Source organism: Salinicoccus albus DSM 19776, assembly GCF_000385175.1.
Classification (GTDB): Bacteria; Bacillota; Bacilli; order Staphylococcales; family Salinicoccaceae; genus Salinicoccus; species Salinicoccus albus.
Genome location: NZ_ARQJ01000023.1, coordinates 1 through 55,509 on the forward strand (window position 1 = coordinate 1; position 55,509 = coordinate 55,509).

Below are 55,509 nucleotides of genomic sequence, written 5' to 3' on the forward strand. Positions count from 1 at the left end.
TCGGTGCGTGTCTTTTGCATCACCGTTCCCACTAATGCAGAGGCTTGATAGCGGCATTGTCTACACTCATAAAGCCGGTGTTTTCTTGTACGGGTCAAGTAATATTCAGTGTGGCTGCATCTGTCACAGCAATAACCATCCGGCCACTTCAAATCGAAGAGATGATTTTCACAAGCGGCCTCAGTCGAAAAACGCGTTTGAAACGCAATGAGACTCATCCGTGGATACTTTGTCATAATGAACACCCTTTCCAGTGTATGACTGTGTATCTACATTATACCAAACGTACGTTCGCAAATACAGCTATTCTGAGCAAAAGGGATAATCATTTTACATTTTAAAGGAGTTGTTTTATAGATGGAGGAATATTCTATTAAGGCTTTTGTCTTTGATGTCTATGGTACATTATTCGATGTTCATTCGGTAGTTAACAAATGTGATGAATTTTTTGGTGGAAAAGGCACCGAAATCAGTAAAACATGGAGGGAAAAACAGTTAGAATACAGTTACTTGCGACAATTAATGGGGAATTACGATACCTTTTACTCGATTACAAGAGACGCTTTACGTTATGCCGTAAAAAAACATGATGAGCAACTTGATAAACTTTCAGAAGAAGAACTGCTAACTGCTTATATACATCTCTCTACTTATCCAGAAGTGAAGGATATCTTGGTACAATTACAAGACAAAAAAGTAGCAGTATTCTCTAACGGTTCACATGATATGCTTGATCCGTTAATTAAAAAGTCGGAGATTTGCGACCTATTTGATGAAATAATTAGCGTCGATGAAATAAGACAATTTAAACCAACCTTCCCCTCCTATGATCATGTTGCTAAAATATTGGAAGTAAAACCCAAAGAAGTATTATTCATGTCCTCTAATGGTTGGGATATATCAGGAGCAAAAAACTACGGATTCCAAACCGCATGGATAAATCGACAAAACCTTCCCATTGAGGAATTAAATTTGGAACCAAATATTGTTTATCAAGACTTAACAAGCATATTAGAATGGAAGTAATGATAAAAGGCTGATTTTAAGAGGAATGACTCTTTAAATCAGCTTTTTATATTTACCATAAAATGTCAAAAAACTATGAAAACTCACGTATGGTGGAAGTTATTCGTAATCACTTTATGTAATTCGGTAGTGATTCTAATCATTTAGATACTACTTTAACAATAAATAGTTTTTCTCTCCAATCATATAGATTTTAATATTTCCGCATAGCCCCCATTTTTCAGTAATAGTCTATACTTAATAATAGATACACGTTACACGAACAGACTCCATAATGTTAATAATCCGACCATTGGTAATAAGACCGCAATAAAGAGTTTCATTTTATCTGGATCCGTTTTATGTTGCAGCCAGGGTCCTATTTGTCCGCCTATAAGGACACCCGGTGCTGAAAACAGAATGATCTTTCCAATCAATATGAGATCTTCATACTCACCTGCGCTGAATTCAATAACAATTCGAAAAACAGAAACAAATATCACAGTAACGGCTACCAAAAAAATCGACGTTGCCACCGCTATTGGTGTTGGAATTCGGCATCTGACTAGCAACTGGTATTCTTGAAGCTCTGCCAGGCCGACTGAAATCATCCCGAAAAAGACCCCGCCGACAAAAGAAAAGAAACGAGCGAGCGGTTTATTACAAATCGTATACCTATGTACGGTGCCTTTTTGGTCAACGATTTCAGATTCAAAATCTTCATTTACAACCTTGAGCGGAATATCAGATTCGTCCTTTTTGTCCTGTTGGTAGGATAAAAAAAGTTGCCATCCCACTAAAATGATCCCAGCAGCGAAAATTCCCATTAACCAGTTATTGGGGATATAAGCCGAAATCAATACACCAAACAGCGAGGCAGGGATGGAAAACAACAAAAGCTGCCGACCGAATTTGTAATCAATCAACTTTCGTTTCATATAGCCGTATAACCCTGACGAAAAACCAAACACCTCAATGATCAATCCTGCTCCGATTGCTGTATAGGGATCAAGACGTAATCCAAGCATAAAAAGCGGGGAGAAAAATACAGCTCCGCCAACACCACTTGAAATGGCAATCGTCGCAATCACTATAGAGATAGGGAATAAATACCAGTATTCAAAAATCCCTTCCATTTTAAAACCTCCATTTTGAATCATTTGGCCCGACTGAAAAAAGCAATTCAAAATTTTAGACACTTCCTTGTCAATGTTAAAATACATTCAACATCACAAAGGTTTAACAAATTTTTTCTCTTAGAGGTTGTTCAAAAAGTCCGGTAAAATCTGCTCTTATCACTATTTTCCTTCGTAATACCTTGCATCTATACTTTGTCACCCATATCAAAACTGATACTAAATATCATGTACTGTATGACTGCTTTTATTATATCCGTCCATTACTTTCACCTCACGATTAAGTATAGACCCATAAAGATAAGGCCAAACCCTGATAACGTTTAAAAACGATAGGGTGGTGTTAAACCACGCATTTGTAGTTAAAATCCTAAGTTTAAAAGTAAGTTTAGTCAGAACAAGTTCCCTGCCCTTTGAGTTATACTAATGTAATTCAAATAGCCCTGTAATACCTTGGAAAACACCGCGTTCTTACTTCTAATTATGATTAAATACGCATTTGAATCAATTTCATAATTCTCAACCCTTGTCCTGCAAGGGATACAAAATATAAAAAAGGAAGCACCTCCCCAAATCCTGTATAATGGTAATTACCAAAAGAACCATAAAAAGACTGAAGGAGTGCTCCTTATGACCATTATACGACAAGAAAGCTTTTTTAGCATTCAAGAATTATATGACATGGCGCCCACCCAAAATTATGCCGCCATTATTGCCGGCATTGATTTGGATATGATTTATCATGCCGTGATGAAACAATCCCGTTATGGTGCACCGGAATCAGTCAATCATCCGGCCACGATTACGGCATATTTGATTCGCTTTGTCGAACGGATTCCGACCGTCAAAGATCTGGTGCACCGGTTGAGGGCGGATATTGCGTTCAAAATGAATTGTGGATTCCGTGTTGATGATCCAGTCCCCTCCCAGGCCACATTTTCTCGTTTGACGACAAAATTGAGTGATACGAATATTTTGGAACAGGCGCAGGCGTCAGTCATCCGTCAGGCGACTGACGAAGAGTTCATCTCAGATGATACGGTCGCCATTGATGCCACACACGTTGAGGCACGAGATCAGGCACCCACGCAAAAAGAAACAAAGGCTAATCAAACCTCTAAGAAACGTGGGCGTAAATCGAAAGATGAACGGGAAGAATGGTTGAAAGCAGAAGTTGAAAAAGCAGCCAACCTGCCGCTGTATGAAAAACCCATCGTTGCCCAACTCGATGCCACTTTGGCAGACTTACACGTCGAAATACCACAAGACCCGAAATGGGGGATCAAAAAAATTCAGAAGGTAAAAATGTGTTCTGGTATGGCTACAAGGCCCATCTCGCGGTGGGCGCATCCAGCCAATACATTTTACAGTCCCTATTTTCTGGGGGTCAGTTAAATGATGGGAAAGCCGCCATCCCGCTACTCAAGGGTTTGCATGAGCGATTATCACTACCAGATTGGCGTTATCAAACGATGGATGCCGGCTACGATTATGAACCGATTTACACCCAAGTCCATCAGATGGGGCAACAGTCCGTGATTGCCTACAATCGACGGAATGAACCGGAGCCAGTCGGCTTTGACCGACATTTTGCACCGACCTGTGTGCGTGAACATGCCTATCGGTATGACAGCTTTGACGCAAAGTATGAGACCTTAAAATACACACAATCGAAAGAATGTAAGGACTGTCCATTATTGAATGAAGGCGTCTGTCAAAAGGTCTGGAAGATTAAAACCACCAAAGATCTCAGACGATACACCGCGCCGGCCAGAGGCTCCAAGGCGTGGAAAACAATTTTCAAACGCCGCACATCCGTTGAACGTGTGAACGCATACCTGAAAGAGTACTTCCAGCTCAATAACGTCAGATACCGGGCCACGCGCCAAAGTCCATTTCGATACAGTCGCTCTGATTTATAACGCATCCAAACTCGCTGCAGACCGTATTAATGCCCGATTGAACGCCCAAAATGCTGCATGATTCCTGCTTTTAAAAATTCAATATCGAAATCCTGTTCGTCTTTGAATTTTTAAAAGGAGCAATTATGAAATTGATTCACATTAGTAAACATTTAAAATAGCTATCACATGAAAGGGTGCACCAAATCGATTATTGGTACACCCTTAATTATTAGGAAAGGTTTTTGCTTATCGGCGATGGAATGCCCCGTTTAGTCATAAACTCGGCAAAATATTTATCCATGCTCACCAAATCCTTTCGATTTAATTCAGTTGTTGAATTTTCCCTAAAACCTGGATGGCATGTTTCCTTTCAATCGTACAAGATCTAAGAAAGTATGCTAAATCCTTTGCCCCTGAGAAACATAATATAATTGTAAATAATTCTATGTACAACTATATGTTTTCCTCAATGGCTTAAATTAACTTTTGTAGGACCAATTCCATAACTCCATTATATAGTGTTTTTATAATTCCAATATTTCGGGAAACTTTACTGCTCTATTACCCTTTATAAGTACGGGAAGCGTCTGATCTTTTATATATGTTTGATACTTTTCAAATTCTCCTCTATCAAGTATATTTATCGTATCAAACGGTATATCACAATTGTTTAAATGTTCTATTGCCTTTTGACATTTATGACAGCTATCAATAATAAATAAAAGGTTTTTCATATTTATAATCCCCCCTAAGCATATAATAGTATGTTTTCAGCTATTTCTCTGTAAGACACGTTACATTATGTGCAAAAGCCATATCTTTTCTACTGCAAACAAAAGGAGATTGTTAAAATGGAACAAAAATTAATGCTTTTATCTCAAATTGATTTATTCGAAGAGCTTCCAATGGATGAATTAAAAATAATCGATCAGGCAAGTTTGATGAAACCAATAAAAAAAGGAACTAAAATTTCAGATCCGCTTTCCCCAATCCAATCTTTATTTTTATTAAAAAAAGGGCAAGTCCGTTTATATCGAATCAATAGTGAAGGAAAAGAATTTACAGTTGACATTTTATTTGATGGGAATATTTTTGGTGAAACTTCTGCGCTATCATTAACAGATGATCAAACTTATGCCGAAGCAATGACAGATTGCTACTTATGTATAATTGGTAAAAATGACTTCGAAGAATTTATCGAAAAAAAGCCAAAAATAGCCCTAAAATTTATTAATATCTTATCCGCCCGATTAAAAGAAACATATAGTATGAGCGAAAAACTTGCACTTGGCGATGTTCAATATCGTGTTTTACACCTGCTTCTCAAACTTAGTGAAAAAACAGGAAAACGTAAAAATGAATGGCAAACAATTGAAATGAAACTGACTCACTTAGATATTGCAAATATGGTGGGGTCCACTCGAGAAACAACAAGTGCTGTCATTAGTCAGCTTAAAAAGAAAGGAATTGTTAGAAAAGGTGTTCGGCACTTAGCCATACATGTAGATTCGGCCAACGAAATGATTAGTGACTAACAATAGATTGATCTAGTTAAAGGAAGTTTGTAACATACCCTTCATCAATGGCATCATGAGTAAGGGACTTACTAAAGTCCCTTCTCCGAGCAACCAGAAATAATGAAAATAAATAATCCTTTACGTGTGCTCTACCATAACGTTATTATCCAATTAAGTGTAATCGATTCAAAGTTTATTCCAAGGAGGGTCACGAACACTACCATCGGTATAATCATGAGAACTACCTGCATTTCCACTCTTATCTAAACCACCTGATATATTTCTTTATTAACTTAGGCATGACTCCTTCAAATAATTTGTTTCGCCAGTACTGATCTGCTGCTTGTTGTACAATCGCTCCTTTTGTTGGATAAGGATGAATAACATTAGATATTGTGCCAATTTTCCGCTTATATCGTTTCGCATAGACAAGCTCTTGCATCCAATTACCGGCATCCTTACCAGCTGCATGTGCCCCTATGATATAACCTTTTTTATTTGTTATTATTTTTAATAAACCGTTTGTTTCTCGGTCTGCCACAAATCGATCTACTTCATCCACGCCCACTTTATATACTGAAATGTCCTCACCGTATTTTTCACTTGCCTCGTTTTCTGTCATACCGAGATGGTATATTTCTGGATCGGTGTACGTTACCCAAGGAACCGCGTCATATTTAATTTTTCTCCAAAGACCGAAAACAGCATTACTAACGGCGACCTTCCCTTCCATTCCTGCTGCATGGGTAAATGGAAATGTCCCTATTGTATCTCCAATTGCATAAATTTGTTTTTGTGTTGTTTGTAATTGTTTGTTTACTACAATGTTTCCTTTTTCAGACTTCACACCGATTTCATTTAAGTTGAGACTTTCAATGTTTGGTCTCCTGCCTGTAGCAATTAAGACCGCATCAACCGTCACCGCTTCTGATTGGTCATCTTGTTCCACAGTAAGAATTTTTTCTTCTCCACTCTGTTCTACTTTTGTTACCTTCGTATTTAATTTCAATGTCAAGTCTTTCTCCAGTGCGTTTTGAAGGTAAGGAACAATTTCCTCATCTTCACGCCCCATTAACGCTGGTGCCCCTTCAATAATTGTTACTTCTGAACCGAGCCTTGCGAATGCTTGGGACAATTCAAGTCCAATTGGACCGCCGCCAACGACTACTAATCTTTTTGGTAGGCTTTTTAGATAGAAGATTGATTCATTTGTCAGATAATCAATTTGATCAATACCTTCAATTGGTGGTATAAATGGACTGGAACCAGTAGCAATTACAATTCGTTTCCCTTCAATTTTTTTATTATTAACACCAACTACGTGCTTTTCAAGGAAATGTCCTTTTCCAAAATACACGTCAATACCTAAAGCCTCAAACCTTTCTTTACTATCGTGTTCTTGAATATCTGCAATTGCAGCATGAACACGATCCATAACTTTATCAAGGTTAACCTTACCACTAAGATCAAAATCAAATGCAGCAGACGCTTCTTCCGCAGAATGTACTATCTTGGCTGCATCAATAAGCGCTTTTGATGGAACACATCCATAATGCAGACAATCTCCACCTAGTTCGTCATTCTTTTCAACAAGGGCTACTTTTGCTCCCATATTTGCCGCACCAGCAGCCACTGTTAGGCCACCTGCTCCTCCTCCAAGGACAATCAAATCATACTTATTCATTAATCCCACCGCCTTTTATTCTTTTAATATTTTTCTTGCCTCTCTCAAGCGTTGCAAAGCAGTAAATAATTCGACACCGATAAAAAACAGAGTTAGTGCAACCAAGTATTTGGGAAATGCAATCATTAAAGTAAATAACAGAAATCCTTCTGTCCTCTCCGCTAATCCCGGCTGGTAATAGAAAGTTTTAATGCCTTTTTTCTCTGAAACGGCGCCAACTGTTAAAAAAATCGTCATCGCATAAATGATTGAAGCACTCAGAATTAATAACACCCACATCGCATCAGGATATTGAAATGCGAGACCCAGAATCACACTTATTTCCACAAGTCTGTCATAGCTAACATCTAAAACGGTCCCATACGATGATGTTTTTGTATGGCGAGCCATCGATCCGTCAACAGCATCTAAGAATCCCGATAACCAAAGTACAATGATTGCTACCAATGGTTGTTGTAGATAGATAAACAAACCAGATAAAATTCCGATTAAAAATGCGAAAGTTGTGACTTGATTGGCACTCAGTCCTAAATTAATTAATCCTTTAGCAGTTTTTGTGATAATTGGTTCAACATAAGATCGTGCCTTTGAATCAAGCATGTCCTTCTCAACTCCTAATTTGTTTTGTTGATATAACGTTTTCTCACCCATAAACCAACCATGAACAATATTACTAACGCTAAGAATAAAATGATTAATCGACCCTTATATTCTTCTAATTGTAAAAAGTCATGACCGATAATCGTGTAAATAACCGTCGCCGGTAGCATGCCGATCCCTGTTCCCAACAAAAAATGAGAAATCTTCATACGAGTTAGCCCTGCTGCGTAACTAATAAGGTCAAACGATACGACTGGAATTAATCTGGTAACTAGAACAATTACAAATCCGTGTTTTCCATTAAAGTGTTCTAGTTTTTTTAACCAGTTCTTTTCTTTATATTTCTTGGAAAAGACCGCTTCTCCAAATACTGCAGCCAAATAATATGAGGCGACCGCGCCAGCCATGGCACCAATCCAGGAAATGAAGATACCCCAAAAGACACCGAAAACCATTCCATTCGCGCCTGTGATAAGAAAAGACGGCAGGGGTGCTGCAATTGCTTGTAATACCATTAAGAAGATACTGACAACAGGAGCAAATACACCCCAGGAACGAATCCACGTAAGTAAATTCTGCAAATCCCCTTCCTTTAACAAGATGAATCCCTTTTGAATAAAGGGAAAGAAAACGAGAAGAGGAATCATAAAAACAATTAGTATAATAATTATAGTAGCCACTCGTTTGTTCACCTTAAGCACCTTTTTCTATAGAATGACGTCTTTCATGGAAAGGAAAAAAATATAGCTTTCATTAACTGCAAAAATCTAACAAAGGCTTGGCAATAAGCCTGGTTTACTGTTCTTTTTTACGACTGAGTTACGGTTTAGGCAAGAGTCAACCCCGACAGATAACTTACCGGAATTTTTGATTAATCTCTTTTACTATAATTTAAATACTCTTTTTTAGCTGTAAGTTTCCTTACATTTTGCAGTCCACTATCCTACTTATTCATATTAGACATTATCAAAACCTTACTTCCTTCTTTGAATTCCTGCTTTGAGTGCAAAATTAATTTCACATTATGTTCTTTAAGTTTCACTTGATAAAAACACAAACCATATTTAAAGAAGAAACTGGAAATTGTACCTTGACTGACAACTTTATCAACAGTTTGCTCATCTTGCGAGGCTATTTGCAAATACTGACTCGGGATAAAAGTTCCGCCTAGCTGTAACCCATCGGAAAACATCCCTTCCACATTTTCGTTTTCTGGAAATTGATACACTTCATTTGGTTTTCCTTGTTGCTGGATGTTTCCGTCTTTCAACAATATCACCCGATCTCCAATCATCATTGCTTCCTCTTTATCATGTGTAACAAGTAAAGTGGTGACTCCCTCTTGTTTTAATAGAGCACAGACCCAATCTCGTAAAGTATCCCTCAAGTACTGATCTAAACTGCTGAATGGCTCATCCAACAATAGCAATGCAGGTTTCATCACCAATGCGCGAGCAAGCGCAACTCGCTGTTGCTGTCCACCTGACAACGCATGAGGAAAAGTATCTTTATAACTGCTCATTTCCGTTTTATCCAGCATTTCCAACCCTTGCTGCACACGACTTTTCTTTGAGAGTTTCTGCTGTTTCAAACCGAACATAACATTTTCAAGAACTGTCATATGCGGGAATAAAAAAGGTTCCTGGAACATAAGAACAATCGGGCGATGTTCTGTTTCTACATTGTTTACTCGTTCGTTCTTTAACAAAATATCGCCTGCTGAAATTGGTTCTAATCCAGCTAAACAGCGCAGCAATGTTGTTTTTCCGCAACCTGATGGTCCTAATATAGCTGCAATTTCTCCCTTGTTTACTGAAAAGGATATGGAAGCTAATATCGTTTGATTTTGATATGTTTTTTCAAGGCTTCTAACATCTATTAAATGATTCATCTTTTCCCCTCCTTACTAGCGTTTAACAATATGAACATATATCTTCATAAAAACTTCCAGAACCATTAAAAATAAGATAGGCAAAATGGCAAAAACAATGGAAAAAGCAGCAATAACCATCTGATCAGCACTATTAAAGAATGGATAATAGATCATTGGCAGTGTAGTAACTACTCCTCCACCGATAATTGCCGTGAGCGCATATTGACTAAGTGATATAACATAAGATAATAAAGCTACACTGCGTATATTTGGGGCCAGCATTGGAAAGGTTACTGTCCAAAACACACGTAATCGTTTAACTCCAATCGTACGAGCTTGCTCCTCCCACTTTATTCCGAGTTGATCAAATCCGGCTTTAAACATCCGAATAGAGTAAGGCAATGTCGGAAGCATATGAATTAGAATTACACCAATCAATTTGTCAGATAATCCAAGACGAATCATAGTAAGGTGGAGGCCCATGGCAATAGCCAAACTAGGTACCAATATAGGTAACAAGAATATTGTTTCCAACACTGTTTTACCTCGAAAATGATAATGGCTTATCCCTTTTGCTACAGGCAAAGCAAATATAATATTAAGCATGACAACCGAGACAGCTATAATCACAGTAGTATAGATTGCCTCTACTATTTCTGGATTACTTTTTAATAGTTCCCAACCACGTAAGGTGAAAAATTGAGGAAATAAATGTGGAAAAGTCCAACCTGCTGAAATACTTTTTGTGACTAACACAACCACTGGAAAAGTAATAAAAAGAAGCAGGAATAATAAAATAATCGTATATAAACCGTATTTAAATAAACGTTTCATTTTATTTTCTCCTTCGCCCATTGCTTCTTCCATCTTTTAGAGATGGTAATAATGATTAAACTACTAATTACCATAACAACAGTTAACACAATCATTAATGCTTGGGCTAGAGGACGATTTTCCCAGCTTCCTTCATAAAACCACTCATATACAAGCACCGAGAACATTTTCGGATAGGTAACGCCTAACAATGCAGGAACTTCATAAGCTGCAATCACAAAAGCAAAGATAATTAATCCCGTTTCCAAAAGGACTGGACCAACCCAGGGAAGTTCGACGGTTTTCCACACTTGCCAGGTATTCCCACCCAGCGTTCGAACTACATCTTCAAAACGCTGATCAATTTGCTGATAAATAGGTAAAAGCATTAAGACAACAAACGGAACCTCTTTCCAGATATAAGTCAAAATAACGCCAATATAGCCTTGATCGTTTACTAAAGGAAACGGCAATCCGAATCCATTAACACCATGCAAAACAGTAGACAACAATCCAGATTGGGAGAACAAGATAAATACTAAATAAGCAGCAACAAAATGGGGAATAATTATTGGAACCCATACAATATACTTCCATTTAACGCTTGTGAAAAATCGATATAGTAACCGTGTTATACCTAATCCAATCAATATAGACAGCAGTGTAGATGTTACGGTTACATAAAGACTTATTCTGACAGTTTTATACACTTCTTCACTGCTTAATAAAGCAGTATAATGCACAAACATTGAACCGTTACTGCCTAGGCTTTCAACGCCAGCACGGAAAATTCCATATCCAATAAATAGGCTTATGAATAAAAGGGCTGGCAAAATGTAAAAATAAGGCCTTTTAGTTTTTAACGACTTCATTCTCCCAATTCTCCTTAATCCAGTCCGCATATTCAGTATCTAAATCAGATAAAACAGCATCGCTTGGGACAATGGATCTCCCCCATATTTTCTTAAATCGCCGAAGCTGCTCGTTCGTTAGTTTTTCCTGATTTAATACGGACCCTTCTCCCCACATGTGTGGTTCCATTTTTTTCATTTGTGCTTCCGGTGAGAGCATAAAGTTAATGGCTGTCATTGCAGCAGCGGGATTTGAACTATTAAATGGAATACTTAAATAATGCGTGTTCCCTATTGAGCCGGAATCAAACACTAATGTCTTCGTACTTGGCGGAAATACTCCATCTTTTATTAAACTTTTAATTCGCTTTTCATTAAATCCCATTGTGAAATCCACTTGTCCATTTGCATACATTTTATCTAATTGAGCTAACGAATCCGGATGGGTTTCACCATTACGCCACAAATAAGGTTTCATTTCGTTCAATTTGTTCCATACTTTTTGACCATTTCCATTTATCCATGACTCATTAAATTCTCCGGAAATCATGCCAGGATCTTTTGCTACGCTATACATAAGCTGACGGATAAACGCATTACCCGTAAAATCTTTCACGTTTGGATACGTAAAACGATTCGGATTTGCCTTCACCCATTCTATTAATTCCTTGAAGGATTGCGGAGGATTTTTCACTCGTGCTTCATCATAGATAAAAGTAAATTGAACCTTTCCCCATGGAGCTTCCTCTCCTTCAATTGCAGTACCCGTATCAAATTTCACAAACGGTTCCTCAATTCCAATATAATTTTTCAAATTCGGTAACTTGGTTGCAAAATCACCTAGAAGCAGTTCATTTTGTTTGGCTTTTCTAAAACTTTCGCCATTTATCCAAATAATATCCATCGTTCCTTTAGTTTTACCTGCTTGTTTTTCTGTTTGTAATTTGGCAATAAAATCTGCTGTATCCATTGGATGACGCTCAAGATTAATTGCGTATCGATCTTTTAGTTCCGGAATAACATAATCATCAAAGTATTTATTTATCCCTTCATCTCCACCCCACATAAACAAATGAACTGTCTGTCCTTCTCCAGATTTTTCAATTTGGGACCATTCTTTAGAAAGCACATCTGTTGAATTTTGATCTTTCTCATTTACACAACCTGCCAAGAAAATTAATACAATTATCGTCTCGAAATAAACCAACCTCTTCAAAGTACCATCTCTCCTTTCATTTCTTCCTTTTATTTATATCTTAAATGAAATCAATAGAAAAAACTGTAAGAAAGATTACATTTAAACACCAGCATTCTTATTGAATTCCACAATATGATTTACTGTTAATTCATAAAGGTCGCAGACTATTTTTAATTGATGTAAGCTCTGGTTAACAATAATGAAGTGGGGCTTGAATTGGTTCGTGTAATCGTAAACTTTGAATTTTTCAGTAAAGTCATGAAAGTAGCTAAGAAAAAAAGCTCACGCAAGCCGTTTTCACTCGATGAAATTGATAAATTATGGAACAATGTCCATCGTTTGGATGATATCGATACTGTTCTCATCATGATCTATACTGGATTACGTCCTGGTGAGCTTGTAGAGGTAAAAAATAAAAACATCTATCTTGAAGAAAGATATTTCCGTGGTGGTTTTAAAACAGAAGCTGGAACAAATCGACTGGTTCCTATTCATTAAAAAATATATTCGCTTATTGATGCTCGAATGGATTCAAAAAACGAATACTTAATCGTGAATCAGGAGGGAAATAAAATGAGTTACTACACGTATTACCACGAAAGATGGAAAATAGTTATGGAACAGTTGGAAATGAATCATAAACCCCATGATTGTCGTCATACCTTTGCAACCCTCATGGATAATGTTGATGCCAATAAGCTGTCCATTAAGCGAATAATGGGACATACATCTAAAGATATCACAGACAAAGTCTATACACATAAAGACATAGAACAGCTTCTCATAGCGATTGACAAACTATGAGAAGAACTTATTTCTCTTTAAAGTTTTGTATACTACTCGTATATTACTTGTATATTATGTGTGAATTTTCACTTGTTTTTAAAGCAAGGCATATATAGTGAAATCCCCCAACCATAGGTGGTTGGGGGATTTGAAAAACTTGATTTCTTAACGCTTTGAGAACTGTGGAGAACGACGGGCCTTTTTGAGACCTGGCTTCTTACGTTCTGTCATACGTGGGTCACGTGTCAGGAGACCTGCTCTCTTAAGCACGCCACGGTTATCCGGGTCTGCTTCCAGAAGTGCTCTTGCAATGCCGTGACGGATTGCCTGAGCCTGTCCTGTGAAGCCGCCACCGTCTACGTTTACCAATACATCATAGTTGCCTTCTGTTTCTGTCACTGAGAATGGCTGGCTGAGATCTAAAATCAAGCTTTCAAATGGAAGATAGTCCCTCATGTCACGTCCATTCACTGTGACATTGCCTTCTCCTGGTACTAATCGTACTCTCGCTACTGATGTCTTACGACGACCTGTTCCGTAATATTCTACTTTAGCCAATGAATTAACCTCCTATCCTTAACCGCGAACTTCGTAGTTTTCTGGTTTTTGTGCTTCATGCGGATGCTCGCTGCCAGCGTATACATGAAGTTTCTTGCTCTGCGCGCGTCCCAGCGGGTTCTTTGGAAGCATGCCTTTGATAGAGTTCTCCATCAGGCGTACAGGGTTCTTTCTTTTAAGATCTCCTGCAGAGATGGATTTAAGTCCGCCTGGATAACCGGTATGTCTATAGTACATTTTGTCTTTTTCTTTGTTACCTGTCATTTCAATCTTGTCAGCGTTGATGATGATGACATGGTCACCCGTATCAACATGCGGTGTGTATGTCGCTTTGTTCTTACCGCGCAGAATTGAAGCTACTTCTGCAGAAAGACGGCCAAGCCTCTGCGCTTCAGCGTCGACAACAAACCATTTACGCTCGATATTTTCAGCATTTGCCATAAATGTTTGACGCATTTTCATGTCCTCCTAGTTTATAGATCATTCACTCGTTATTTGTCTTCAAAATAAAAAAGCTTTATCATCGTTTCTTATATCTAATCAACAATAAGTTTCCGGGGCTTATCGTGGGTGATATAAAATTATACCGTTAATTATGATAACCCTATAAAGTCATTTTGTCAATGTTTTTCATCTTTATTTTCAATTTCTTCTAACCGGTCTGAAAGCGCCGCTCTGGTTAAAAATACACACTCAAGATAAAGACCCTCTGCAGGCGCTGTCTTAGGGACCAGCTTGCGGTCTTTTGCCTGGATAATGGCTTCGGTATTTTCTCCATTCCATCTGCCTTGTCCGACTTCGAGTACATATGCGACCAGTATTCTCACCATGTTGTACAGGAACCCCGAACCGATGATGAGGAAATCGTAGCCGTCTGTTGTTTTGATGAGATCAAACTGGTAGATATGCCTGACTTTATCCTCAATGGCGGATTTGGCACTGGAAAAACTGGTGAAATCGTGCGTACCGGTAAATTTCCGCATAACTTCCTTCATTCTATACTCATCCAGCGGGTAAGGATAATGAAGTTTAAGACCGTCCATAAACGGATTCCTGTCCTCGCCCTGATAGATTTTATAGCGATAGGCTTTGCCGTGTGAATGATATCTGACATGATAGTCTTCTTCAATTTGTGTGACTGATTTGACCAAAATATCATCGGGGAGACCAGAGTTCATGGCGTACTTCCATTTCTCGCCAGCCAATTCAATATGCGAATCGAAGTGGAAGTACTGTTCAAGTGCATGCACCCCGGCATCCGTACGCCCTGCCGGGTGAATACGGATAAAAACCTTATGCATTCTTTTCAATGCTTTTTCGATTTCATCCTGCACGGTCCGTTCTTTTTTCTGAGACTGGAAGCCATGAAATTGGCGGCCATTATAGCTCACCTTTACTAAATAACGCATATAATTATCTCCTTACTGCCTGATCATGAAGAGGAAAACGCCGAATATGATGACGGTAATAATCGCCAGTGTATCCTTGTACTGCCAGTCCAATACACGGTAACTTGTTCGGCCCGCTTCCCCCTGATAGCCTCTGACTTCCATGGCCACCGCGAGTTCTTCTGCCCGTTTGAACGCCGATATGAACAGCGGAATGAATACCGGTGTCAGGGCATTCATCCTGGATTTCAAACTCCCAGTCATGAAAGTAGAACCTCTGGCACTCTGGGCTTTGATGATTTTCTCTGTCTCATCCATCAGTGTCGGAATGAACCGCAGGCTGATCGACATCATCATGGCAATTTCATGCACCGGCAACCTGAGAGTCTTCAGCGGTCTGCACAATCTTTCAATCGCATCAGTGAGTGACACTGAGCTCGTCGTCAAAGTCAGTACTGTAGTAATCAATATCAGCATCGCGAGGCGGATGGTGATGTAGACTCCCTGAACAACCCCTGCGGATTCAATGGTAAACAGGGTGGCATCGATGAGTACTATCCCGCCTTTTGTAAAGAAGAGGTGCATCATAAACGTGAATACAAGCAGTATGAGTATCAATTTCAATCCATTGAAAAGGAATATGAGGGACAGTCCTGCCATTTTTGTTATCGAAACAACGAAAAGTATCAGAAGCAGATAGCCCGTCCAGTGATTAGCAAAGAAAACAATAATCATAAATAATACGACACAAACGATCTTTGCTCTCGGGTCCAGGTGATGGATGACGCTGGAGCCGGGAATGTACCGGCCAAGAAGCATCTTACTCAGCATGGGCATCCCTCCATTCCCGGTAAAGCTTGATGAACTCTGTTCTGTCTCTTGGAGTTTTGGCCAGCTGGATGCCTTTGCGTTCGAGATCGAATGTCAGTCTGACGATATCTGGAACTTCGAGGTTATACTGCTCAAGCAGTACTTTATTGGTGAGCAGCGCTTCTGTCTTACCCTGTCTGATCATATTGCCCTTATTCAGCAGTTTGACTTCTTCTGTGTACTCATACACATCATTCATATCATGGGTCACTAAAATGACTGTCATACCCATGTCCTGCTGAATCTTTTGGAACAGTTGCATCGTTTCAATATGACTGAGTGGATCAAGGCCGGCAGTCGGTTCATCCAGGATCAGCATTTTCGGTTCCATTGCCAATATACCTGCGATTGCCACCTTCCGCATCTGGCCGCCGGAGAGGTCAAACGGTGCTTTTTCAAACAACGACTCTTGAATATTGAGCAGTTTGAGATAATATGCCGATTTTTCACGTGCTTCCTCATCACTCATCCCCATATTTTTAGGGCCGAACATAACATCTTTGATGACTGTTTCTTCAAACAGCTGATGTTCAGGGAATTGGAACACCATACCGACTCTCTGTTTTGCCCGATGAATGGTGCGCTGCTTTGTCTTCCGTTTTAAAGTAATATCCCCGATCCGGACCCGTCCGTAGCTCGGCAGCAGCAGCCCGTTCAGATTCTGGATCAATGTGGATTTACCGCTGCCGGTATGTCCGATGATGCCATAGTAGGTGTTTTCCTTAAATTCAGCGGATATATTATTCAATGCTAAATGTTCAAAGGGAGTATTCTCATGATATATAGATACCAGGTTTTCCAATTGTATATTCATAAGCGGGCCACCAATTCATCATATGACATATAGCTGCCGTCTGACAGCGCTTTTGACATTGCCATCGTAAAAGGGAGAACCAGGCGGCTGGATTCAAGTGCATCGATATCCTTGTAGATATCTTCAACATCCCCCTGGCTGATTACCTGCCCATCTTTCATAACCACCGCATAGTCACTGATATCAATCTCCGCCAGATCATGTGTAATATAGATGATTGTCGTTTCTTTCATCCCATGAATCCGTTTCAGACTCTCCAGCACTTCTCGTTTACCTTTGGGATCAAGCATCGAAGTCGCTTCATCAAGGATGAGTACATCAGGGTTCATCACCAGAGCGCCGGCAATTGCCACCCGCTGCTTTTGACCGCCTGAGAGTCTCGACGGTTCATGGGTCCTGAAGTCAAGCATGTTAACAGTGTCCAGAGCAGCCTCCACACGCTCGACCATCTCCTCTCTTTCCACACCATTGTTTTCCAGTCCGAACGCGACATCATCTTCCACTGTAGAACCGACAAACTGATTATCGGGATTTTGGAAAACAATAGCAAAATTTTTGCGCAGAGAAAGCAGATTTTCTTCCGTCAGTGTTTCGCCGCCGACAACAATCTCGCCTTCATAACTGGTGAGCACTCCCATTAATATCTTCACAAGTGTACTTTTACCAGAACCGTTATGACCGATGACCGAAGTCCATTGCCCTTGCTTTAAGCTGAGGGAGATATGATCCAAGGCATTTTCATCCGCTGCCCGGTATTTGAATGTCAAATTTTTAAACTCAATCATATCTCCACATCCTTTTATGTAATAAAAAAGCGCGTACCCTGCATTTGGATTCGCGCGATTATTCTTTATAGCTTGCAGGGTACGATGAGCTAGACAGAACGGCAGAAACACCGAACTATCATAACACTCAGTCTGCTTTTATAGATTATGCTTTTTCAGCAGTTGCGACAGTTTCTTGTACGAACTCGATGATTACAGTCTCCGCACCGTCTCCACGGCGTTCACCAAGCTTCTTGATGCTTGTGTATCCGCCCTGACGGTCTTCAAACCGTGGCGCTATATCGTCAAAAAGCTTCTGTAGCGCGCTTTGGATAGTGCCATCTTCATAAGTGATTTCTACGTTTCGGACTGTTTGACCTGCACGCCTTCTGGATGCTAAATCACCGCGTTTACCCAATGTGACGAGCTTATCTGCAATTTTGCGCAGTTCTTTCGCCCTCTTTTCGGTAGTAGTAATACGTTCATTTACTATAAGTGAAGTCGCCAAGTCACGCAGCATCGCTTTTCTTTGGTCGGATGTCCGTCCCAGTTTTCTGTAGCCCATTGAAATTAACCTCCTTTATCAATCTTCTTTGCGAAGTCCCAAACCTAAATCTTCAAGTTTGAATTTAACTTCTTCAAGAGACTTACGTCCCAGATTTCTTACTTTCATCATATCTGCTTCTGTTTTATCAGTGAGTTCCTGCACAGAGTTAATACCTGCACGTTTGAGACAGTTGTAGGAGCGGACTGACAAGTCCAGTTCTTCGATGGACATCTCGAGCACTTTCTCTTTCTGGTCTTCTTCCTTCTCGATCATGACTTCAGCACTTTGAGCCTCATCAGTCAGACCGACGAAAATACTCAGATGTTCAGTCATAATCTTTGCAGCAAGCGACAAGCCTTCCTGTGGAGAAATAGAACCATCCGTCCATACATCCATAGTAAGTTTATCAAAGTTTGTCAATTGTCCCACACGTGTATTTTCCACAGTGTAGTTTACGCGCTCAATCGGTGTATAAATAGAATCCACAGGTATCACACCGATGGACAAATCACTTTTGTTGTTGCCCTCAGCCAGTGTATAACCTCTGCCCCGGTTAGCAATCATGCGCATCTTAAACTGCCCGCCTTTGGAAACCGTAGCAATCTTAAGTTCAGGGTTCAGAATCTCAACATCAGAATCATGAGTGATATCAGCAGCCGTTACTATCCCCTCACCATTAAATTCTATCTCGAGTGTCTTTTCTTCATCAGAATAGATTTTAAGTGCAAGGTTTTTAATATTGGTGATGATTGTTGTTACATCTTCAACAACATTTTCAATCGTTGAAAATTCATGCAGTACATTTTCTATTTCTATCGTTTTGACTGCCGCACCAGGTAATGAAGATAACAGAATGCGACGTAAGGAGTTCCCAAGTGTTGTTCCATACCCTCTTTCCAGAGGTTCAACAACAAACTTGCCAAACTTAGAATCTTCCGATACTTCAACTGTTTCAATTCTAGGTTTTTCGATTTCTATCATTTGTTTACTTATCCTCCCTTTAAACGCCGGAAATATTAAGCGGTCATGTGCTTACATTACATTAACAGTCTCTCTGCGACCAGCAATTATACACGACGACGTTTAGGTGGACGGCAGCCATTGTGTGGTACAGGAGTCACATCTTTGATTGCTGTAATTTCCAAACCTGCAGATTGCAGCGCACGGATCGCTGCTTCCCGACCTGCACCTGGGCCTTTAACTGTTACTTCCACAGTTTTGAGACCATGTTCCATCGCAGCTTTCGAAGCTGTCTCAGAAGCCATTTGTGCAGCGAAAGGTGTAGATTTTTTAGATCCTTTGAAACCAAGCGCACCTGCTGATGACCAAGACAATGCGTTACCAAATTCGTCTGTAATTGTTACAATTGTGTTGTTGAATGTTGACCGGATGTGAGCCACACCGGAATCAATATTCTTTTTCACTTTACGTTTACGTGTTTGTTGTCTGCGTGCCATATTGTTTCTCCTCCTTTTCCCTAATTATTGTTTCTTATTCGCAACTGTTTTTACCGGACCTTTACGTGTACGTGCATTGTTTTTAGTATGCTGTCCACGTGTAGGCAAACTGCGGCGATGACGTATACCTCTGTATGAAGCAATTTCCATCAGACGTTTTACGTTCAAGTTCTCTTCACGGCGAAGGTCACCTTCGACCTTGTAGCTGTCTACGACTTCACGGATTTTATTCATTTCGTCCTCAGTCAGATCCCGGACACGCGTACTAATGTCAACGCCTGCTTTGTCCAGCATTTCCGCAGCTCTTGACTTACCAATACCGTAAATATAAGTGAGCGAGATCACGACACGCTTTTCCCGTGGTACGTCTACTCCTGCAATACGAGCCATATTGTTACACCTCCGTTTTTAATTTTAGCCCTGCTTCTGTTTATGCTTAGGGTTACTGCAAATTACCATGACTTTTCCATTTCTGCGTACAACTTTACATTTTTCACAGATTGGTTTGACTGATGGTCTTACTTTCATGTGTATTACCTCCTTAGAATATGGAGTCCATTATTTGAAACGATAAGTGATCCTGCCCCGCGTCAAGTCATACGGTGACATTTCAACTGTTACTTTATCGCCAGGAAGAATACGTATATAATTCATACGGATTTTACCTGAAACATGAGCAAGTATCTCATGTCCGTTTTCAAGTTCAACCTTGAACATCGCATTTGGAAGTGTGTCCAGCACAGTGCCTTCCAATTCTATAACATCCTGTTTACTCAATTCAAATTCCCCCTTTTCAGTCTTCTAATCGCTTATTAGAAATTCACTTCAGGTGAAGATAGGACATACACTTAACGTCAACTACTGAACCCGGATATATCTCGCAGTGGGCGAGTAACATTCACCTAAAGCGTCTGAAGAGGTGAATATTATATATTTTGTAAAATCTCATCAACATCCTCGAACACTTCATCAATATCGCGTTCGCCATCAATATTGACCAGCGCATCCTGCTTCTCATAGAACTCGAGCAGTGGTGCAGTCTGCCTGACGTTTACTTCAAGACGGTTCGCAACCGTTTCAGGATTATCGTCTTCCCGCTGATAAAGTTTGCCCCCGTCCAGGTCACAGATACCTTCCTGCTTCGGCGGGTTGAACACCAAGTGGTAAGCCGTGCCGCAAACTTCACAGATTCGGCGGCCTGTCAGACGATTCATCAACTCTTCTTCAGCCACTTCCACATTGATCGTTCTGTCAATCTGTGAATCCAATTCGTCCATGATTTTATTCAGAGCTTCAGCCTGTTCCACAGTCCGCGGAAATCCGTCCAGCAGGAAGCCTTCCTTAGCATCACTCTGGCTAAGGCGTTCTTTGACGATACCAACGGTGACTTCATCTGGGACCAGTTCCCCCGCATCCATATAGGATTTGGCTTTTTTACCAAGTTCTGTGCCATTCTTGATAGCCATACGGAACATATCCCCAGTTGAAATGTGAGGTATCGAGTATTTCTTTATTATTTTGGAAGCCTGCGTACCTTTTCCGGCACCAGGAAGGCCCATTAAGATAATGTTCATACGCTTTTCCTCCTACCTGCGTTTTCTGAAACCGCGGTATTCTCTTTGGTTTGCTTGTGCTTCCAATTGCTTCATCGTTTCAAGTGCCACACCAATAACAATCAGTAAGCTCGTACCTCCAATTTGAATCGCCTGCGGCAAATCCATGAACTTCGTGATAAGAAGCGGCAGGATGGAAATTCCGGCCAGGAACAGTGAACCGACGAACACTAATCTGTACAGCACGGTTGTGATGTAGTCCTGTGTCGTTTTACCGGGTCTGATTCCAGGGACATAACTCCCCTGCTTCTTCAGGTTATCTGCCATCTTTTCAGGATTTACTTGCACGAAAGAGTAGAAGTACGTAAATGCTATAATTAATGCAACATAGAAAATCATGCCGACCCATTGAGAAGGATCTGCAAATCTTGCCACAGTCTGTGCCCAGTTCTGGTCAGGGAAAAATAAGGTTAACGTCTGCGGCAGCATAAAGAATGCCATCGAAAATATTACCGGTATCACGCCTGCCGGGTTGACTTTCAGAGGCAGGAAAGTGGATTGCGGCGCCAATTGTGATGAAGTTCTTTGCCGTTTTGCATACTGTATGGGGATCTTACGTACTGCCTGCAGGATGAATACCGCGAATGCAGTAATCAGTACAAGGAAAATAAAAAGACCCGCCATCTGCAAGAGAGCTAAGGTAGTATCATCAGCACCGACGAACCGCTGCTGGTAAAGCTGAACGATTGCACTCGGGATGACAGACAGAATACCTGCAAAGATTATGATTGAGATACCATTACCAACACCATGTGTAGTGATTTGCTCACCAAGCCACATCAGGAATGCAGTGCCTGTAGTCAGAACAAGCGCGATTAAAAGATATGAACCAACGTTGTTATTATTGATGAGGCCTCCGCCAAACATCTGGTTGAATGCATAGGACATCCCGATCGATTGTATAAAAGCCAGCACGATAGTGAAGTAACGTGTGAATTGGGTCAGTTTTTTACGTCCAACTTCACCCTGTCTTGCCCATTCAGCAAACTTCGGCACAACATCCATCTGAAGAAGCTGTACAACAATCGATGCTGTAATATAGGGCATAATCCCCATAGCAAGGATGGAAAAATTCGTCAATGCCCCGCCGCCAAAGGTGTTCATCAGATCTAGCACACCCTGCTGACCGGCCTGCATATCAAATACACTGGGATCAACACCAGGGACGGGAATGTACGTGCCAATTTTGAATATAACCAGCATAATCAAAGTGAAAATAATCTTATTTCTTATTTCTTTGATTTTAAAAAAATTGGTGATCGTGCCAATCATGATTAGAGCACCTCGCACGTTCCGCCCTGTTCCTCAATTGCTTTTGCAGCTGAAGCAGAAAACTTATGAGCTTTTATTGTTAATTTTTTTTCCAGCGCACCATTACCAAGTACTTTAATACCAGATTTTTCATTTTTAACAACGCCATTTTCTTTCAGCATTTTCGGTGTAATTTCAGCACCGTCTTCGAAACGGTTCAAATCGCCCAGGTTAACAATAGCATACTCTTTCCGATTGATATTCGTAAATCCGCGTTTCGGGATGCTGCGGAAAAGTGGCAGCTGACCGCCTTCAAATGTCAGGCCGACACCGCCGCCAGAACGTGAATTCTGACCGTTATGTCCGCGGCCGGCCGTTTTGCCGTTACCGGAAGACATGCCGCGTCCAACACGTTTACGATCTTTACGAGCGCCTTCTACAGGCTTCATCTCATGCAATTTCATCTTTGCACCTCCTATTGTATAATATCATTAATTTTCTTCGACTGTAACCAAGTGGTTGATTTTTTCAACCTGCCCCTTGATCTGAGGCGTATTTTCATGCTCCACAGTCTGGTGCATCTTCTTCAAACCGAGGGAAGCGATTGTTTTCCTCTGAGTCTCCGCCTTGCCAATTAAGCTTTTTGTGAGGGTGATTTTAATTTTAGCCATGTCTTTTATCCCTCCTTAGTTTTGTAACTCTTCTACTGTTTTTCCACGAAGCTCTGCAACGTCTTCTGCACTTTTAAGTTCTGTCAGTCCTTTTAGTGTTGCACGAACTACGTTGATCGGTGTGTTTGCCCCAAGTGATTTACTCAGAATGTCAGTCACACCCGCAAGTTCAAGTACTGCGCGCACCGGGCCGCCTGCAATTACACCTGTACCGGGCGCAGCTGGTTTCATCAATACATTGCCTGAACTGAAGCGGCCGATAATTTCATGCGGAATTGTGCCATTTACAAGCGGTAATGTGATTGGCTCTTTCTTCGCAGCTTCCACAGCTTTTTTAATCGCTTCAGGTACCTCTTGCGCTTTACCTGTACCGAAGCCTACACGGCCATTTCTGTCTCCGACTACTACAAGTGCGGAAAAACGGAAATTACGGCCGCCTTTTACAACTTTTGCGATACGGTTGATTGTAACAACACGCTCTTCGAATTCCTGTGATTTCTCTTCTTTACGAGCCATTAATAAATGTCCCTCCTTCGATTAGAATTGCAGACCATTTTCACGTGCAGTTTCTGCCAGCGCTTTAACACGTCCGTGATACAGATAACCTCCACGATCAAACACTACATTTTCAATATTTTTATCTTTTGCACGTTTAGCAACCAGTTCGCCCACTTTTACTGCTGCATCTATATTAGAACCCCTTTCCATGGGGAATCCTGATTCATTTGAAGAAGCGGCCGCCAATGTTGTCTGTTTGTTATCATCAATCATCTGTGCATAAATATGCTGGTTGGAACGGTAGACGTTCAAACGTGGTCTTTCGGCTGTGCCCGAAATTTTACTGCGCACACGCTTATGTCTTTTTTGACGCATTTTATTTTTGTCAATTTTAGCGATCATCGTTGTCACACCTCACTTTAATTTGTTCAATTATTTACCGGTTTTACCGACTTTGCTTCGTACCAGCTCATCTTTATAGCGGATGCCCTTGCCTTTATACGGCTCAGGTGGACGGACATTACGGATTTTTGAGGCCAGTCCTCCGACATCTTCCTTACTTGCACCTTCAATTTTAACATTTGTATTTCCTTCTACTGAAATTGTAAGGTCCTCAGAAGTTTCAAATTCAACTGGGTGAGAAAGCCCAACGTTTAATTGCAATTTATTCCCCTGCATCTGTGCACGATAACCTACACCTACAAGTTCAAGCTCTTTGCTGAAACCTTCAGAAACACCAACTACCATGTTGTTGATGATTGCACGCGTTGTACCATGTTGTGTCCGGTGCCTTTGGGAGTCACTTGGTCTTATTACCTCAAGTGAAGAATCCTCCATGTTAAAAGTCATTTCTCTGTTGAATGTATGTGATAATTCACCTTTGGGACCTTTTACTGTAACAGCAGATCCGTCGATAGTGACTGTGACATCACTTGGGATATTAATAACACGTTTACCTACACGGCTCATTTGGTTTGCACCTCCTATAAATTCATTACCATACGTATGCGAGAACTTCTCCGCCAATATTTCTTTTACGGGCTTGTTTGTCTGTCAATACACCCTCGGATGTAGAGATAAGTGCAATTCCAAGGCCATTAAGTACTCTGGGGAGTTCATCTCTTTGCGCATAGACTCTGAGGCCAGGCTTGGAAATACGTTTCAGACCAGTGATAACTTTCTCTTTCTTGCTGCTGTATTTCAGGAATACACGGATAACACCTTGTTTGTCATCATCGATATATTCAACATTTTTAACATAACCTTCTGCTTTCAGGATACCGGCGATTTCTTTTTTAATGTTAGAAGCAGGGATTTCTAGAGAGTCATGTCTTACCATGTTCGCATTTCTAATGCGAGTAAGCATGTCTGCGATTGGATCTGAGATTGTCATTTGTTGTGCCTCCTTTCAAATTATAGCGATTACCAGCTTGCTTTTTTAACACCAGGGATCTGGCCTTTGTGAGCAAGTTCACGGAAACATATACGGCATAGTTTAAATTTGCGAATGACAGAATGCGGTCTGCCGCATCTTTCGCAGCGTGTATATTCTCTGACTTTGAATTTTTGATCTTTTTTCTGTTTAGCAATCATTGCTTTTTTAGCCACAATTTCGCCTCCTTATAACTTACTTTTGAAATGGCATTCCGAACTGGGTGAGCAGTTCGCGAGCTTCCTCATCTGTTTCAGCCGATGTTACGATGACGATATCCATACCTCTGACTTTGGACACTTTATCATAGTCTATTTCAGGGAAAATCAACTGCTCTTTGATCCCGAGTGTGTAGTTGCCGCGTCCATCGAATGCCTTTTTGGAGATACCTCTGAAGTCTCTTACCCGGGGGAGGGATACTGAAATCAATTTGTCCAGAAAATCATACATTCTTCCGCCGCGAAGTGTAACTTTCGCTCCAATAGGCATGCCTTCACGAAGTCTGAATGTGGCAACTGATCTTTTAGCTTTAGTGACTACAGGCTTCTGTCCTGTGATCGCTTCGAGTTCCTCTACAGCAGTATCCAGTACTTTTGCGTTTTGAACTGCATCACCCACACCCATGTTTACAACAATCTTCTCCACTTTAGGTGCCTGCATCACGGAAGTATAATTAAATTTATTTACAAGTTCGTTCTTGATTTGGTCATTGTAACGTTCTTTTAAACGTGCCATTAAATGAACCTCCTTCCTTCAAACAATTATTTCTTTTCATATTCTACAGCAGGAATTTCTTTTCCTGATTTAACAGCAATTCTCACTTTGGTTCCATCGTCTTTAACTTCATGACGGATACGAGTGCGTTCACCTGATTCAGGATCAACGTGCATAACATTCGATACGTGGATCGCCGCCTCTGTTTCGAGGATGCCGCCTTCAGGGTTCGATTGAGATGGTTTAAGATGTTTTTTAATCATGTTTACATCTTCAACAATCACGCGGTCTTTAGCAGGAATTGCTTTTAGAATAGTGCCTTCTTTACCTTTATCTTTACCGCTGATAACAACGACTTTATCTCCAGTTCTTACGTGCATGGGAATCGCACCTCCTTTTTTATATGTGAATTATAATACTTCTGGTGCAAGTGATACGATTTTCATGAAGCTGCCTTCACGCAGTTCACGTGCCACCGGACCAAAGATACGTGTACCTCTCGGAGCTTTATCATCACGGTCACGGATAACGACACATGCATTTTCATCAAAACTGATGTAAGAGCCGTCTTCGCGACGTACGCCGGACTTTGTCCTTACGATAACTGCTCTGACAACTTCGCCTTTTTTAACAACGCCGCCTGGTGTTGCATTTTTGACGGTAGCAACAATGATATCACCGATGTTCGCTGTCTTACGGCCTGTACCCCCCAGGACTTTGACAGTAAGCACTTCACGTGCGCCTGAATTATCTGCCACTTTTAAACGGGATTCCTGTTGAATCATGCGAATGAACCTCCTTTACCTTCGATTGTTTATATGAGTACTGATTCTTCAACGATTTCCAACAGACGGAAACGTTTGGTCGCAGACAACGGACGTGTCTCTTGAATCCTGACGATGTCGCCCATTTTCGCTGAGTTGTTCTCATCATGTGTTTTATATTTCTTAGAATATTTTACCCGCTTGCCAATGACAGGGTGTCTTTTCTGTGTTTCCACAACGACTGTTACGGTTTTGTCCATTTTGTCAGAGACAACCCGGCCGCTGTAGATTTTGCGTTCGTTTTTATCTTCCAAGATGTGAACCTCCTTTTTCAATTATTGGTTTGCTTTGGCTTCGCTGATTTCTCTCTCGCGGATCGTTGTTTTCATTCTTGCGATCGTTTTTCTAACCTCTTTGATACGAGCAGTGTTTTCTAGCTGTCCTGTAGCTAGCTGAAAGCGCAGGTTAAAAAGTTCTTCCTTCATTTCTTTAACGTTTGTCTCGATTTCGGAAGTTGTCAAATCACGGATTTCTTTAGCTTTCATGCGTATCACCACCTAATTCTTCACGTTTAACGATTTTAGTTTTTACAGGAAGTTTGTGAGCTGCAAGACGAAGTGCTTCTCTGGCTACTTCCTCAGACACACCTGAAACCTCAAACATGACACGGCCGGGTTTCACAACTGCTATCCAGCCTTCAACAGCACCTTTACCAGAACCCATACGTACTTCCAATGGTTTTTTCGTATATGGTGTGTGCGGGAAGATATTAATCCACACTTTACCGCCACGCTTCATGTAACGTGTCATTGCGATACGGGCAGCCTCAATTTGTCTGGATGTAATCCAGGATGTTGTCGTAGCCTGCAGACCGTATTCACCGAATGATACTTCTGTCCCGCCTTTCGCACGTCCTTTCGTATCCGGACGATGCTGGCGACGGTATTTAACTCTTTTTGGTAATAGCATTGTTATTTTCCTCCTTTACTTATTATCATTCTTAACAGGAAGAACTTCTCCACGATAGATCCAGACTTTGACACCGAGCTTGCCGTATGTCGTATCTGCCTCTTCATGTGCAAATTCAATGTCAGCACGCAGTGTATGCAGTGGAACTGTTCCTTCGCTGTAGCCTTCAGAACGTGCGATGTCTGCGCCTCCAAGGCGTCCGGAAACCAATGTTTTTATACCTTTTGCTCCGGCTTTGACTGCTCGTTGCAGCGCCTGTTTTTGCGCACGGCGGAAAGAGACACGGTTTTCAAGCTGACGTGCAATACTTTCTGCTACAAGCGTCGCATCCATGTCCGGCTTTTTCACTTCAACGACATTGATGTGCACTTTCTTATTGGTGAGATTATTGAGTGCAGTACGGAGCTTGTCGATCTCGCTTCCGCCTTTACCAATTACCATACCTGGTTTGCCAGTATGAAGCGCAATGTTCACACGATTCGCAGCACGTTCAATTTCCACTTTGGAAATCGCCGCATCTTTTAAATTGTTTTCAATATACTCACGGACTCTAAGGTCTTCATGCAGCAGATCTGAGAATTCTTTATCTGCATACCATTTTGCCTCCCAGTCGTGGATGACTCCGACACGAAGTCCATTAGGATTTATCTTCTGACCCAAATTAATTCCCTCCTTGTAATTTTTATGCGTTTTCTTCCACTGTGTTTTCTTCTGTCTCTTCTTCAAGTTCATCTTCATAAACCATTTCAGAGACTACGACTGTTATATGACTCGTCCGTTTGTTGATCTTTGTCGCACGGCCCTGGGCACGCGGACGGAACCGTTTCAACGTCGGGCCTTCATCAGCAAACACTTCGGAAATGTACAGGCTGTCAACATCCATGTCATAGTTATGCTCAGCATTCGCAACGGCTGATTTGAGCACTTTCTCAACTACGGGCGAAGTTCTTTTATTCGTCAGTTTAAGAATTGAAGTTGCTTCTCCAACTTCTTTTCCGCGGATAAGGTCCAGTACTAATCTCACTTTGCGGGGAGCAATTCTGACTGTTTTAGCTACTGCTTTCGCTTCCATCTTTCGTTCCTCCTTTTATACCGTCTTTAACTTATCGTCTGGTTCTTCTGTCGTCTTTCGCATGGCCTTTGAACGTTCTTGTTGGAGCAAATTCTCCAAGCTTGTGACCAACCATATCTTCTGTAACATAGACAGGCACATGTTTACGTCCATCATATACCGCAATTGTCTGGCCGATGAAATTAGGGAAAATTGTAGAACGGCGTGACCAAGTTTTAATTACACTTTTCTTCTGGCTTTCGTTGTTTGTTTCAACCTTTTTCATGAGGTGATCATCAACGAAAGGTCCTTTTTTAAGACTGCGAGCCATTTAGGCGCCTCCTTCCAATGATGCGTGCGGATTGATCATCCGCACACCCTGGTTACTTTATTTTTTACGCTTTCTTACGATTAACTTGTCAGAATGATTTTTACCTCTGCGGGTTTTCTTACCGAGAGTTGGTTTGCCCCAAGGGGAGACTGGGGACGGCATGCCGATCGGCGCACGTCCTTCACCGCCGCCATGAGGGTGATCGTTAGGGTTCATTACAGAACCGCGTACTGTAGGACGCACCCGCTGCCATCTGGTTCTGCCTGCTTTACCGATATTGATAAGTTCGTGCTGTTCATTGCCGACTGCACCGATAGTGGCACGGCAGGTCGCAAGAATCATACGCACTTCACCGGAAGCAAGTTTTACAAGCACATATTTACCTTCTTTACCAAGCACTTGTGCGTCAGTACCCGCAGATCTTGCGAGCTGCCCGCCTTTACCTGGTTTAAGTTCTATATTATGAATCCTTGTACCCTCCGGTATATCATTAAGCGCTAACGCGTTGCCTGTTTTAAAATCCGCTTCAGACCCGTTCATGATTTCATGTCCTACTTTTACACCTTTCGGTGCCAGAATGTAACGCTTCTCGCCGTCAGCATAATGAACGAGTGCAATATTTGCTGAACGGTTCGGGTCATATTCTATCGTTGCGATTTTACCAGGCACACCGTCTTTATCACGTTTGAAGTCAATTTTTCTGTATTGGCGTTTGTGCCCGCCGCCTTTGTGGCGCACAGTCATTCTGCCCTGGTTATTGCGTCCCGCTTTTTTCGGAAGCGGCTGTAATAATGACCGTTCCGGCGTCGTTGATGTGATTTCATTAAAGTCAGAACCAGTCATAAAACGACGAGCGTTAGTGGTTGGCTTATGCTTTTTGATCCCCATCTCGTTTTACCTCCTTAATGGTATGCGGCTCACTGATTAGAAAATATCGATCGAGCCTTCTTTTAATTTTACGATTGCTTTTCGTCTTTTACGTGTAAAGCCCTCATAACGTCCCATACGTTTTTTCTTGGGTTTGTAGTTCATAATGTTCACTTTGCTTACTGTTACATCAAAAATCTCTTCGATTGCATGTTTTACTTGTGTCTTGTTCGCTTTCAGATCTACATCGAAAGTATATTTATCTTCAGACATCAAGTCAGCAGAACGCTCAGTGATTACCGGACGTTTAATTACATCGCGTGCATCCATTACAGAAGCACCTCCTCTGCTTTATTGATCGCACCTTCGGTGAATATAACACGGTCAGCAGAAAGGATATCCAGCACGTTCAACCCTTCCGGAGTCAGTGTTGTAACGCCTTGCAGATTACGGGAGGAAAGCTCGATATTCACATCTTTTTCCTCAAGTACGAGAAGTACTTTTCTGTCCGCATCAAGGCTTTCAAGAATTGCCAGGAAGTCTTTCGTTTTCGGAGCGTCCATCGTGAAATTTTCAACTGCCGTGAACACACCCTCGTTCACTTTTGACGAAAGCGCTGAACGGAGTGCCAGACGACGCATTTTCTTTGGCATTTTATAGGAGTAGCTTCTGGGCGTCGGTCCGAACACTACGCCTCCGCCAACGTGCTGCGGTGCACGGGTCGAACCCTGACGTGCATTGCCGGTTCCTTTTTGTCTGAACGGTTTTCTGCCGCCACCGCGTACCTGGGAGCGGTTCTTAACCGCATGTGTACCTTGACGAAGTGATGCACGCTGCAGATTAACTGCTTCGAACAGCACATGCTGATTTGGCTCGATGCCGAAAATGTCCTGGTTAAGCTCTATGGAATTAACCTTAGTTCCTTCTTTTGATAAAACATTTAAATTAGCCATGTGTTAAATCCTCCTTCCTTAATTATTACTTAACACCTTTTTTAAATGACGCTGCTACTTTTATATATCCTTTGCGCGGACCGGGCACATTCCCTTTGATAAGCAGAACATTGCGCGCTCCATCCACTCTTACGATCTCAAGATTTTGAAGCGTTACAGTATCTCCGCCCATGCGTCCAGGCAGTTTTTTGCCCTTGAAGACACGTGCCGGATCACTCATCTGTCCGATTGAACCCGGGGACCTATGGAAACGGGAGCCATGGCTCATTGGTCCGCGATGCTGATTGTGGCGTTTGATGACACCCTGGAAGCCTTTGCCTTTGGATGTTGCCGTCACGTCCACAAAATCGCCTGCTGCAAATGTATCTACCTGGACTTCTTGACCGACCTCGAATTCATCTGCTGCGAGATTTTTGAATTCGCGTACGAAGCGCTTAGGGGCTTTGCCGGACGCTTTGGCATGGCCGGTTTCCGCCTTGTTTGCATATTTATTGCTTCTGGCGCCCTCGTAGTATTCGCGCTTGTCGTCAAAACCGATTTGCACTGCATTGTATCCGTCAGTTTCCTCAGTTTTCTTCTGAAGTACTACATTGCCTGCTGCCTCTACTACTGTTACAGGGATGAGTTCGTCGTTTTCTCCGAAAACTTGAGTCATTCCCACTTTTTTACCTAAGATTCCTTTGGTCATCGAAAGTCGCACCTCCTGTTAATTGATTATAATTTGATTTCGATGTCTACACCTGATGGCAGATTGAGTCCCATCAGGGCATCAACTGTTTTTGGTGTAGGATTAAGAATATCGATCAGACGTTTGTGCGTGCGCTGTTCAAACTGTTCACGTGAATCCTTGTACTTGTGCACCGCACGGATGACTGTGTAAACAGATTTATCTGTCGGCAGCGGTATCGGGCCGGATACATCCGCGCCGGAACGCTTTGCTGTTTCTACAATTTTCTCCGCTGATTGATCAAGCACCCTGTGGTCGTACGCTTTCAAACGAATACGAATTTTTTGTTTTGCCATTATTTAACCTCCTTTTTGGTCGTCATCATTGATTGATAGACTTCTCCACGAAAATTCTCTATACACGCAGCCATGGCAAAGCGGCCGGGCGTGTCAGTAACCTCTCGCTTCTTCGATACTAAAAACCTGTGCCATCCTTGATGAAACGGCATGTTTTTAACATGGGCACACAGAGAGCGCCCAATTTCAGTCCAACGTTAGATATGATACATGAAAAAAGTGAAAAAATCAACAGAAAATACAAGATTTTTTCACTTATCAGCATGGATTTCTCTTAACCTAATCAATTTTACATTATTAAGTTACAAATTACAACGATTTTTATTCAGTCATAAACAAGAAGTATAGCAGGAAGACCACAAATAATCCGTACATCACCGGATGAATCTCTTTCCTCCTGCCCGCCATAACCATGGTTATTGGATAGAACACAAAACCGATGGCAATCCCTGTGGCGATACTGTATGTCAATGGCATCATAAACATGGTAAGGAATGCAGGCACCGCAACTTCAAACTGATCCCATCTGATTTTAGAGAGATTGGAGACCATTAGGGCGCCTACAATAATCAGAGCCGGAGCTGTTACCTCAGATGTAAAAGTAACAATCAGCGGCGAGAAGAGTACTGCAAGCAGGAAAAGAACGCCTGTGACAACACTTGCAAAGCCCGTGCGCGCACCAGCCGCCACACCTGCCGTTGACTCCACATAGGAAGTTGTTGTTGAGGTTCCAAAGATTGCCCCTGCAATCGTCGCGATAGAATCGGAAAGAAGTGCCCGGTTTCCGCGCGGAATTTTATTATCTTTGATCATGTTAGCCTGACTTGCTACCCCTACCAGCGTCCCTGCAGTATCAAAAAAATCCACGAACAGGAATGTCAATACCACAACCAGAAATTGCACTGTGAAGAGTTCAGAAGGGGTCGCGAACCCTTCGAATGCCGCGCCAAATGTCGGTTCCAGACTTGGCACAGACCCGATGACGCTCCCGGGCATCGGCACAAGACCAAAAATCAGGCCAATGCCGGCAGTAATGATCATACCTATGAAAATTGCAGCAGGTACTTTCCTTGCCATCAGTATTACGGTGATTACAAGGCCCACAACAGCAAGTACCACTTTTGGATCATGCAAAGTACCAAGCGAAACCAGCGTCGCTTCATCAGTCACAATCATCCCCGCGCCCTGGAGGCCGACGAATGTGATGAAGAAGCCGATCCCCGCACTGACGGCCATCTTCATTTCCATAGGTATGGAGTTAATGACATACTCCCTTAAACCTGTCACCGTCAGAACAGCAAAAATGATTCCGGAGAACAGGACGCCGGTTAAGGCAGTCTCCCATGGAATGCCCATCGACAGGACAACTGTAAATGCGAAGAATGCGTTTAAGCCCATGCCCGGGGCAAGGGCAATCGGATACTTCGCGTACAATCCCATGACAAGACAGCCGATAAATGCAGCCAGCGCCGTTGCAACAAATACTGCATCCATGTTCATCCTCATGGAATCAGGGATGCCCTCTATACCCTGAAGTGAGAGCACGGACGGGTTGACCGCCAATATGTATGCCATTGAAAGGAAAGTAGTCACCCCACCGACAATTTCACGCCGGAAATTTGTACCATGACCTTCAAAATCAAAATACTTCTTCATATTTCTCCCCATACTTTCATTAAGATTACGTTTAAGTTAGTTGACTTTGATGATATTCGGATCATCACTGCCGAGGAAAGCCACCAGCAATTTGCGTGTAAAAGGCAGAAATAGCTCGATCAATTTGCCGAGACCAAGGATGATGATGACCGTACCGATAAATACTGGCCCGCCGAGCAGAAAACCCAGAACTGCGGCCCCAAGTTCCATCAGATTGCGTGCTGCAGATAATTTCATATTGAATTTTTCAACCATCACCAGCATGAGCGTATCCCGAGGTCCAGCACCCAGATTTGGGGTGATGTAGAACGCCACACCAAAAGCCATCACGAAAAGTCCCAGGGTAAAAATAAGTGAGTGTGCCACCCAGCCCTCCACTTCTGGGATCAGCCAGTTGAACACATCTATAAAGATACCGATGGCGAACATATTGATATACACACCCAGCTTTGGCCATTGTTTCCTGCCGATTGAAGTCAGCAAAACGATGATTGCCCCTGTAATAATCGCCCAGCTGCCGATAGTAAGTCCAAAAGTCTGCCACAATCCGTAATGAAGTACATCCCATGAACCTAAACCCAGCAGCCGTCCTTTGATTGTCAGAGCGATACCCAAAGCAAGAATGACCAGTCCAACCACATAAAAAAACCAGCGTTTCGTCAGATTATTCAACCAGACACCACCCTTCACCTTCATATCTCAAATAGTTTACGCCTCTGTGAATAAAAACGCAATATGTTTCCCTCAATCTTCCGGGCGTTTACATTTTTCATATTAGGGGAATCTATAATCTAAAACCATTCAACAGACAGGAGAGGTGATATAAATGAAATATGGAAATCGGTTAGCGGGAGCACTATTGAGTGCCGCATTAATTACTGCAGCATGTGGCGGAGGCGCATCTGACGAGAGCGAGGATACCGAGCAGGAGACAGATGCGCCTGCTGACGAAGATCCAGTCGTTGAAGATGACAGCTCCGGCGATGACAGCGATACAGGTGATGAAAGCACCACCGGAGGAACTGAAGAAAGTACTGATGAAGCTTCATCGGACAGCAGTGATGGTGATGATACACCGACAGACAGTGAGGACAGCGATGCTGCTACACCCAGTGACGGCAGCAGTGATACCATCGGCATAGAGGAAATTAACCACGACGCCCGGGGAGCAGTCGATGCCGCAATGGAAGAGTTCGACGGTGAACTCGTCGGGCTGGAACTCGACAATGAAGATAACCAATGGGTCTATGAAGTTGATCTGCAAAATGAATCAGAGGAATATTCAGCAACACTGTCAGTAGATGACCTCTCTATAGTTAATGAAGAAACAGATTCGGATGATGACCAGGACACTGGAGATCAATTCACCTATGGCAATGCTGTACCTGCGGAAGAAGCAATGCAGACAGCACTGGATGAAGCCGGCGGTGAAATTGAAGGATTTAGCCTGGATATGGATGACGGGCAGATGGAATATGACATCGAACTGAAAAATACAGATAACGGAGAAGCTGATATTCTTATCGCTGCAGAGTCAGGGGACATTATAGAAACGGACTATGATTAAGCTGATGGTGAAAGCTGAAAATTAAACGCAGCAGAATATCCCCGCTGAATCAGATCGTCCCGCACCGCCGGTTACATTTGTAACCGGCGGTGCAGTCTATTCATACACTAAATGTAAATTTTTCTCGTTAAACCTGTCTGCCCCTATTTCCTTACACCGCCATGAATGTGATATGATACAACTATAATTCAAGGGGGTGAATATCCATGGATTTGGAATATAGACTATTGGAATTGAAGAATGAATATATCAGTGTCCAGGGGGATATCGAAAAACTTGAATCCACCGGAAATAATATAGAGAAAATGGAAGAGCGCCTCTCCGGGCTCGAGGATAAAATTTCCCAGACGAAACAGGAAATTAAGAATCAGAAATAATATCTAGGAAGTGCACGGTATGAAGAGAACGATTTCGCTCATAATGGTCATCCAGTTCCTTATATATTTTGGGTTTAGTATGATCATTCCGGTCATCCCCCAATTGGTGGAAGAAATGGGTGTTTCCACAACACATATGGGCTGGCTCCTTGCCGTCTATTCCCTGGCAAGTTTTCTGTCCGCACCATTCTTCGGGAGATTGAGCGACAGATTCGGACGAAGGCCGATCCTCTTATATGGCCTGCTTGCCTTCAGCTTCAGTTTTCTGATCTTTGGGATGTTTATAGACGTGCTGTGGATCCTTTACATAAGCAGGCTGATCGGCGGCGCCGCTTCAGGCGCACTGTATACGGCGACGACCAGCATGGTGGCAGATATCACCCCTCGTGAGACACGAACGAAATACATGGGCCTCCTCGGCATGTGCGTCGGTATGGGCTTCATATTCGGCCCGGGAGTCGGCGGTCTTTTGGCTGACATCAGCCTGAGCCTCGCGTATTACATGACCACCGTTGTGATCATCGGCGCCTTACTGTTCAGCATTTTTAAAATTGAAGAGACTTACCGTCCGGGCAATACTGCCGGTAAGAACATCACTCTGCCAAGCGAATACTTTATCCGGCCGGTGGGCATCCTTCTTATCACCACCTTCTTCCTCATGGTGACGATGAGCGGTATGGAAAGTACGTTCCAGCTGCTCGGCATAGAGCGCATCGATATCACGCCTGCTGAAATGGGGGCTCTGTTCTTTATCGGGGGCATATTCAACGCCATTGTGCAGGGCGGGGTCATACGGAAGCTCAAGGACGGCCAGGAATATCCGATGATGGTACTCGGCCAGGGACTGGCTTTGATCGCGTTCATTATGCTGCCGTTTATGAACAGCCTTATTTATGCCGGCATATGTATTGTGCTTTTAATGTCCGGTCATGCACTCGTCAGAACACTGGTCACTTCCATGATTACAAAGGAAGCTGCAGATCATGAGGTCGGCCGTCTGACAGCCACTTCATATTCCCTCGACAGCCTGGGAAGAATCTTCGGACCAGTCGTGTTTAATCTATTATTCATCGTCACGCCGGGCACGCCGTTCTGGTTTGGCGCCGGACTGACAATATTCACGACTTATTTCATTTTCCAATATTATAGGAAGAGGAGAAAAATGGCATGATTTTAACTGTTCTGATGCTTCTCAGCTATCTTGTGATCAGCGGAATTACTATTTTAGCAATGAGAAGCAGATTACTGGATATCTTACGCATAATAGCAGGGATTGCATTTTTACTAATCGCAACAGTCACATCCCTGAATGCAGCAAACCCGGGGAGCTTCCTGACCTTCGCCCTGGCAATCTGCATCTTCGTCTCTGTCGAAATTACAGGCTTTAAAGAATATAAAGGAGACCGCCCCCGATTATTCCTGATACATGCATTCACAGGTATGCTCTCCCTGGCGTATATCATCATGCTTTTTACCCTTTAGTTTAGAATTGAGGTGGCCACCCATGCGGCGGGTTATTCTGATACTGCTCGTTTTGATGCAATTAATGTTTTTTATCAACTTTGTGATCAACGACGGTATTATATTCTTTAGCATTTATGTCTGGGCAGTGCTCAGCATAATCTCTCTGATTTCAGGATGGCGGGCACTCAAATCTGAACCTAATCTTTACGAGAACCGTAAAATCCACCTGACACTGTCCTTATCCTTATTTTTATTATCAGTAATATCCCTGGTCTTCATATTGATTATAGTAATTTTAAGACCTTTTTATCTGTAAAAAGACGCCGTCATCAACGGCGTCTTCTTTTTATCAATTGATTCAATTTCACTTTCCCTTTTTGGAATGCTGGGACACCGATTTCAGCCATCGTATACACAGGTTTGTTGATTACATAGTCAAACTCACCGATCTTCTCACTGACTTCAGTCCCCCATACTTTTTTGAACTGCCACAGTCCGAAATGCGGGGAATCTTTCTCCGGCGATACACTGACACCGCCGAAGTCATAGGTTTTCGCACCATTCTCCCTCGCATACTTCATCATCTCAAACTGCAAGTGATGATTCGGAAGATATTCACGATAACCGTCTGAAGAGGCACCGTAAAGATAATAGGCTTTATGTCCGGCTTGTGCGAGGAGCGCACCGGCCAGAATGACACCTTCAGGATGCTCCTGTTTGACAACTTCTATTTCCACCAGCTGGCTGGACAGTTTCTCCCGGCGATTTGAAAGATCTTTCAACTGATTTTCTTTCTTGCTGCTTTCCTTTTTTCTATGCGCTTTCTCCATCTCTTCCTCAACTTTATATAAATCATTTTGGAGAGACACCGAGACCTCTTCCGGCATGAGCTTCACAAGGAACAGTTCCAGGTGTCCATTGGGATGCAGATGATCGTAAAGGGATTCGAAGTAGGTGATATCCCGCGTTAAAAAGCCGTCCCGTTCCCCGGTTTCTTTCATCAGTTCCACAAACACAGGTAATTTATCGCGCTCCGCTTTATATACCACTGTACCACGTCTGATCGCATTCCTTACTTTTGTCCGGTTATTCCTTTCAAAGCTTTGAAGCAGTGCTTTATCATCCTTGGCGATATCCGTAACCATCGTCTGCCTTGGCTGGATATTGTCCTTGCTCATGCCATCTGCCAGCCCCCGGTGTTTAAAACCCAGCTTTTCAAGGAAAGTGATGGTGTGCCGGTGTGCTTCGAGTGGAAGATCCGGATCTATTTTTATCGCATAGGCATTTTCATCCCTGGCGATCTTAAGCGTCTCATCCAGCATGAACTTCACAAGTTCCCTGTCGTTGTAATCACACACGAAACCTCTTGAGATATAGCACAAGGTATGCTTCGTCTTCGGTATTTTTTTGAATAAGAGCATCGCCACACCGAGCACATTGCCGTTTTCATCACCGGCGGCGATACGCCTGGAGTACCAGCCCGTCAGCTTTTTGGACTGTGCCCAATCCGTCAGCTGCAGAAGATCTCCATTATTATGGCTTTCAACAAATCGATTGTGCTCCGTGTTAATGATATTCAACAATTTAAGCATAATAATCTCCATTTCAATAGTATCTGATATAATATTTCCCAGGGAGGGGCGTTATAATGAGAGTTGTAATTTTGATTATACTCACAATTGTAAATTTGTTCAGCATCATCCAGCTGGGTCAGTATGGGAGCGGTGACCTGATTGCCATGATGAGTTTAAGAGTCATACTCTCAGTCATCACCTTTTTGTTATCCCTTGCATATATTCTTGTCAGAGGAACTAAAAGTGAAATGATCATGAGTACCGTTACCGGTTTAATCGCACTTTCCCATTTTGGATATATTGTTTATATAAACTTATAGACTGCGCCTTTGTATATTGCTGATTCACCGTTCATATCCAGCTCCAGGATAAGGGACGGTTTTTCATTTTCAGTGAATGTGACACTCGTGTGCGCATCAATTTCCCCATTCCATATCCCGAGTACATCATAAAAGGCCTCCCATTGCTCCCTGTTTCTCACTTCATGATGAATATTCAGTTTCGGCCGCGGATGGATGAAGTCACCGCGCAGATGCCTGATCCGCTCCACTCTTTTTTCGGCTGCTTCATCCCACTGGATAAAGAAAGGGAAAATGACTTCATCCCCTGGGACATACAGCAGCTGCCAGCTGATTTTTTCGCCGTCGGTCGTTCTTTCCATAGAGATCGGTCCGATGGTACAAAACCCTTTTTCTTTAAAGCGCTCCGCAAGCTGGGCGATATCATCAGTACTGAGTGCATATCTGATGAACCCTTCTTCATAACCAAGAGTGTCGATCGTCTTTGCAAAGGAGTCCTTCTCATCATCCAGATGCTGCTTAAATACTGCCTCGTCTTCGATAGATAAAAATTCAATATATCTGTCATCCAGATAAGATAAAAGGTTGGCTGTACCAAACCGCTGGTGCCTGCCGCCTGAATGTACAGGCAGGAGCGATGAACTTTTTGTATCCTGCAAATCTTTCACATAGTGAATAATATGATCAAATTTTACCATCCGTGTCACCTCTTTTTATAACTATATCATATCAGTGCACACTCTCCCCGGATTTTAATGTATGAAAAAGCCTGCTATTATAAGGTATGATCACTGATCAGCCCTTGGATTATTTCAGCGTTTTCGCTTCGGACTGAGTCTGCTCTAAAACCACAATCCGCTCATCATTCACAGGGTTGAAGAAATGCCCTTTACTTATATCGAAAGCCAGTTTCACATCATCCCCGGGCTTCACATCCTTATCTCCCCCTGCCTTGAAAATGAATTCCTGCCCGTTTAGTTCGGAGTACAGCAGCACTTCTGCGCCCAGCAGTTCACTGACCCTTACTTCCGCAGTAAATACACAAACGTCATCCAGTCCGCTGAAAACTGATACTTCTTTTATATGTTCCGGACGAATACCAAATTTTATCTTTCTGCCTTCATACCCGTCTTCCGTCAGCTTATGTCTCTGATATTCCGGGAGATCCATAACCAATTTCCCGATGATAAGTCTGCCATTTTCTATTTCAGCTTCGAAAATGTTCATGGCCGGTGCGCCAATGAATTTTGCCACAAAGACATTTTTCGGAAAATCATAGACCGCTTTCGGCGAACCGGTCTGCATGATTTCTCCTTTATCCAAAACAACAAGTCTTGAAGCCATCGTCAACGCTTCTGTCTGGTCATGGGTAACATAAACCGTGGTTGTAGAAAGCCGTTTATGAAGCCTAATAATCTCTGCACGCATCTGAACCCTCAATTTTGCATCCAGATTGGACAGCGGTTCATCCATTAGAAAAACATTGGCTTCACGGACAATTGCCCTGCCCAGCGCAACACGCTGTTTCTGCCCGCCTGAAAGTATTTCGGGCTTTCGGTTCAGATAGTCTGTCAAATTTAGTATTTCCGCTGCGTTTTCCACGCGTGTTTTAATTTCATCTTTCAGTGTTTTTCTCAGCTTCAGTCCAAATGCCATATTATCAAACACGCTCATATGGGGATACAAAGCATAATTCTGGAACACCATAGCAATGTCCCTGTGTTTTGGCAGCACTTCATCCATGCGCTGCCCATTGATATAAATGCTGCCGGCCGACACAGCTTCAAGTCCCGCAATCATTCTGAGCATCGTTGATTTTCCACTGCCGGACGGGCCGACCAGAACAATGAACTCACCGTCCTGGATCTCCAGGTTGAATTCGTGTATGACAGGTGTTTCATCAAAAATTTTTTTAACGTTTTCAAGCTTCATTTCAGCCATTTTAAAAACCCCCGGCGGACATTCATGATTCCTGTTTCCTGATTATTTCTCCTCTGTGTGACTTCAGCACTTCCCGGGCAAAATCGTTCATTTCTCCAGCGTAGTCAAATGTCCCTTTTAACACCGGGAAAATATTCCTGATCCCTATTTCGCCCAGTGTAGAGAAAACGAATGATACAACATTCAGTTTTCTCAGCTTAAATACCGTGCTGAAAACACTTGCCAGCCGTCCGATGTATTCCTTTGATGTTTTACCGTCTTTGTCCGATTCCTTTGCCCGGTTAATATAGTCAGCCGCCCGCGGGATTTCCATCCCAGCCGCTGCTTCGTCCTGTCCGGTGACTGAGTAATGGGATTCTGTCATCTCTTCGATCGATCTATACGCCTTTTTTAAGATAACGTCTTTAAATCCAGGCGACAGCAGCTTTGTGCCCAGCCTGTTGAGTTTTTTATTCAAAAATTTCTCCAAATATTTTGCACTTCCCGCTCTTTTGTTAAAAGTGCTATCCTTGTCATCGAAGATTGGATTAAGCGCTGCTCTCAAAGCCCCTAACCCGTAATCATCTTTGATGCTGACGAAAATATAGCGGAGGGGCTGGTCCAGATCTCTTTTAAACGTGACATGAAGTTCTGTATCCTTGTCATGCTTCAGCGTGCTGCTGTCTTTCTGGCCGGATACGTCTGTCAGGGTGTCCGCTTTATTGTATACGAAAGTGACAGAAATCTTTTTCTTTGCCAGGAAGCGGATTATTTCTTCATCGGCTTCTCTGATTTTTGAAGAGAACACGTACAGCACATGTTTGATGTTTGTTTTCCTGAGCAGCTTTTTATATTGCTTCGGTGAGTATTCAGCTGTGCCGACGCCCGGGAAATCCAGGAGCCATCCGCGCCTGCCGTACTCATGTCTGATGATTGTACGTGTCGCATCGGTCTGTGTGGATATATGCGCAGCCGTACCTGAAAGTTCATTGACAAGTGCACTTTTTCCGGCATCTACCTGACCAATGACACCAATACGGTAATCGATGGTGTCCTCGATGAAATTTTGGAACTCAAGCGCAATGGGATGGATTCTGCGCATGACAATCACCTCTTTTTATATCGTGTCTTCGTTACCTCTGCCCATATACCAGCTGATGGCAAAACCGGATACTGCTGCTGCAATTGTGATTACCCAGGAAATACCGGAGGCCGGCAGGCCTGGATAAATTGCAAATACCGACCCGGCAACGAGCCCGAGAATCAGAGCATATGTCAGATACGTATAATGCCGTAATAAGTATTGGATGACCCGGCTCGCAACAAGCAGACCGACAATGACACCCAATCCTGCTGCAATCAGTATCGGCAGAACTTCCAGATTGAATGATGTCAATTCACTAAGCGAATATATGATGACTGAATATGAACCGATGATCAGCAGCACCAGTGAACCGGATATTCCCGGCAGCAGCATTGTGGACGAAGCCAGTATACCGCTGAAAAATAATTCTATCAGTAAAGGGAGTGTAATGGAGATATTCTGTACTGTATCCTCGGTACCTCCCGCCATCCCCATCAGGAAGAGCCCGGCGATTGCGAGGGCAATCAGGGTATAGTGCGGGGCTTTGAATTCTACTTTATAGTTCGATATTCTGAGCATCATCGGAATGACCCCTGCAACCAGGCCGATGAAGAACCAATGGGTCGGGACCATATGATTTTTCAGCAGAAAATCAATCACGGATGACAGTGATAATACTGCGATACCCATGCCGATAACAAGGGGGATCAGAAACAGTATCGCTTTTTTATAATGCTTTGACACAACCCTGCTGATGGCGCCCAGAAACTGATCGTAGATGCCTAACAAAAGTGCCATTGTACCGCTGCTGACTCCGGGGATCAATTCACATATTCCCATTAGAAACCCTTTTACTATATTTACCCATCTGATCATTCGGTATACCTCGCATGTCGTTTAAATCTATATTTATCTACCCTGCGATTATAGCACATTCCGGTACTGAACCAATATTTATACACTACAACTTATTTGATAAAAATTGAACATATTGATATAACTGCCCTAATAAGACATTATGAATGGAGACTTTGATTGTGAGAGACTTAGGAATCTATTTTGGAACATTCGCTCCCTGCCATGTCGGGCATTTCGAACAAATCATACGAGCCAAACGCGAGAACAAACATGCGCTTGTTATTGTGAGCGGTTACGAAGGCGACCGCGGGCAGACTTACGGCATGACACTTGAAAACCGTGTTAAAGCGATGCGGCAGCTCCTCGCCAATGATGACAGTGTCACAGTTCTCAAACTGAATGAAACGGATATCCCCAGATACCCTCACGGGTGGGAACCCTGGCTGAAAATGCTGGCTGAGAAAATTGATGAAGGGATTGCACTTCTGAAATTTGATGTAAATCAAGTGACCTATTATATCGGGGAGCCGGAGTATACGGAACCGCTTCAGCATTTCTTTGGCAGAGAGTGGCCGGACATTGATACACAGATTACGATGGTCGATCGTAAGATTCTGGGTATCAGCGGCACAAGCATTCGTGAAGAACCTATTCTAAACTGGGATTATGTCACCCGGCCGTTCAGAAGATTTTTCGTACAGAATGTCCTCGTCATCGGTGCAACAGCGACCGGCAAATCCTCTCTGGTTCAGGATCTCGCAAGAAGATACTCCACCAGTTACTCAGCGGATTATGTCAAAACATATCTTTCTGACAATAAGATTGAGAATGATGAGCTCGATGTTAAAGATTTTCATGCAATGGGAACAGGCCAGTTCGAGGTCAACAAAAAAAACATCCATTCACCTGAAACCAGAAAAGTATTTTTCGCAGATACGGATGTCATGATGACAAAGATCCACATGAAAATGTACGCGGACGGCGAAGAATTCAATCAATTAAGAGCCGTGTTTGATTATTTCATCCAGCTTCAGAACTGGTCCCTCGTCCTGGTGCTCCCGCCCGCTGGAGACCAGGACGTGCATGCATCCTATAACCAAAGGATGCATGAAATGATCCTGCAGGAAATTGAGGATCAGCAGTTAAATGATCTCACCCATATTTTAGATGGTGAATCATACAGGGAACAATACCAGGAAGCCCACACGCTTGTAGATGAAATATTGAAAGCAGGCAAGGATAATTGATGAAATCGTATTCATTTGTAAAATTATACTTCTGCGGACAGATCACCTGCGTTATTGATGGAAAATACAGATAATTTTGTTATCATGGTTTACATCTATTTTAAATGGAGGAAATCAAATGGAACCAAAACTGTTGCTTACACCCGGCCCAACCCCTATCCCGCCTGAAGTTACCAGCAGAATGTCCGAAGGTATGATCGGCCATCGTTCAAATGACTTTAATCAGCTGATGGAAAATATTCAGCCAAAATTGAAAAACGTATTAGGCACCGACGATCCTGTAGTGATACTGTCCTCCAGCGGGACCAGTGCGCTTGAAACGGCTATGGTCAATCTCGTAAAAACACAGGAAGCCGTAGTAATCATAGTCAGCGGCGCATTCGGTGACCGTTTCAGAAATATTGCCAAAACATACCCTGTCGATGTCCACATATTTGAGGTTGAATGGGGGAATGCGGCTGATGTTGATGAATTTGAAGATTTTATGAACGGAATCAGCAATGTGAAAGCAGTTTTCACCCAGGCCTGTGAAACATCAACGGCAGTGATCCATCCGCTGAATAGTCTCGGTAAAGCTGTTAAGAAGTATGATGAACAGACTCTGTTTATCGTTGATGGCGTCAGTGCTGTCGGCGGTATGGCATTTAATATGGCAGAAAATTACATCGACTGTCTCGTCACAGGCAGCCAGAAAGCTTTAATGCTCCCGCCTGGTCTTTCATTTGTATCTATGAACGACAGGGCAAGGAACAGAGCAGCCGACAATGACATCCCGCGGTTTTATCTGGATATCAACAGGTATTATGATGCCTTGGAGGACCAATCCACACCGTTTACACCGGCTGTTTCTCTGATACAGGGATTGGAAAAAGTACTGGAAATGCTGGAATCGTCAGGCATAGACAATGTTTATACACGGCATGCAAAAATGCGTGATATGCTTCGCGCCGGACTTCGGGCGCTCAACCTGGAAATGCTTGTCGCTGATGAATACGCTTCGCCGACAGTCACCGCGTTCAAATCCAATGAAGATGAACTTTCCTTTATCAAAAAAAGACTGAAGAACGACTTCCAGATTACGATTGCCGGAGGGCAGAAGGAACTTAAAGGGCAAATACTGCGCATCGGCCATATGGGATATATGTTCCCCAATGACATGCTCAGAGTACTCGCGGCTCTGGAAGCGATCGTCAGTGATTACCGTGAAATCAAATACTATGGAAAAGCACTTGCTGCTGCTCAGGAGGCATACTATGAATAATTTTAAAGTACTTGTCCTTGATCCGATCAATGAAGATGGCATTAAAGAACTGATTGACCACCCCAACTATGATATAGATGTAAATACAGGGTTGAGTGAACCTGCAATATTGGAGATTGTCCACGATTACGAAGCAATTATTGTCAGAAGCCAGACCACGATCACCGACAAGATCATCCAATATGCACGGCGTCTGAAAGTGGTTGCCAGAGCCGGTGTTGGGGTGGACAACATCGATATTGATGCAGCGACAAAATACGGTGTCATTGTCATCAATGCGCCTGACGGCAATACAATCTCAGCAACTGAACATACGATGGCGATGATGCTGTCACTCACACGGGACATACCATCTGCCCATAAGGAACTGTCAGAAGGCGTATGGGACCGTAAAGCACACAAAGGGACTGAGATGTATGGCAAAACGCTGGGCATCCTCGGAGCGGGCAAAATTGGTTTCGGAGTAGCCAAACGTGCGCAGAGTTTTGGTATGAACATCATCGCATTTGACCCTTACCTGTCAGATGACAAAGCACAGGAAGCGGAAATAGGAAAGATGGAAGTAGATGAAATTGCAGAACGGGCGGATTTCATAACCGTTCATACTCCCCTGACACCGCAGACCCAAGGCATTGTGGGAGATGAATTCTTTAGGAAAGCGAAGCCGGGGCTGAAAGTGGTTAACGTTGCAAGAGGCGGAATCATCGATGAAAGTGCACTCCTTAACGCGCTTGAGGAAGGACTTATTGGAGGTGCAGCTCTGGATGTATTTGAAGACGAACCGCCGACAGACCAAAAACTGCTCGGTCATCCAAATATTGTCGTCACCCCGCACCTCGGTGCCTCAACTGTGGAAGCCCAGGAGAAAGTCGCAATCAGCGTTTCCCGGGAAATAATCGATATTCTGGAAAATAATACGATCATTCATGCGGTCAATGCACCGCGTATCAATGAAACGATAAATAAAGAACTTAAACCTTACATGAACATTTCAAATCATATGGGCGGAGTTGCCATCCAGCTGATGAACCGCCCGCCATCAGAAGTGAAACTGAAGTATCACGGTGAACTCGCAATTGATGATACAAGCATGCTGACACGCTCTTTTGTTTCCAGCATGCTGAAACCCCACCTTGGAGAGCACGTAAATATCATTAATGCACTCTATCTGCTGCAAGAACAGGATGTGACTTATAAGGTGGAGAAAAAAGGGAAGGCGCATGGCTACAGCAACTATCTCGAAGCCGAACTGGTCAACGATGAGGAGACACTTGTACTCGGCGCAAGTGTCCTGAACGGTTACGGGGAGCGTATCGTCAAGATTAACGGGTATCGGGTCGACATTAAACCGGCCGAGCACCTGCTATTTATCAATCATCAGGACAGGCCGGGTATTATTGGCGAAATGGGCATTACCCTCGGCAAGTATGCGGTCAACATCGCAAGCATGCAGCTCGGGCGCTACGACGAAGGCGGCAACGCATTGTTGTCCCTCTCCCTTGATCAGAATGTCAACGCTGAAGCGATGGATGAGCTCGCCGAAATCGAAGGCTTCCACAACCTTAAACAAGTGGATCTGTCTTAAAACATAAAAACAGCGAATGAAAGTCCTTTTCAGGATTTTCATTCGCCTTTTTATTCACGAAAGCTTTTCTCAGCTTCCCCGGTGTTTAATATGATCTCTTCTGCATCGAGCACTGATTCGGTAATGTTCGTCACACCCAGGGCCTCAAAGCTTGGAATGATTTCATCTCCTGTCAGCCCTGTGAGCGTGGCGATAAATTCGGCACCGATTGCGTCCGCACAATAGAAATCGGCAATAGAGTCTCCGACGATAAAAATCTTTTCATCAGCAGTATTCTTTTTGTCAATCGCGTTTTCAAAATGTGCTTCATCCTGACCGTACAGACTCCATAGATAACTGTATGGATGCGGCTTTGCCAGCGATGAAGTCACCTTAACCGTATCCTCTGCAGCAAGAACTTCTGAAGCTGTAGATACTCTGTTACTTCTGAATATTTCCATCAGGCCATGCTGATTGAAAGGAATGAGCGTTTCCTGTCTCGGTCTCCCTGTGGCAACACCAATCTCAACTCCGGCATCAAGAAGACGTTTCAGCATCGCTTTAATCTCCGAGGGCTGGCGAATCCACTCTTCATCGTGGATAAACCCCTGTTTTCCTGGTTCCTCAGCCTCCATACCTGTAGAATCCAGTACACGTTCACTGCCCAGATACCATTCCTGGTACTTATACTGGCCGCGTCTCCAGATGGGCCCATGCATATCAAACACTGTGGAATCTGACAGACCGATTTCGTTAACCGCCCTCTCAATCAGTGCTGTGTATATGGTGTCCTTCGTATAATCCCCGTCTTTCAGAAACTCAACGACCCGGCTGTACTCCGGTTCTGCATTACCAAGCATCTTCCCGACTTTGTATATATCTGCAAAATCTATGCTGCCGGCACTGAGTTCAGCCTGTTTAATCAGGTCGATATAGATCACAGAGAAGGTGACAAACAACATATCCCAATTGGAATTCAAGCCCATTTTCTTAAATCTTTCCAATACTTCATCTCCTGAAAATACAGAGGTCCTTATCTCATCTATCTCTGCGTCGCTATAATGAATTTTAAATGTTCCCTGTGCCAGATTCAGATATCTTGGACTGTACAGCATTTCATGTACAGCAAGCGCTGAAACATCGAAACATCTTTCTTCGCTCAAAAATACACCATCTACATCAAACAATGCCACCGTCACAGTTATTTCCCCCTTTCATAGTCATGAATTAATAATGATTTCAAGTGTCTCATATTGCATGAACCGTGTCGACTGAACATCATAATTATTTTATAATTATTAATGTACAAGCATCATAATTCATTCAACTTGATATATCATTCACAGCCTATTTAAAATGACATTAGATTAAACTTTAGTGAACATGATAATTTAACCTGGGTTAATTTATTTTTCCTGATGCATTTTTTTATATTCCGTCCTATAATATGAATCGTGACATCACAAGTAAATATTAGGTAAAATTCATTAAAATAATGTAAAGGTACCCATGTGCCTGTGTGGAGGAATTTTATGGAAATAAATCCGATTGACGTCGTTTTCCTTTTTCTCGGCGGACTAGGGATTTTTCTTTATGGCATTAAACAGATGGGGGATGGACTTCAGGCAGCTGCGGGCGATCGTCTTCGGGATATACTAAACCGTATGACCTCGAATCCGATCAAAGGGATCCTCGCAGGGATAGTCGTCACTATTTTGCTCCAAAGCAGTACTGGTACAACAGTGATTACGGTCGGGCTTGTATCAGCAGGATTTATGACTTTAAGACAGGCAATCGGTGTAATTATGGGGGCAAACATCGGAACAACTGTCACTGCGTTTATCATCGGACTCGATATCGGAGAGTATGCCCTGCCAATACTGGCGCTTGGCGCTTTCCTGATTTTCTTCATGGGTAACAATCCGAGAGTAGTGAATACCGGCAGAGTGTTCTTTGGGTTTGGCGCGCTTTTCTATGGTCTGGAATTGATGAGTCAAGGGGTGCGGCCGCTGGCTGACTTGGAAGCTTTTTCAGACCTGATGCTGAATATGGCCGAGAACCCATTCCTCGGCCTTGGCGTCGGGACCGTGCTCACGTTGATCGTACAGAGTTCCAGTGCAACAATTGCGATACTTCAGGGGTTCTATGCGAATGATCTGCTGGAGCTCAGCGCAGCGCTGCCGATACTGCTTGGTGACAACCTTGGTACGACGGTCACCGCCATATTGGCTGCACTTGTGGGCTCCATCACAGCCAAACGTGCTGCTGCAGTGCACGTGATTTTCAATCTGCTCGGCGCTGTAATCTTTCTGATCATCATGCCACTGTTTGTTTCACTCATAGAATTCTTCCAGAACTCTATGAATTTGAATCCGGAAATGACCATCGCTTTTGGACACGGATTCTTTAACATCTCCAACACGTTGATCCAGCTGCCGTTCATATTTGTTCTGGCCTGGATTGTGACCAAACTTATTCCGGGAAGGGATGTTGCCGAGGAGTTTAAACCGAATCATCTGGATCCACTGCTCCTGAAGAATTCACCTTCGCTTGCGATTCAGGGAGCGCAGAAAGAGGTTAAGAATCTCGGCAATCTGACTCTCAGCACCCTGGAGGATGCAAAAGAATACAGCGAAACCAATAATGCTAAGGTTTATAAGGGTATCAAGGAAAAGATCAATGTGGTTGAAGCATTGCAGGACAGCATCAGAAACTACCTGATCAATGCATCGAAGTATGATATCTCCCAGGAAGATATTGAAAGACAGGCAACACTTTTAGAAGTTACACGGATTTTCTATAAAGCCACTGCCCAGATGACCGATTTCGCAGACAGCTACCACAAAAAGTTCAGAGAAGACATCAAGCTTTCAGAAGCCGCACAGACAGGACTTGAAGACTTATATGAATATGTCCATATGTCATATAAAAAAGCCATAGACACGCTGGATGTCTATGACACACAGGACTTGGAAGAAGTCATCAGACTGAGTCAAAAATCTTATAAAATTGAGAATAAACTTAGAAAACAACATGTAAAAAGACTCAATAAGGGGCAATGCTCCACTGACGGCGGTCTTTTATACGTAGACCTCATCAGTACATTGGAAAGAATCGGATATAATGCAAGAAACATTTCTGAGACAAGCCTCAGCAATGAAATTGATGACTTATCTGAAGACTACACAATATATGAATGATAAAAAAAACACCTCATTTTGAGGTGTTTTTTACGTTCCCTAATAATACTGGCTGAATGTTTCAAGGTGCTCCCTGTCAGTAATATCGTGCGGAAACAATGGAATATAGATCTTTTCCTGTTCCACAAATACTTCCCTGATCATATCCAGGTATTGCTGTTCATGTGCTTTCCGCTGTAATAGAAAATCACCTTCCGTTACTTCCGGCAGAACTTTGTTAATAATCAGCGTCTTTACATGCAAATGGTATTGATCGAGTAATTCGATCGCTTTTTGTGTTTCTGCAATCGGCAGGCGTTCGGGATTGATGACAAAGGCAAAACCAGTCGTATCCCCGTCGAGCATGATCTCACGGACTTTGGAAAAACGTTCCTGACGCTGTTTCAAAACGTCATAAATGGGATCTTCCACCGGATCGCCATCGTTAAGCAGCTGCGTATAATTCTCATTTGTCTCCTGACGTTTCTTCAGCATGCCCTCAATCCAGACTCCCATCAACTCAGGTAATGACAGCAGCCGGATTGTGTGGCCGGTCGGAGCAGTATCAAAAATGACCTTATCGTAAGCATCACTTTCTTCCAAAATAATTGAAACCAGTTTATCAAACAAGGCAGCTTCCTCTGCGCCTGGTGACGATTTTGCGGTCGTGAGATGGCGGTTGACCTCATCCATCCGGCTCGATTGTATGACACTTTTGATATTTTCTTTGACGCCTTGTATATACATTTCTGTTTCCGCTGCCGGATCAATTTCAAGTGCAGACAGATAATCCGAAACTCTAGTGATACTGCCTCCAATCGATTTACCAAAAATATCACCTAAATTATGCGCAGGATCAGTCGAAATCAAAAGTGTATTTTTCCCTTCTCCGGCTGCTTTCCATGCGATTGCCACCGCAGATGTCGATTTCCCTACACCGCCTTTGCCGCCGACAAAAATAATTTTCTTTTCTAAACCCTGCACGTGACAAAACTTCCTTTCCTCGATTTTCCATTATACCATTCATACGAAGAGCATTAGTTCTAACAACAGCGTATACCGGTCAGCGGGGATTTATCCATGCCCATGCGCAAATGCCAATCATGGAACTCCTCAATCATATATGGATATAATTCCAGCGTATAATAATAAACCGGATTCGGTATGCCGATCATTTCTGAATATAACATCAGTAAAAACAAATCGTCCTGATCCCTCAGCTCCCGGGCAATTTCCTGCCGGTGCGGCATACTCAATACTTCATCATAATACCTGGCGAGCTTCTTCAATTGTTCCAACATAAAAATCCCCCTGAAACAGATACTTTCTAAGTCCTGCTTCAAGGGGGATGATATTAATACTGTCTGAACATGTCCGTAATTAATACTGACTCAGATACTGATTGATTTCCCATTCCGATACATGGGCGCGGTACATATCCCATTCTACAGTCTTATTACCGTCAAACTGCCTGTATATATGTTCACCAAGTGCATCCTGCACAAGATGATCCTCCTTTAGCGCTTTTAGTGCGGTATACAGTGTGGACGGGAGATCTTCAACACCTACCGCTTCTCTTTCCTCCCGGGTCATTTCATATATGTTCTCATTGACTGGTGAAGGCAGTTCTGTTTTATTCTTAATGCCATCAAGTCCGGCTCTCAGTATTACAGCTAATGCCAGGTAAGGGTTAGCCGATGGATCCACTGACCTGATTTCTGCCCGTGTGGAAAGTCCGCGTGAAGAGGGGATCCTTAACAGCGGAGAGCGATTTTTGCCGCTCCAGGCAACATAGCTTGGTGCTTCATATCCCGGCACAAGTCGTTTGTATGAGTTAACAAGCGGGTTACAGATGGCCGTAAAGCCCCTGGCATGTTTTAGAATACCCGCCATGAAGTACCGCATATCTTCACTCAGGCCGATGTCATCATGCTCATCAAAAAATGCATTTTCATTGCCATTGAATAATGAAACGTTGAAGTGCATACCGTTCCCGTTGATACCATACAACGGTTTTGGCATGAACGTCGCATGCAGATTGTGCTTTCTTGCCACAGTCTTGACAACAAGTTTAAACGTCTGGATATTGTCACATGCGGTGATTGCATCTGCGTATTTAAAGTCAATTTCATGCTGTCCTTCGGCCACTTCGTGGTGGGAGGCTTCAATATCGAAGCCCATGTCTTCGAGCTCCAGTACAATATCCCTGCGGCAATTCTCACCTAAATCTGTCGGTGCAAGGTCAAAATACCCGCCCTGGTCATTCAGCTCTGTCGTCGGACGTCCGTTTTCATCCAATTTGAACAGGAAAAACTCAGGTTCAGGGCCTAAGTTGAAATCTGAGAAGCCCATGTCTTCCATTTCTTTCAACACCCGTTTTAAGTTTGAACGCGGGTCTCCTTCAAAGGGTTCGCGATCCACATTGTAAATATCACAAATCAATCTTGCCACTTTTCCATTACCTGCAGTCCAGGGGAAAATTGTCCAAGTATCCAGGTCCGGTACGAGATACATATCAGATTCTTCAATTCGCACAAACCCTTCGATTGAGGATCCATCAAACATCATCTCTCCATCTAAGGCTTTGTCCAATTGACCGACAGGCACTTCAACATTTTTGATCGTTCCTAGAATATCAGTGAACTGTAATCTCAAAAACCTGACATTCTCCTCTTCTGCAATCCTTTTAATGTCTTCTCTTGTAAATTTACTCATAAGTCACTTCCTTATCTTTTAGTAAAAAACCTTGATAGATCTCCGCGGTTCAGCATTGGTTTCTGATGTCCAACATGTTTCAGCACTTCGGGTGTACTTGACTTTTTCGGCTCATTCAGAAGTTCGCCGATGCGTTTCGTAGTAAACCCTTTCTCCATGTAATTTTTAATACTCAGCAGTGTATCCAGATCATTCATCGAAAATTTTCTATGATTTCCTTCAGAACGCTCGGGTTGAATCATCGACAGCGTCTCATAATACCTGATCTGCCTTGCTGTCAGTCCAGTCAATTTCATGGCTGATGACATGGGAAAAACAGGTGTACTGCGTCTCATCTGGTCGGTATCCAAAATGATCACCTCAAATCATATACATAAAATAGCATAATTTTCTCCATATTCCTAATCCATGTTAGTTTTTCTAACATGGATTAATGATATACTTTTTTATATGGTCTTTAAACAAAAAATTGGAGAATCCAAAAAGATTCTCCAATGCGTGCATTGATTCGTCCTATCCGAATATACTGACTGCAAAGACGATTAGAATTGCAACCGGCAGCACGTACCTCAGCATGAATATCCATAGCTTGAAAACGCCCAGTAATTTCCCGTTTTCATCTACATTAAGCTGCTCCATAGCAATCCTTCGTTCCATGATGTAACCGACGAAGATTGTAGAGATAAATGCGCCTGTCGGTAACATGATATTTGAAACCAGGAAATCCACATTGTCAAAAATGGAGCGTCCGAATAGAATGACATCGCTGAGCACGCCGTATGACAATGAAGAAGGAATGCCTGCAAGCAGCACGAAGAAACCGAATAAGTACGCTTTACTGCGGCGTTTTCTTTCATTTCCTTTAATTGTATTCGCCACATTGATCTCAATCATAGAAATGGAAGAGGTCAGTGTTGCAAACAGGAATGCACCAAGGAAGAGGATATAGAACAGCATGCCCAGCGGAATAGCTTGAAACACCTGCGGCAGTACGATAAACACCAGACCCGGCCCTTCAGCAGCGCCCATACCCAGTGAAGCAATAGCAGGGAATACTGCGAGACCGGCCATGATTGAAATGGCTACGTTCATCAGCACAATTGAAATTGCGGACTGTGTTAAATTTTGTTCTTTTCCTAAATACGAAGAATAAGTAATCATTGTTGTTGCGCCAATACTCAATGCAAAAAATGACTGTCCAAGTGCATAGAGCAGCCCTTCAGCACTGATCTGGGAGAAATCCGCAGTCAGGAAGAAACTGAGCCCCTCCCCTGCACCCGGCAGTGTCACTGAGCGGATAATGACAATCAGGAATAAAATGAACAGCATCGGCATCATCACTTTAGAGGCACGTTCCAATCCTTTTTGAACGCCTTGTGCTACGATGAAAGCTGTTAAGAATATAAATACGGCCTGTGCGATAATAACGTAAAATGGATTTGCAATTATATTTTCAAATGCGACACCATAATCTTCGATCGCCACTACGCTGGCTAAATCTCCAATGGCAACAAGCAGATAGAGCAGTATCCAGCCGCCAATGACGCTGTAGAAAGAAAAAAGAAGGAAGACTGCGATGTTTCCAAGCCAGCCGAATAATCTATACGCCTTTTTACTTCCCAAATATTCAAACCCCTCAATCGGGTTACGCTGACTTGCCCGGCCGATAACAAACTCGGACAGTAACAGCGGCGTGCCTATAAACAATGTAAGAATCAGAAATACGAGTAAAAATGCACCACCGCCATGCTCAGCAGTCATATAAGGAAAGCGCCACAGCGCACCCAGTCCAATTGCCGAACCGGCCGCTGCCAGCACGAAACCTATTTTAGAACCCCATCTTGAACGTTCCATATCATTCCCTCACTTTTTTAATGTGTCTTCTATTCAGACTTTTTAATATGTTAGCATACCACAGACTTTTTGAACAATTTGCTTCTAAACTTTTAAGCAGCTGCATTTGTATTCCTGATCAGTTTCTGAACGCCGTTAAAATTTCAGTTCATTTACAAATGTATTATTTCACATTAAAATGAAACTGATTACATATCTGATAAACATCGGCTTTGGTCAAATTAACTAAAAGGTTGGGATGATTTTGAAAATCACATCTGACAGAGAAATAATCCGGTTTAAGCACGGACAGTTCGAAGAAACAGAAGATACTGTCGCGGAAGAATTTCCGCTTACAATTTATGTGAATGATGTGGAATTTGCCACTATGGTGTGTTCCCCGGATCATTTGGAAGAGCTGGTCCTAGGATTTTTAGCATCGGAAGGGGCTGTTCGTAAATACAGTGACATTGCTTCAATCAGCCTCGATGACCACGGGGGGTTCTGTCATGTTAAATTGAACCGGGAGATCCCGACAGATCATTTCAATTATTCAAAACGGGTGCTCGGGTCATGCTGCGGCAAAAGCAGGCAATTTTATTTTCAGAATGATGCAGACACCGCAAAAGTATCATTGTCAAAAACGACCCTTACACCCGCTCAGTGCATCACACTGATGAAGGACATGCAGGCAACAAGTACCATCTTTAAACAGACCGGCGGCATCCATAATGCCAGTCTCGGCTCACCGGAAGAAATGATTGTACATCGCGGAGATATCGGAAGGCATAATGCGCTGGATAAACTATACGGCCATTGTATCCAGCACAGAATCCCCGTCGGTGACAAAGCACTCGTATTCAGCGGCAGGATATCATCTGAAGTTCTGACCAAAGCTGCGAAGATTGGCGTCGGCATCGTACTCAGCAAATCGGCCCCTACAAACCTGGCCATCAAGCTTGCAGATGACCTCAATATTACCGCTGCAGGTTTTATCAGAGGGGATTCG

Annotated in this window: 72 protein-coding genes and 1 pseudogene (1 of these 73 only partly in view); 15 read left to right on the forward strand and 58 right to left on the reverse strand. The window is 42.8% G+C overall.

What is annotated here, in order from left to right; all coding sequences use genetic code 11:
- A partial coding sequence (locus G343_RS15940) for a transposase (RefSeq protein ID WP_169336664.1) occupies positions 1–236 on the reverse strand: 236 nt, incomplete at its 3' end.
- Between the two features lie 121 nt (positions 237–357).
- Between G343_RS15940 and G343_RS0103995 the strand changes: the two genes are divergently transcribed.
- The gene (locus G343_RS0103995; protein WP_020006824.1) at positions 358–1,026 is read left to right on the forward strand and encodes a haloacid dehalogenase type II; all 669 of its coding nucleotides are present in this window, start codon (positions 358–360) and stop codon (positions 1,024–1,026) included.
- Between the two features lie 254 nt (positions 1,027–1,280).
- Here G343_RS0103995 and G343_RS0104000 read toward each other — a convergent pair whose 3' ends face one another.
- Positions 1,281–2,141 carry a sulfite exporter TauE/SafE family protein gene (locus G343_RS0104000; RefSeq protein ID WP_020006825.1) on the reverse strand — a complete coding sequence of 287 codons (861 nt, stop codon included), beginning with the start codon at positions 2,139–2,141 and terminating at the stop codon, positions 1,281–1,283.
- 630 nt (positions 2,142–2,771) lie between these two features.
- Here G343_RS0104000 and G343_RS14750 point away from each other — a divergent pair.
- Positions 2,772–4,124, forward strand: a pseudogene (locus tag G343_RS14750) (transposase).
- Between the two features lie 445 nt (positions 4,125–4,569).
- On the opposite strand, the gene G343_RS0104010 reads toward G343_RS14750, so the two are convergent.
- The gene (locus G343_RS0104010; protein ID WP_020006826.1) at positions 4,570–4,779 is read right to left on the reverse strand and encodes a glutaredoxin domain-containing protein; all 210 of its coding nucleotides are present in this window, start codon (positions 4,777–4,779) and stop codon (positions 4,570–4,572) included.
- A gap of 117 nt (positions 4,780–4,896) precedes the next feature.
- On the opposite strand from G343_RS0104010, the gene G343_RS0104015 reads away from it, so the two are divergent.
- A complete protein-coding gene (locus tag G343_RS0104015; protein WP_020006827.1) occupies positions 4,897–5,580 on the forward strand; it encodes a Crp/Fnr family transcriptional regulator in 684 nt (227 codons plus the stop codon).
- A 241-nt stretch (positions 5,581–5,821) separates the two neighbouring features.
- On the opposite strand, the gene G343_RS0104020 is transcribed toward G343_RS0104015, so the two are convergent.
- The 7 genes from G343_RS0104020 to G343_RS0104050 all read right to left on the reverse strand — a co-directional run bounded on the left by G343_RS0104020 (position 5,822) and on the right by G343_RS0104050 (position 12,599).
- On the reverse strand, positions 5,822–7,246 hold the full coding sequence (locus G343_RS0104020; protein ID WP_020006828.1) for a dihydrolipoyl dehydrogenase family protein: 1,425 nt from the start codon (positions 7,244–7,246) through the stop codon (positions 5,822–5,824).
- A 15-nt stretch (positions 7,247–7,261) separates the two neighbouring features.
- Complete coding sequence (locus G343_RS0104025; RefSeq protein WP_020006829.1) at positions 7,262–7,846, reverse strand: CDP-alcohol phosphatidyltransferase family protein; 585 nt, start codon at positions 7,844–7,846, stop codon at positions 7,262–7,264.
- A gap of 14 nt (positions 7,847–7,860) precedes the next feature.
- The gene (locus G343_RS14270) at positions 7,861–8,526 is read right to left on the reverse strand and encodes a TVP38/TMEM64 family protein (RefSeq protein ID WP_020006830.1); all 666 of its coding nucleotides are present in this window, start codon (positions 8,524–8,526) and stop codon (positions 7,861–7,863) included.
- 263 nt (positions 8,527–8,789) lie between these two features.
- Positions 8,790–9,737, reverse strand: coding sequence for an ABC transporter ATP-binding protein (locus tag G343_RS14275; RefSeq protein ID WP_020006831.1), 948 nt, complete (start codon positions 9,735–9,737; stop codon positions 8,790–8,792).
- A 15-nt stretch (positions 9,738–9,752) separates the two neighbouring features.
- Positions 9,753–10,553 (reverse strand): ABC transporter permease, encoded by an 801-nt coding sequence (locus G343_RS0104040; protein WP_020006832.1) that lies wholly within the window; start codon positions 10,551–10,553, stop codon positions 9,753–9,755.
- Positions 10,550–11,404, reverse strand: coding sequence for an ABC transporter permease (locus G343_RS0104045; protein WP_020006833.1), 855 nt, complete (start codon positions 11,402–11,404; stop codon positions 10,550–10,552). The genes G343_RS0104040 and G343_RS0104045 overlap by 4 nt, the downstream gene beginning before the upstream one ends.
- A complete protein-coding gene (locus tag G343_RS0104050) occupies positions 11,385–12,599 on the reverse strand; it encodes an ABC transporter substrate-binding protein (protein WP_020006834.1) in 1,215 nt (404 codons plus the stop codon). The genes G343_RS0104045 and G343_RS0104050 overlap by 20 nt, the downstream gene beginning before the upstream one ends.
- Before the next feature lie 198 nt (positions 12,600–12,797).
- On the opposite strand from G343_RS0104050, the gene G343_RS15725 reads away from it, so the two are divergent.
- Both G343_RS15725 and G343_RS15730 read left to right on the forward strand, forming a co-directional pair.
- A complete protein-coding gene (locus G343_RS15725; protein ID WP_020006835.1) occupies positions 12,798–13,079 on the forward strand; it encodes a site-specific integrase in 282 nt (93 codons plus the stop codon).
- A gap of 27 nt (positions 13,080–13,106) precedes the next feature.
- Positions 13,107–13,385: a tyrosine-type recombinase/integrase gene (locus tag G343_RS15730; protein WP_083931356.1), complete on the forward strand. Its 279-nt coding sequence runs from the start codon at positions 13,107–13,109 to the stop codon at positions 13,383–13,385.
- Between the two features lie 147 nt (positions 13,386–13,532).
- On the opposite strand, the gene rpsI is transcribed toward G343_RS15730, so the two are convergent.
- The 37 genes from rpsI to G343_RS0104245 all read right to left on the reverse strand — a co-directional run bounded on the left by rpsI (position 13,533) and on the right by G343_RS0104245 (position 34,230).
- Complete coding sequence (gene rpsI, locus G343_RS0104065) at positions 13,533–13,925, reverse strand: 30S ribosomal protein S9 (RefSeq protein ID WP_020006837.1); 393 nt, start codon at positions 13,923–13,925, stop codon at positions 13,533–13,535.
- An 18-nt stretch (positions 13,926–13,943) separates the two neighbouring features.
- Positions 13,944–14,381: a 50S ribosomal protein L13 gene (rplM, locus tag G343_RS0104070; protein WP_020006838.1), complete on the reverse strand. Its 438-nt coding sequence runs from the start codon at positions 14,379–14,381 to the stop codon at positions 13,944–13,946.
- Positions 14,382–14,545: 164 nt separating this feature from the next.
- Positions 14,546–15,334, reverse strand: coding sequence for a tRNA pseudouridine(38-40) synthase TruA (gene truA, locus G343_RS0104075; protein WP_020006839.1), 789 nt, complete (start codon positions 15,332–15,334; stop codon positions 14,546–14,548).
- Positions 15,335–15,346: 12 nt separating this feature from the next.
- On the reverse strand, positions 15,347–16,144 hold the full coding sequence (locus tag G343_RS0104080; protein WP_020006840.1) for an energy-coupling factor transporter transmembrane component T family protein: 798 nt from the start codon (positions 16,142–16,144) through the stop codon (positions 15,347–15,349).
- The gene (locus G343_RS0104085; RefSeq protein WP_020006841.1) at positions 16,134–16,997 is read right to left on the reverse strand and encodes an energy-coupling factor transporter ATPase; all 864 of its coding nucleotides are present in this window, start codon (positions 16,995–16,997) and stop codon (positions 16,134–16,136) included. Before G343_RS0104085 ends, G343_RS0104080 begins: the two co-directional genes overlap by 11 nt.
- Positions 16,994–17,782 (reverse strand): energy-coupling factor transporter ATPase, encoded by a 789-nt coding sequence (locus tag G343_RS0104090; RefSeq protein WP_020006842.1) that lies wholly within the window; start codon positions 17,780–17,782, stop codon positions 16,994–16,996. Before G343_RS0104090 ends, G343_RS0104085 begins: the two co-directional genes overlap by 4 nt.
- 145 nt (positions 17,783–17,927) lie before the next feature.
- Complete coding sequence (gene rplQ / locus G343_RS0104095; RefSeq protein ID WP_020006843.1) at positions 17,928–18,326, reverse strand: 50S ribosomal protein L17; 399 nt, start codon at positions 18,324–18,326, stop codon at positions 17,928–17,930.
- 18 nt (positions 18,327–18,344) lie between these two features.
- The gene (locus G343_RS0104100; protein ID WP_020006844.1) at positions 18,345–19,289 is read right to left on the reverse strand and encodes a DNA-directed RNA polymerase subunit alpha; all 945 of its coding nucleotides are present in this window, start codon (positions 19,287–19,289) and stop codon (positions 18,345–18,347) included.
- An 86-nt stretch (positions 19,290–19,375) separates the two neighbouring features.
- A complete protein-coding gene (rpsK, locus tag G343_RS0104105; RefSeq protein ID WP_020006845.1) occupies positions 19,376–19,765 on the reverse strand; it encodes a 30S ribosomal protein S11 in 390 nt (129 codons plus the stop codon).
- 24 nt (positions 19,766–19,789) lie between these two features.
- Positions 19,790–20,155, reverse strand: coding sequence for a 30S ribosomal protein S13 (gene rpsM / locus G343_RS0104110; RefSeq protein ID WP_020006846.1), 366 nt, complete (start codon positions 20,153–20,155; stop codon positions 19,790–19,792).
- A 24-nt stretch (positions 20,156–20,179) separates the two neighbouring features.
- Positions 20,180–20,293, reverse strand: coding sequence for a 50S ribosomal protein L36 (rpmJ, locus tag G343_RS0104115; protein ID WP_020006847.1), 114 nt, complete (start codon positions 20,291–20,293; stop codon positions 20,180–20,182).
- 30 nt (positions 20,294–20,323) lie between these two features.
- A complete protein-coding gene (gene infA, locus G343_RS0104120; protein WP_017547668.1) occupies positions 20,324–20,542 on the reverse strand; it encodes a translation initiation factor IF-1 in 219 nt (72 codons plus the stop codon).
- A gap of 149 nt (positions 20,543–20,691) precedes the next feature.
- Positions 20,692–21,339 (reverse strand): adenylate kinase, encoded by a 648-nt coding sequence (locus tag G343_RS0104125; protein ID WP_020006848.1) that lies wholly within the window; start codon positions 21,337–21,339, stop codon positions 20,692–20,694.
- Positions 21,340–21,351: 12 nt separating this feature from the next.
- Complete coding sequence (secY, locus tag G343_RS0104130) at positions 21,352–22,650, reverse strand: preprotein translocase subunit SecY (protein WP_020006849.1); 1,299 nt, start codon at positions 22,648–22,650, stop codon at positions 21,352–21,354.
- 2 nt (positions 22,651–22,652) lie between these two features.
- Complete coding sequence (rplO, locus tag G343_RS0104135) at positions 22,653–23,093, reverse strand: 50S ribosomal protein L15 (RefSeq protein WP_020006850.1); 441 nt, start codon at positions 23,091–23,093, stop codon at positions 22,653–22,655.
- 27 nt (positions 23,094–23,120) lie between these two features.
- The gene (gene rpmD / locus G343_RS0104140) at positions 23,121–23,300 is read right to left on the reverse strand and encodes a 50S ribosomal protein L30 (protein ID WP_020006851.1); all 180 of its coding nucleotides are present in this window, start codon (positions 23,298–23,300) and stop codon (positions 23,121–23,123) included.
- Between the two features lie 15 nt (positions 23,301–23,315).
- Positions 23,316–23,816: a 30S ribosomal protein S5 gene (gene rpsE, locus G343_RS0104145; protein ID WP_020006852.1), complete on the reverse strand. Its 501-nt coding sequence runs from the start codon at positions 23,814–23,816 to the stop codon at positions 23,316–23,318.
- A gap of 21 nt (positions 23,817–23,837) precedes the next feature.
- Positions 23,838–24,200 carry a 50S ribosomal protein L18 gene (rplR, locus tag G343_RS0104150; RefSeq protein WP_020006853.1) on the reverse strand — a complete coding sequence of 121 codons (363 nt, stop codon included), beginning with the start codon at positions 24,198–24,200 and terminating at the stop codon, positions 23,838–23,840.
- A gap of 30 nt (positions 24,201–24,230) precedes the next feature.
- Positions 24,231–24,767, reverse strand: coding sequence for a 50S ribosomal protein L6 (gene rplF / locus G343_RS0104155; protein WP_020006854.1), 537 nt, complete (start codon positions 24,765–24,767; stop codon positions 24,231–24,233).
- Positions 24,768–24,792: 25 nt separating this feature from the next.
- Positions 24,793–25,191: a 30S ribosomal protein S8 gene (gene rpsH, locus G343_RS0104160; protein WP_020006855.1), complete on the reverse strand. Its 399-nt coding sequence runs from the start codon at positions 25,189–25,191 to the stop codon at positions 24,793–24,795.
- Positions 25,192–25,220: 29 nt separating this feature from the next.
- Positions 25,221–25,406, reverse strand: a complete 186-nt coding sequence (locus G343_RS0104165; protein WP_020006856.1) for a type Z 30S ribosomal protein S14 — start codon at positions 25,404–25,406, stop codon at positions 25,221–25,223.
- A 19-nt stretch (positions 25,407–25,425) separates the two neighbouring features.
- Positions 25,426–25,965 carry a 50S ribosomal protein L5 gene (gene rplE, locus G343_RS0104170; protein ID WP_020006857.1) on the reverse strand — a complete coding sequence of 180 codons (540 nt, stop codon included), beginning with the start codon at positions 25,963–25,965 and terminating at the stop codon, positions 25,426–25,428.
- A 26-nt stretch (positions 25,966–25,991) separates the two neighbouring features.
- Entirely contained in the window at positions 25,992–26,324 is a 333-nt protein-coding gene (gene rplX / locus G343_RS0104175) for a 50S ribosomal protein L24 (protein WP_020006858.1), read from the reverse strand.
- Positions 26,325–26,354: 30 nt separating this feature from the next.
- Positions 26,355–26,729: a 50S ribosomal protein L14 gene (gene rplN, locus G343_RS0104180; RefSeq protein ID WP_020006859.1), complete on the reverse strand. Its 375-nt coding sequence runs from the start codon at positions 26,727–26,729 to the stop codon at positions 26,355–26,357.
- 29 nt (positions 26,730–26,758) lie between these two features.
- Complete coding sequence (gene rpsQ / locus G343_RS0104185) at positions 26,759–27,022, reverse strand: 30S ribosomal protein S17 (protein WP_020006860.1); 264 nt, start codon at positions 27,020–27,022, stop codon at positions 26,759–26,761.
- A 21-nt stretch (positions 27,023–27,043) separates the two neighbouring features.
- Positions 27,044–27,253 carry a 50S ribosomal protein L29 gene (gene rpmC / locus G343_RS0104190; RefSeq protein WP_020006861.1) on the reverse strand — a complete coding sequence of 70 codons (210 nt, stop codon included), beginning with the start codon at positions 27,251–27,253 and terminating at the stop codon, positions 27,044–27,046.
- A complete protein-coding gene (gene rplP / locus G343_RS0104195; protein ID WP_020006862.1) occupies positions 27,243–27,677 on the reverse strand; it encodes a 50S ribosomal protein L16 in 435 nt (144 codons plus the stop codon). The genes rpmC and rplP overlap by 11 nt, the downstream gene beginning before the upstream one ends.
- A 15-nt stretch (positions 27,678–27,692) precedes the next feature.
- Complete coding sequence (gene rpsC, locus G343_RS0104200) at positions 27,693–28,337, reverse strand: 30S ribosomal protein S3 (protein ID WP_020006863.1); 645 nt, start codon at positions 28,335–28,337, stop codon at positions 27,693–27,695.
- 22 nt (positions 28,338–28,359) lie between these two features.
- On the reverse strand, positions 28,360–28,749 hold the full coding sequence (gene rplV, locus G343_RS0104205; protein WP_020006864.1) for a 50S ribosomal protein L22: 390 nt from the start codon (positions 28,747–28,749) through the stop codon (positions 28,360–28,362).
- 31 nt (positions 28,750–28,780) lie between these two features.
- On the reverse strand, positions 28,781–29,059 hold the full coding sequence (rpsS, locus tag G343_RS0104210) for a 30S ribosomal protein S19 (protein WP_020006865.1): 279 nt from the start codon (positions 29,057–29,059) through the stop codon (positions 28,781–28,783).
- A gap of 57 nt (positions 29,060–29,116) precedes the next feature.
- Complete coding sequence (rplB, locus tag G343_RS0104215; protein WP_020006866.1) at positions 29,117–29,947, reverse strand: 50S ribosomal protein L2; 831 nt, start codon at positions 29,945–29,947, stop codon at positions 29,117–29,119.
- A 36-nt stretch (positions 29,948–29,983) separates the two neighbouring features.
- Positions 29,984–30,256: a 50S ribosomal protein L23 gene (rplW, locus tag G343_RS0104220; protein WP_020006867.1), complete on the reverse strand. Its 273-nt coding sequence runs from the start codon at positions 30,254–30,256 to the stop codon at positions 29,984–29,986.
- Positions 30,256–30,879: a 50S ribosomal protein L4 gene (gene rplD, locus G343_RS0104225; protein ID WP_020006868.1), complete on the reverse strand. Its 624-nt coding sequence runs from the start codon at positions 30,877–30,879 to the stop codon at positions 30,256–30,258. Before rplD ends, rplW begins: the two co-directional genes overlap by 1 nt.
- A gap of 25 nt (positions 30,880–30,904) precedes the next feature.
- Entirely contained in the window at positions 30,905–31,567 is a 663-nt protein-coding gene (gene rplC, locus G343_RS0104230) for a 50S ribosomal protein L3 (RefSeq protein ID WP_020006869.1), read from the reverse strand.
- 26 nt (positions 31,568–31,593) lie between these two features.
- A complete protein-coding gene (gene rpsJ, locus G343_RS0104235; RefSeq protein WP_020006870.1) occupies positions 31,594–31,902 on the reverse strand; it encodes a 30S ribosomal protein S10 in 309 nt (102 codons plus the stop codon).
- 321 nt (positions 31,903–32,223) lie between these two features.
- Positions 32,224–33,558 (reverse strand): NCS2 family permease, encoded by a 1,335-nt coding sequence (locus tag G343_RS0104240; protein ID WP_020006871.1) that lies wholly within the window; start codon positions 33,556–33,558, stop codon positions 32,224–32,226.
- Positions 33,559–33,594: 36 nt separating this feature from the next.
- Positions 33,595–34,230, reverse strand: coding sequence for a YczE/YyaS/YitT family protein (locus G343_RS0104245; RefSeq protein ID WP_020006872.1), 636 nt, complete (start codon positions 34,228–34,230; stop codon positions 33,595–33,597).
- A 154-nt stretch (positions 34,231–34,384) separates the two neighbouring features.
- Here G343_RS0104245 and G343_RS0104250 point away from each other — a divergent pair, with 154 nt between their 5' ends.
- The 4 genes from G343_RS0104250 (at position 34,385) to mspA (ending at position 36,984) form a co-directional block, all read left to right on the forward strand.
- Positions 34,385–35,125, forward strand: coding sequence for a PepSY domain-containing protein (locus tag G343_RS0104250; protein ID WP_020006873.1), 741 nt, complete (start codon positions 34,385–34,387; stop codon positions 35,123–35,125).
- 206 nt (positions 35,126–35,331) lie between these two features.
- Positions 35,332–35,502 carry an SE1832 family protein gene (locus G343_RS15555; RefSeq protein ID WP_020006874.1) on the forward strand — a complete coding sequence of 57 codons (171 nt, stop codon included), beginning with the start codon at positions 35,332–35,334 and terminating at the stop codon, positions 35,500–35,502.
- A 19-nt stretch (positions 35,503–35,521) separates the two neighbouring features.
- Complete coding sequence (locus tag G343_RS0104260; RefSeq protein ID WP_020006875.1) at positions 35,522–36,673, forward strand: MFS transporter; 1,152 nt, start codon at positions 35,522–35,524, stop codon at positions 36,671–36,673.
- Positions 36,670–36,984, forward strand: a complete 315-nt coding sequence (gene mspA, locus G343_RS0104265; RefSeq protein ID WP_020006876.1) for a membrane stabilizing protein MspA — start codon at positions 36,670–36,672, stop codon at positions 36,982–36,984. The genes G343_RS0104260 and mspA overlap by 4 nt, the downstream gene beginning before the upstream one ends.
- Before the next feature lie 311 nt (positions 36,985–37,295).
- Here mspA and G343_RS0104275 read toward each other — a convergent pair whose 3' ends face one another.
- On the reverse strand, positions 37,296–38,558 hold the full coding sequence (locus G343_RS0104275; protein ID WP_020006878.1) for a lipid II:glycine glycyltransferase FemX: 1,263 nt from the start codon (positions 38,556–38,558) through the stop codon (positions 37,296–37,298).
- A 56-nt stretch (positions 38,559–38,614) separates the two neighbouring features.
- Here G343_RS0104275 and G343_RS0104280 point away from each other — a divergent pair, with 56 nt between their 5' ends.
- Positions 38,615–38,860, forward strand: a complete 246-nt coding sequence (locus G343_RS0104280) for a hypothetical protein (RefSeq protein WP_020006879.1) — start codon at positions 38,615–38,617, stop codon at positions 38,858–38,860.
- Here the strand turns inward: G343_RS0104280 and G343_RS0104285 are convergent.
- From G343_RS0104285 to G343_RS0104300, 4 genes are all read right to left on the reverse strand, one after another.
- Entirely contained in the window at positions 38,845–39,537 is a 693-nt protein-coding gene (locus G343_RS0104285) for a VOC family protein (protein ID WP_020006880.1), read from the reverse strand. The genes G343_RS0104280 and G343_RS0104285 overlap by 16 nt on opposite strands.
- Before the next feature lie 109 nt (positions 39,538–39,646).
- Entirely contained in the window at positions 39,647–40,780 is a 1,134-nt protein-coding gene (locus G343_RS0104290; RefSeq protein WP_020006881.1) for an ABC transporter ATP-binding protein, read from the reverse strand.
- A gap of 22 nt (positions 40,781–40,802) precedes the next feature.
- Positions 40,803–41,861, reverse strand: a complete 1,059-nt coding sequence (locus G343_RS0104295) for a GTP-binding protein (RefSeq protein ID WP_020006882.1) — start codon at positions 41,859–41,861, stop codon at positions 40,803–40,805.
- A gap of 15 nt (positions 41,862–41,876) precedes the next feature.
- On the reverse strand, positions 41,877–42,719 hold the full coding sequence (locus G343_RS0104300; RefSeq protein WP_033426529.1) for a DUF368 domain-containing protein: 843 nt from the start codon (positions 42,717–42,719) through the stop codon (positions 41,877–41,879).
- Between the two features lie 161 nt (positions 42,720–42,880).
- On the opposite strand from G343_RS0104300, the gene G343_RS0104305 reads away from it, so the two are divergent.
- The 3 genes from G343_RS0104305 (at position 42,881) to serA (ending at position 46,794) form a co-directional block, all read left to right on the forward strand.
- The gene (locus tag G343_RS0104305) at positions 42,881–43,948 is read left to right on the forward strand and encodes an AAA family ATPase (protein WP_020006884.1); all 1,068 of its coding nucleotides are present in this window, start codon (positions 42,881–42,883) and stop codon (positions 43,946–43,948) included.
- Positions 43,949–44,066: 118 nt separating this feature from the next.
- Complete coding sequence (locus G343_RS0104310) at positions 44,067–45,209, forward strand: pyridoxal-phosphate-dependent aminotransferase family protein (RefSeq protein WP_020006885.1); 1,143 nt, start codon at positions 44,067–44,069, stop codon at positions 45,207–45,209.
- Positions 45,202–46,794, forward strand: a complete 1,593-nt coding sequence (gene serA / locus G343_RS0104315; RefSeq protein WP_020006886.1) for a phosphoglycerate dehydrogenase — start codon at positions 45,202–45,204, stop codon at positions 46,792–46,794. The genes G343_RS0104310 and serA overlap by 8 nt, the downstream gene beginning before the upstream one ends.
- Positions 46,795–46,844: 50 nt before the next feature.
- Here the strand turns inward: serA and G343_RS0104320 are convergent, their stop codons facing one another.
- The gene (locus G343_RS0104320) at positions 46,845–47,972 is read right to left on the reverse strand and encodes an HAD family hydrolase (protein WP_020006887.1); all 1,128 of its coding nucleotides are present in this window, start codon (positions 47,970–47,972) and stop codon (positions 46,845–46,847) included.
- Positions 47,973–48,305: 333 nt separating this feature from the next.
- Here G343_RS0104320 and G343_RS0104325 point away from each other — a divergent pair, with 333 nt between their 5' ends.
- Positions 48,306–49,973 carry a Na/Pi cotransporter family protein gene (locus tag G343_RS0104325; protein WP_020006888.1) on the forward strand — a complete coding sequence of 556 codons (1,668 nt, stop codon included), beginning with the start codon at positions 48,306–48,308 and terminating at the stop codon, positions 49,971–49,973.
- A gap of 39 nt (positions 49,974–50,012) precedes the next feature.
- On the opposite strand, the gene G343_RS0104330 is transcribed toward G343_RS0104325, so the two are convergent.
- From G343_RS0104330 to G343_RS0104350, 5 genes are all read right to left on the reverse strand, one after another.
- Complete coding sequence (locus G343_RS0104330; RefSeq protein WP_020006889.1) at positions 50,013–50,936, reverse strand: ArsA family ATPase; 924 nt, start codon at positions 50,934–50,936, stop codon at positions 50,013–50,015.
- Positions 50,937–50,995: 59 nt separating this feature from the next.
- The gene (locus G343_RS0104335) at positions 50,996–51,253 is read right to left on the reverse strand and encodes a cory-CC-star protein (protein WP_020006890.1); all 258 of its coding nucleotides are present in this window, start codon (positions 51,251–51,253) and stop codon (positions 50,996–50,998) included.
- 79 nt (positions 51,254–51,332) lie between these two features.
- Positions 51,333–52,667 carry a type I glutamate--ammonia ligase gene (gene glnA, locus G343_RS0104340; protein WP_020006891.1) on the reverse strand — a complete coding sequence of 445 codons (1,335 nt, stop codon included), beginning with the start codon at positions 52,665–52,667 and terminating at the stop codon, positions 51,333–51,335.
- A gap of 11 nt (positions 52,668–52,678) precedes the next feature.
- Entirely contained in the window at positions 52,679–53,017 is a 339-nt protein-coding gene (locus G343_RS0104345) for a MerR family transcriptional regulator (RefSeq protein WP_020006892.1), read from the reverse strand.
- A 163-nt stretch (positions 53,018–53,180) separates the two neighbouring features.
- On the reverse strand, positions 53,181–54,521 hold the full coding sequence (locus G343_RS0104350; protein ID WP_020006893.1) for a sodium-dependent transporter: 1,341 nt from the start codon (positions 54,519–54,521) through the stop codon (positions 53,181–53,183).
- Positions 54,522–54,759: 238 nt separating this feature from the next.
- Here G343_RS0104350 and fdhD point away from each other — a divergent pair, with 238 nt between their 5' ends.
- Positions 54,760–55,509, forward strand: partial view of a formate dehydrogenase accessory sulfurtransferase FdhD gene (fdhD, locus tag G343_RS0104355; protein WP_020006894.1) — the 5' portion only. The gene runs 63 nt beyond the window's last position; only the first 750 of its 813 coding nucleotides appear in the window; the start codon lies at positions 54,760–54,762; its stop codon lies beyond the right edge, outside the window.

What these genes read in the sequence shown, in the direction of transcription:
- G343_RS0103995 (WP_020006824.1), top strand. Translation starts at nt 358, where the DNA reads ATGGAGGAATATTCTATTAAGGCTTTTGTCTTTGATGTCTATGGTACA.
- G343_RS0104000 (WP_020006825.1), bottom strand. Translation starts at nt 2,141, where the DNA reads ATGGAAGGGATTTTTGAATACTGGTATTTATTCCCTATCTCTATAGTG.
- G343_RS0104010 (WP_020006826.1), bottom strand. Translation starts at nt 4,779, where the DNA reads ATGAAAAACCTTTTATTTATTATTGATAGCTGTCATAAATGTCAAAAG.
- G343_RS0104015 (WP_020006827.1), top strand. Translation starts at nt 4,897, where the DNA reads ATGGAACAAAAATTAATGCTTTTATCTCAAATTGATTTATTCGAAGAG.
- G343_RS0104020 (WP_020006828.1), bottom strand. Translation starts at nt 7,246, where the DNA reads ATGAATAAGTATGATTTGATTGTCCTTGGAGGAGGAGCAGGTGGCCTA.
- G343_RS0104025 (WP_020006829.1), bottom strand. Translation starts at nt 7,846, where the DNA reads ATGCTTGATTCAAAGGCACGATCTTATGTTGAACCAATTATCACAAAA.
- G343_RS14275 (WP_020006831.1), bottom strand. Translation starts at nt 9,737, where the DNA reads ATGAATCATTTAATAGATGTTAGAAGCCTTGAAAAAACATATCAAAAT.
- G343_RS0104040 (WP_020006832.1), bottom strand. Translation starts at nt 10,553, where the DNA reads ATGAAACGTTTATTTAAATACGGTTTATATACGATTATTTTATTATTC.
- G343_RS0104045 (WP_020006833.1), bottom strand. Translation starts at nt 11,404, where the DNA reads ATGAAGTCGTTAAAAACTAAAAGGCCTTATTTTTACATTTTGCCAGCC.
- G343_RS15730 (WP_083931356.1), top strand. Translation starts at nt 13,107, where the DNA reads ATGGATTCAAAAAACGAATACTTAATCGTGAATCAGGAGGGAAATAAA.
- rplM (WP_020006838.1), bottom strand. Translation starts at nt 14,381, where the DNA reads ATGCGTCAAACATTTATGGCAAATGCTGAAAATATCGAGCGTAAATGG.
- truA (WP_020006839.1), bottom strand. Translation starts at nt 15,334, where the DNA reads ATGCGTTATTTAGTAAAGGTGAGCTATAATGGCCGCCAATTTCATGGC.
- G343_RS0104080 (WP_020006840.1), bottom strand. Translation starts at nt 16,144, where the DNA reads ATGCTGAGTAAGATGCTTCTTGGCCGGTACATTCCCGGCTCCAGCGTC.
- G343_RS0104085 (WP_020006841.1), bottom strand. Translation starts at nt 16,997, where the DNA reads ATGAATATACAATTGGAAAACCTGGTATCTATATATCATGAGAATACT.
- G343_RS0104090 (WP_020006842.1), bottom strand. Translation starts at nt 17,782, where the DNA reads ATGATTGAGTTTAAAAATTTGACATTCAAATACCGGGCAGCGGATGAA.
- rplQ (WP_020006843.1), bottom strand. Translation starts at nt 18,326, where the DNA reads ATGGGCTACAGAAAACTGGGACGGACATCCGACCAAAGAAAAGCGATG.
- G343_RS0104100 (WP_020006844.1), bottom strand. Translation starts at nt 19,289, where the DNA reads ATGATAGAAATCGAAAAACCTAGAATTGAAACAGTTGAAGTATCGGAA.
- rpsK (WP_020006845.1), bottom strand. Translation starts at nt 19,765, where the DNA reads ATGGCACGCAGACAACAAACACGTAAACGTAAAGTGAAAAAGAATATT.
- rpsM (WP_020006846.1), bottom strand. Translation starts at nt 20,155, where the DNA reads ATGGCTCGTATTGCAGGAGTAGACGTACCACGGGAAAAGCGTGTCGTG.
- rpmJ (WP_020006847.1), bottom strand. Translation starts at nt 20,293, where the DNA reads ATGAAAGTAAGACCATCAGTCAAACCAATCTGTGAAAAATGTAAAGTT.
- G343_RS0104125 (WP_020006848.1), bottom strand. Translation starts at nt 21,339, where the DNA reads ATGAACATTATCTTAATGGGCCTTCCTGGTGCCGGAAAAGGTACGCAG.
- secY (WP_020006849.1), bottom strand. Translation starts at nt 22,650, where the DNA reads ATGATTGGCACGATCACCAATTTTTTTAAAATCAAAGAAATAAGAAAT.
- rplO (WP_020006850.1), bottom strand. Translation starts at nt 23,093, where the DNA reads ATGAAATTGCATGAGATGAAGCCTGTAGAAGGCGCTCGTAAAGATCGT.
- rpmD (WP_020006851.1), bottom strand. Translation starts at nt 23,300, where the DNA reads ATGGCTAAAATTAAAATCACCCTCACAAAAAGCTTAATTGGCAAGGCG.
- rpsE (WP_020006852.1), bottom strand. Translation starts at nt 23,816, where the DNA reads ATGGCTCGTAAAGAAGAGAAATCACAGGAATTCGAAGAGCGTGTTGTT.
- rplR (WP_020006853.1), bottom strand. Translation starts at nt 24,200, where the DNA reads ATGATCGCTAAAATTGACAAAAATAAAATGCGTCAAAAAAGACATAAG.
- rplF (WP_020006854.1), bottom strand. Translation starts at nt 24,767, where the DNA reads ATGAGCCGTGTAGGTAAACGTGTTATTAATATCCCAAGTGATGTCACA.
- rpsH (WP_020006855.1), bottom strand. Translation starts at nt 25,191, where the DNA reads ATGACAATCTCAGATCCAATCGCAGACATGCTTACTCGCATTAGAAAT.
- rplE (WP_020006857.1), bottom strand. Translation starts at nt 25,965, where the DNA reads ATGGCACGTTTAAAAGAACGTTACAATGACCAAATCAAGAACGAACTT.
- rplX (WP_020006858.1), bottom strand. Translation starts at nt 26,324, where the DNA reads ATGCACGTAAGAACTGGAGATAAAGTCGTTGTTATCAGCGGTAAAGAT.
- rplN (WP_020006859.1), bottom strand. Translation starts at nt 26,729, where the DNA reads ATGATTCAACAGGAATCCCGTTTAAAAGTGGCAGATAATTCAGGCGCA.
- rpmC (WP_020006861.1), bottom strand. Translation starts at nt 27,253, where the DNA reads ATGAAAGCTAAAGAAATCCGTGATTTGACAACTTCCGAAATCGAGACA.
- rplP (WP_020006862.1), bottom strand. Translation starts at nt 27,677, where the DNA reads ATGCTATTACCAAAAAGAGTTAAATACCGTCGCCAGCATCGTCCGGAT.
- rplV (WP_020006864.1), bottom strand. Translation starts at nt 28,749, where the DNA reads ATGGAAGCGAAAGCAGTAGCTAAAACAGTCAGAATTGCTCCCCGCAAA.
- rpsS (WP_020006865.1), bottom strand. Translation starts at nt 29,059, where the DNA reads ATGGCTCGCAGTCTTAAAAAAGGACCTTTCGTTGATGATCACCTCATG.
- rplB (WP_020006866.1), bottom strand. Translation starts at nt 29,947, where the DNA reads ATGGGGATCAAAAAGCATAAGCCAACCACTAACGCTCGTCGTTTTATG.
- rplW (WP_020006867.1), bottom strand. Translation starts at nt 30,256, where the DNA reads ATGGATGCACGCGATGTAATTAAACGTCCGGTAATCACTGAGCGTTCT.
- rplD (WP_020006868.1), bottom strand. Translation starts at nt 30,879, where the DNA reads ATGGCTAATTTAAATGTTTTATCAAAAGAAGGAACTAAGGTTAATTCC.
- rplC (WP_020006869.1), bottom strand. Translation starts at nt 31,567, where the DNA reads ATGACCAAAGGAATCTTAGGTAAAAAAGTGGGAATGACTCAAGTTTTC.
- rpsJ (WP_020006870.1), bottom strand. Translation starts at nt 31,902, where the DNA reads ATGGCAAAACAAAAAATTCGTATTCGTTTGAAAGCGTACGACCACAGG.
- G343_RS0104240 (WP_020006871.1), bottom strand. Translation starts at nt 33,558, where the DNA reads ATGAAGAAGTATTTTGATTTTGAAGGTCATGGTACAAATTTCCGGCGT.
- G343_RS0104250 (WP_020006873.1), top strand. Translation starts at nt 34,385, where the DNA reads ATGAAATATGGAAATCGGTTAGCGGGAGCACTATTGAGTGCCGCATTA.
- G343_RS15555 (WP_020006874.1), top strand. Translation starts at nt 35,332, where the DNA reads ATGGATTTGGAATATAGACTATTGGAATTGAAGAATGAATATATCAGT.
- G343_RS0104260 (WP_020006875.1), top strand. Translation starts at nt 35,522, where the DNA reads ATGAAGAGAACGATTTCGCTCATAATGGTCATCCAGTTCCTTATATAT.
- mspA (WP_020006876.1), top strand. Translation starts at nt 36,670, where the DNA reads ATGATTTTAACTGTTCTGATGCTTCTCAGCTATCTTGTGATCAGCGGA.
- G343_RS0104275 (WP_020006878.1), bottom strand. Translation starts at nt 38,558, where the DNA reads ATGCTTAAATTGTTGAATATCATTAACACGGAGCACAATCGATTTGTT.
- G343_RS0104280 (WP_020006879.1), top strand. Translation starts at nt 38,615, where the DNA reads ATGAGAGTTGTAATTTTGATTATACTCACAATTGTAAATTTGTTCAGC.
- G343_RS0104285 (WP_020006880.1), bottom strand. Translation starts at nt 39,537, where the DNA reads ATGGTAAAATTTGATCATATTATTCACTATGTGAAAGATTTGCAGGAT.
- G343_RS0104290 (WP_020006881.1), bottom strand. Translation starts at nt 40,780, where the DNA reads ATGGCTGAAATGAAGCTTGAAAACGTTAAAAAAATTTTTGATGAAACA.
- G343_RS0104295 (WP_020006882.1), bottom strand. Translation starts at nt 41,861, where the DNA reads ATGCGCAGAATCCATCCCATTGCGCTTGAGTTCCAAAATTTCATCGAG.
- G343_RS0104300 (WP_033426529.1), bottom strand. Translation starts at nt 42,719, where the DNA reads ATGATCAGATGGGTAAATATAGTAAAAGGGTTTCTAATGGGAATATGT.
- G343_RS0104310 (WP_020006885.1), top strand. Translation starts at nt 44,067, where the DNA reads ATGGAACCAAAACTGTTGCTTACACCCGGCCCAACCCCTATCCCGCCT.
- serA (WP_020006886.1), top strand. Translation starts at nt 45,202, where the DNA reads ATGAATAATTTTAAAGTACTTGTCCTTGATCCGATCAATGAAGATGGC.
- G343_RS0104325 (WP_020006888.1), top strand. Translation starts at nt 48,306, where the DNA reads ATGGAAATAAATCCGATTGACGTCGTTTTCCTTTTTCTCGGCGGACTA.
- G343_RS0104335 (WP_020006890.1), bottom strand. Translation starts at nt 51,253, where the DNA reads ATGTTGGAACAATTGAAGAAGCTCGCCAGGTATTATGATGAAGTATTG.
- glnA (WP_020006891.1), bottom strand. Translation starts at nt 52,667, where the DNA reads ATGAGTAAATTTACAAGAGAAGACATTAAAAGGATTGCAGAAGAGGAG.
- G343_RS0104350 (WP_020006893.1), bottom strand. Translation starts at nt 54,521, where the DNA reads ATGGAACGTTCAAGATGGGGTTCTAAAATAGGTTTCGTGCTGGCAGCG.